The organism is Fibrobacter sp. UWB11 (assembly GCF_900143015.1).
Taxonomy (GTDB): Bacteria; Fibrobacterota; Fibrobacteria; order Fibrobacterales; family Fibrobacteraceae; genus Fibrobacter.
In genome coordinates this window covers 1-57,671 of sequence record NZ_FSRT01000005.1, presented here as the reverse complement: position 1 = coordinate 57,671, position 57,671 = coordinate 1, and the positions used below count along the sequence as shown (strand labels likewise).

47 protein-coding genes and 1 tRNA gene (1 of these 48 running past the window's edge) are annotated in these 57,671 nt (G+C 48.1%); 31 read left to right on the top strand and 17 right to left on the bottom strand.

Annotated elements, in window-relative coordinates; all coding sequences use genetic code 11:
- Positions 1–1,652, bottom strand: partial view of a DNA topoisomerase IV subunit B gene (locus BUQ91_RS14875; RefSeq protein ID WP_074209846.1) — the 5' portion only. The gene continues 193 nt to the left of window position 1, outside the view; only the first 1,652 of its 1,845 coding nucleotides appear in the window; the start codon lies at positions 1,650–1,652; its stop codon lies off the left edge, out of view.
- Between the two features lie 196 nt (positions 1,653–1,848).
- Positions 1,849–2,613 (bottom strand): hypothetical protein, encoded by a 765-nt coding sequence (locus BUQ91_RS14870; RefSeq protein ID WP_074209845.1) that lies wholly within the window; start codon positions 2,611–2,613, stop codon positions 1,849–1,851.
- Between the two features lie 104 nt (positions 2,614–2,717).
- Here BUQ91_RS14870 and BUQ91_RS14865 point away from each other — a divergent pair, with 104 nt between their 5' ends.
- From BUQ91_RS14865 to BUQ91_RS14840, 6 genes are all read left to right on the top strand, one after another.
- On the top strand, positions 2,718–3,302 hold the full coding sequence (locus tag BUQ91_RS14865) for a hypothetical protein (protein WP_074209844.1): 585 nt from the start codon (positions 2,718–2,720) through the stop codon (positions 3,300–3,302).
- Positions 3,299–3,706 carry a hypothetical protein gene (locus BUQ91_RS14860; protein WP_139299761.1) on the top strand — a complete coding sequence of 136 codons (408 nt, stop codon included), beginning with the start codon at positions 3,299–3,301 and terminating at the stop codon, positions 3,704–3,706. Before BUQ91_RS14865 ends, BUQ91_RS14860 begins: the two co-directional genes overlap by 4 nt.
- Positions 3,707–3,790: 84 nt before the next feature.
- A complete protein-coding gene (locus BUQ91_RS14855) occupies positions 3,791–5,515 on the top strand; it encodes a SpoIIE family protein phosphatase (protein ID WP_074209842.1) in 1,725 nt (574 codons plus the stop codon).
- 136 nt (positions 5,516–5,651) lie between these two features.
- On the top strand, positions 5,652–6,485 hold the full coding sequence (locus BUQ91_RS14850; RefSeq protein ID WP_072826743.1) for a TIGR02147 family protein: 834 nt from the start codon (positions 5,652–5,654) through the stop codon (positions 6,483–6,485).
- Positions 6,472–7,416 carry a hypothetical protein gene (locus BUQ91_RS14845; protein WP_074209841.1) on the top strand — a complete coding sequence of 315 codons (945 nt, stop codon included), beginning with the start codon at positions 6,472–6,474 and terminating at the stop codon, positions 7,414–7,416. Before BUQ91_RS14850 ends, BUQ91_RS14845 begins: the two co-directional genes overlap by 14 nt.
- Before the next feature lie 103 nt (positions 7,417–7,519).
- Complete coding sequence (locus BUQ91_RS14840) at positions 7,520–9,202, top strand: hypothetical protein (RefSeq protein ID WP_074209840.1); 1,683 nt, start codon at positions 7,520–7,522, stop codon at positions 9,200–9,202.
- Between the two features lie 82 nt (positions 9,203–9,284).
- Here the strand turns inward: BUQ91_RS14840 and BUQ91_RS14835 are convergent, their stop codons facing one another.
- Positions 9,285–9,716: a hypothetical protein gene (locus tag BUQ91_RS14835; protein ID WP_074209839.1), complete on the bottom strand. Its 432-nt coding sequence runs from the start codon at positions 9,714–9,716 to the stop codon at positions 9,285–9,287.
- Positions 9,717–9,792: 76 nt separating this feature from the next.
- The gene (locus BUQ91_RS14830) at positions 9,793–10,674 is read right to left on the bottom strand and encodes a hypothetical protein (protein ID WP_074209838.1); all 882 of its coding nucleotides are present in this window, start codon (positions 10,672–10,674) and stop codon (positions 9,793–9,795) included.
- Between the two features lie 437 nt (positions 10,675–11,111).
- Here BUQ91_RS14830 and BUQ91_RS14825 point away from each other — a divergent pair, with 437 nt between their 5' ends.
- Genes BUQ91_RS14825 through BUQ91_RS14805 form a run of 5 tightly spaced genes read left to right on the top strand, consistent with a single transcriptional unit; the run spans position 11,112 to position 15,788 of the window.
- Positions 11,112–12,869: a type II secretion system protein GspD gene (locus BUQ91_RS14825; protein ID WP_074209837.1), complete on the top strand. Its 1,758-nt coding sequence runs from the start codon at positions 11,112–11,114 to the stop codon at positions 12,867–12,869.
- Entirely contained in the window at positions 12,866–14,074 is a 1,209-nt protein-coding gene (locus BUQ91_RS14820; protein WP_074209836.1) for a hypothetical protein, read from the top strand. Before BUQ91_RS14825 ends, BUQ91_RS14820 begins: the two co-directional genes overlap by 4 nt.
- Positions 14,022–15,011 (top strand): bactofilin family protein, encoded by a 990-nt coding sequence (locus tag BUQ91_RS14815; RefSeq protein WP_139299760.1) that lies wholly within the window; start codon positions 14,022–14,024, stop codon positions 15,009–15,011. The genes BUQ91_RS14820 and BUQ91_RS14815 overlap by 53 nt, the downstream gene beginning before the upstream one ends.
- A complete protein-coding gene (locus tag BUQ91_RS14810; protein ID WP_139299759.1) occupies positions 15,008–15,424 on the top strand; it encodes a type IV pilus modification PilV family protein in 417 nt (138 codons plus the stop codon). Before BUQ91_RS14815 ends, BUQ91_RS14810 begins: the two co-directional genes overlap by 4 nt.
- A 7-nt stretch (positions 15,425–15,431) precedes the next feature.
- Positions 15,432–15,788 (top strand): prepilin-type N-terminal cleavage/methylation domain-containing protein, encoded by a 357-nt coding sequence (locus BUQ91_RS14805; protein WP_074209833.1) that lies wholly within the window; start codon positions 15,432–15,434, stop codon positions 15,786–15,788.
- A gap of 199 nt (positions 15,789–15,987) precedes the next feature.
- On the opposite strand, the gene BUQ91_RS14800 is transcribed toward BUQ91_RS14805, so the two are convergent.
- Positions 15,988–17,541 (bottom strand): glycosyltransferase, encoded by a 1,554-nt coding sequence (locus BUQ91_RS14800; protein WP_074209832.1) that lies wholly within the window; start codon positions 17,539–17,541, stop codon positions 15,988–15,990.
- A 154-nt stretch (positions 17,542–17,695) separates the two neighbouring features.
- On the opposite strand from BUQ91_RS14800, the gene BUQ91_RS14795 reads away from it, so the two are divergent.
- The 5 genes from BUQ91_RS14795 to BUQ91_RS15985 all read left to right on the top strand — a co-directional run bounded on the left by BUQ91_RS14795 (position 17,696) and on the right by BUQ91_RS15985 (position 21,511).
- Complete coding sequence (locus BUQ91_RS14795) at positions 17,696–18,244, top strand: sulfurtransferase TusA family protein (protein ID WP_074209831.1); 549 nt, start codon at positions 17,696–17,698, stop codon at positions 18,242–18,244.
- A 9-nt stretch (positions 18,245–18,253) separates the two neighbouring features.
- The gene (locus tag BUQ91_RS14790) at positions 18,254–18,844 is read left to right on the top strand and encodes a hypothetical protein (protein WP_074209830.1); all 591 of its coding nucleotides are present in this window, start codon (positions 18,254–18,256) and stop codon (positions 18,842–18,844) included.
- Between the two features lie 2 nt (positions 18,845–18,846).
- Positions 18,847–19,188 (top strand): hypothetical protein, encoded by a 342-nt coding sequence (locus tag BUQ91_RS14785; RefSeq protein ID WP_074209829.1) that lies wholly within the window; start codon positions 18,847–18,849, stop codon positions 19,186–19,188.
- Positions 19,189–19,277: 89 nt separating this feature from the next.
- Positions 19,278–21,185 carry a SulP family inorganic anion transporter gene (locus tag BUQ91_RS14780; RefSeq protein WP_074209828.1) on the top strand — a complete coding sequence of 636 codons (1,908 nt, stop codon included), beginning with the start codon at positions 19,278–19,280 and terminating at the stop codon, positions 21,183–21,185.
- A gap of 197 nt (positions 21,186–21,382) precedes the next feature.
- On the top strand, positions 21,383–21,511 hold the full coding sequence (locus BUQ91_RS15985) for a hypothetical protein (RefSeq protein ID WP_256375011.1): 129 nt from the start codon (positions 21,383–21,385) through the stop codon (positions 21,509–21,511).
- A gap of 83 nt (positions 21,512–21,594) precedes the next feature.
- Here BUQ91_RS15985 and BUQ91_RS14775 read toward each other — a convergent pair whose 3' ends face one another.
- The 4 genes from BUQ91_RS14775 to dnaG form a co-directional block, all read right to left on the bottom strand.
- Positions 21,595–22,074: a hypothetical protein gene (locus tag BUQ91_RS14775; RefSeq protein WP_074209827.1), complete on the bottom strand. Its 480-nt coding sequence runs from the start codon at positions 22,072–22,074 to the stop codon at positions 21,595–21,597.
- A gap of 290 nt (positions 22,075–22,364) precedes the next feature.
- On the bottom strand, positions 22,365–23,420 hold the full coding sequence (locus BUQ91_RS14770) for a SufB/SufD family protein (RefSeq protein ID WP_074209826.1): 1,056 nt from the start codon (positions 23,418–23,420) through the stop codon (positions 22,365–22,367).
- A 15-nt stretch (positions 23,421–23,435) separates the two neighbouring features.
- Positions 23,436–24,185 carry a Fe-S cluster assembly ATPase SufC gene (gene sufC, locus BUQ91_RS14765; RefSeq protein ID WP_074209825.1) on the bottom strand — a complete coding sequence of 250 codons (750 nt, stop codon included), beginning with the start codon at positions 24,183–24,185 and terminating at the stop codon, positions 23,436–23,438.
- 31 nt (positions 24,186–24,216) lie between these two features.
- Positions 24,217–26,430 (bottom strand): DNA primase, encoded by a 2,214-nt coding sequence (dnaG, locus tag BUQ91_RS14760; RefSeq protein ID WP_074209824.1) that lies wholly within the window; start codon positions 26,428–26,430, stop codon positions 24,217–24,219.
- Positions 26,431–26,812: 382 nt separating this feature from the next.
- Here dnaG and BUQ91_RS14755 point away from each other — a divergent pair, with 382 nt between their 5' ends.
- Positions 26,813–27,817, top strand: a complete 1,005-nt coding sequence (locus BUQ91_RS14755; RefSeq protein WP_074209823.1) for an Rpn family recombination-promoting nuclease/putative transposase — start codon at positions 26,813–26,815, stop codon at positions 27,815–27,817.
- Between the two features lie 57 nt (positions 27,818–27,874).
- Here the strand turns inward: BUQ91_RS14755 and BUQ91_RS14750 are convergent, their stop codons facing one another.
- Complete coding sequence (locus tag BUQ91_RS14750) at positions 27,875–29,209, bottom strand: MATE family efflux transporter (protein ID WP_074209822.1); 1,335 nt, start codon at positions 29,207–29,209, stop codon at positions 27,875–27,877.
- A gap of 94 nt (positions 29,210–29,303) precedes the next feature.
- Positions 29,304–29,789 carry an acyl-CoA thioesterase gene (locus tag BUQ91_RS14745; RefSeq protein WP_072826763.1) on the bottom strand — a complete coding sequence of 162 codons (486 nt, stop codon included), beginning with the start codon at positions 29,787–29,789 and terminating at the stop codon, positions 29,304–29,306.
- Between the two features lie 61 nt (positions 29,790–29,850).
- On the opposite strand from BUQ91_RS14745, the gene BUQ91_RS15765 reads away from it, so the two are divergent.
- Genes BUQ91_RS15765 through ftsE form a run of 5 tightly spaced genes read left to right on the top strand, consistent with a single transcriptional unit; the run spans position 29,851 to position 36,965 of the window.
- The gene (locus tag BUQ91_RS15765) at positions 29,851–29,991 is read left to right on the top strand and encodes a hypothetical protein (protein WP_012820363.1); all 141 of its coding nucleotides are present in this window, start codon (positions 29,851–29,853) and stop codon (positions 29,989–29,991) included.
- Between the two features lie 13 nt (positions 29,992–30,004).
- The gene (locus BUQ91_RS14740) at positions 30,005–34,150 is read left to right on the top strand and encodes a DUF3418 domain-containing protein (protein ID WP_074209821.1); all 4,146 of its coding nucleotides are present in this window, start codon (positions 30,005–30,007) and stop codon (positions 34,148–34,150) included.
- A 37-nt stretch (positions 34,151–34,187) separates the two neighbouring features.
- The gene (locus BUQ91_RS14735) at positions 34,188–34,991 is read left to right on the top strand and encodes a hypothetical protein (RefSeq protein WP_072827161.1); all 804 of its coding nucleotides are present in this window, start codon (positions 34,188–34,190) and stop codon (positions 34,989–34,991) included.
- Positions 34,991–36,274, top strand: a complete 1,284-nt coding sequence (locus BUQ91_RS14730; RefSeq protein ID WP_074209820.1) for a peptidylprolyl isomerase — start codon at positions 34,991–34,993, stop codon at positions 36,272–36,274. The genes BUQ91_RS14735 and BUQ91_RS14730 overlap by 1 nt, the downstream gene beginning before the upstream one ends.
- A 1-nt stretch (position 36,275) precedes the next feature.
- A complete protein-coding gene (gene ftsE / locus BUQ91_RS14725; protein WP_072826766.1) occupies positions 36,276–36,965 on the top strand; it encodes a cell division ATP-binding protein FtsE in 690 nt (229 codons plus the stop codon).
- Positions 36,966–37,279: 314 nt separating this feature from the next.
- Here the strand turns inward: ftsE and BUQ91_RS14720 are convergent, their stop codons facing one another.
- Positions 37,280–39,820 (bottom strand): DNA gyrase/topoisomerase IV subunit A, encoded by a 2,541-nt coding sequence (locus tag BUQ91_RS14720; protein WP_074209819.1) that lies wholly within the window; start codon positions 39,818–39,820, stop codon positions 37,280–37,282.
- Positions 39,821–40,240: 420 nt separating this feature from the next.
- On the opposite strand from BUQ91_RS14720, the gene BUQ91_RS14715 reads away from it, so the two are divergent.
- Positions 40,241–40,585, top strand: a complete 345-nt coding sequence (locus tag BUQ91_RS14715; protein WP_254842391.1) for a type II toxin-antitoxin system RelB/DinJ family antitoxin — start codon at positions 40,241–40,243, stop codon at positions 40,583–40,585.
- On the top strand, positions 40,585–40,863 hold the full coding sequence (locus BUQ91_RS14710) for a type II toxin-antitoxin system YafQ family toxin (RefSeq protein WP_175566652.1): 279 nt from the start codon (positions 40,585–40,587) through the stop codon (positions 40,861–40,863). Before BUQ91_RS14715 ends, BUQ91_RS14710 begins: the two co-directional genes overlap by 1 nt.
- A 34-nt stretch (positions 40,864–40,897) precedes the next feature.
- On the opposite strand, the gene BUQ91_RS14705 is transcribed toward BUQ91_RS14710, so the two are convergent.
- The gene (locus BUQ91_RS14705; RefSeq protein WP_074209817.1) at positions 40,898–43,183 is read right to left on the bottom strand and encodes an endo-1,4-beta-xylanase; all 2,286 of its coding nucleotides are present in this window, start codon (positions 43,181–43,183) and stop codon (positions 40,898–40,900) included.
- Positions 43,184–43,344: 161 nt separating this feature from the next.
- Here BUQ91_RS14705 and BUQ91_RS14700 point away from each other — a divergent pair, with 161 nt between their 5' ends.
- The 6 genes from BUQ91_RS14700 to BUQ91_RS14675 all read left to right on the top strand — a co-directional run bounded on the left by BUQ91_RS14700 (position 43,345) and on the right by BUQ91_RS14675 (position 51,249).
- The gene (locus BUQ91_RS14700; RefSeq protein WP_074209816.1) at positions 43,345–43,719 is read left to right on the top strand and encodes a hypothetical protein; all 375 of its coding nucleotides are present in this window, start codon (positions 43,345–43,347) and stop codon (positions 43,717–43,719) included.
- Positions 43,720–43,752: 33 nt separating this feature from the next.
- Positions 43,753–45,699: an LTA synthase family protein gene (locus tag BUQ91_RS14695; protein WP_254842390.1), complete on the top strand. Its 1,947-nt coding sequence runs from the start codon at positions 43,753–43,755 to the stop codon at positions 45,697–45,699.
- A 78-nt stretch (positions 45,700–45,777) separates the two neighbouring features.
- Complete coding sequence (locus BUQ91_RS14690; RefSeq protein WP_074209814.1) at positions 45,778–48,408, top strand: efflux RND transporter permease subunit; 2,631 nt, start codon at positions 45,778–45,780, stop codon at positions 48,406–48,408.
- 10 nt (positions 48,409–48,418) lie between these two features.
- Positions 48,419–49,327 carry an aspartoacylase gene (locus BUQ91_RS14685; protein ID WP_074209813.1) on the top strand — a complete coding sequence of 303 codons (909 nt, stop codon included), beginning with the start codon at positions 48,419–48,421 and terminating at the stop codon, positions 49,325–49,327.
- A 157-nt stretch (positions 49,328–49,484) separates the two neighbouring features.
- Positions 49,485–50,147: a hypothetical protein gene (locus tag BUQ91_RS14680; protein WP_074209812.1), complete on the top strand. Its 663-nt coding sequence runs from the start codon at positions 49,485–49,487 to the stop codon at positions 50,145–50,147.
- Positions 50,148–50,250: 103 nt separating this feature from the next.
- Positions 50,251–51,249: an HAD-IIA family hydrolase gene (locus BUQ91_RS14675; protein ID WP_074209811.1), complete on the top strand. Its 999-nt coding sequence runs from the start codon at positions 50,251–50,253 to the stop codon at positions 51,247–51,249.
- 24 nt (positions 51,250–51,273) lie between these two features.
- Here the strand turns inward: BUQ91_RS14675 and BUQ91_RS14670 are convergent, their stop codons facing one another.
- The 4 genes from BUQ91_RS14670 to BUQ91_RS14655 form a co-directional block, all read right to left on the bottom strand.
- A complete protein-coding gene (locus BUQ91_RS14670; protein ID WP_074209810.1) occupies positions 51,274–53,412 on the bottom strand; it encodes a C13 family peptidase in 2,139 nt (712 codons plus the stop codon).
- Positions 53,399–54,409: a type 1 periplasmic-binding domain-containing protein gene (locus BUQ91_RS15590; RefSeq protein ID WP_175566649.1), complete on the bottom strand. Its 1,011-nt coding sequence runs from the start codon at positions 54,407–54,409 to the stop codon at positions 53,399–53,401. The genes BUQ91_RS14670 and BUQ91_RS15590 overlap by 14 nt, the downstream gene beginning before the upstream one ends.
- 100 nt (positions 54,410–54,509) lie before the next feature.
- Positions 54,510–55,886 (bottom strand): MAC/perforin domain-containing protein, encoded by a 1,377-nt coding sequence (locus BUQ91_RS14660; RefSeq protein ID WP_074209808.1) that lies wholly within the window; start codon positions 55,884–55,886, stop codon positions 54,510–54,512.
- 990 nt (positions 55,887–56,876) lie between these two features.
- Positions 56,877–56,949, bottom strand: a tRNA-Gly gene (locus BUQ91_RS14655).
- 71 nt (positions 56,950–57,020) lie between these two features.
- On the opposite strand from BUQ91_RS14655, the gene BUQ91_RS14650 reads away from it, so the two are divergent.
- A complete protein-coding gene (locus BUQ91_RS14650) occupies positions 57,021–57,566 on the top strand; it encodes a hypothetical protein (protein WP_074209807.1) in 546 nt (181 codons plus the stop codon).
- The last annotated feature ends 105 nt before the right edge of the window (positions 57,567–57,671 follow it).

Genomic DNA, 57,671 nt, shown 5'->3' with positions numbered 1-57,671 from the left:
AATCGAGTGATTTCGAGACCGGTCTTGCCGATTTCCTTTGCAGCCTTGTCGCGTTCGGTTTCATCGTAGCAGTACTTGGTCACCTGCTTGTTACGCACGCGGAAAAGCGGTGTCTGCAAGATGTACAGGTGCTTCTGTTCCACGAGTTCCGGGAAGAACTGCAAGAAGAACGTCATGAGCAAAAGGCGAATATGCATACCGTCCACATCAGCATCGGTCGCGATAATCACTTTGTCGTAACGCAAGTTCTCGAGACCGTTTTCGATATCGAGTGCGTGTTGCAACAAGTTAAATTCTTCGTTCTCGTACACGACCTTCTTCGTCATGCCAAAGCTGTTCAGCGGCTTACCGCGGAGGCTAAACACAGCTTGCGTCTGCACGTTGCGGGCCTTGGTGATAGAGCCGGATGCGGAATCACCTTCTGTAATGAATATCATCGATTCGCGGTTGAGCGCGTTTTTGACGTCGGTGAGGTGAATCTTGCAGTCGCGCAGCTTGCGATTGTGCAAGTTAGCCTTCTTCGCGCGTTCGTTCGCAAGCTTCTTGATGCCTGCGATTTCCTTGCGTTCGCGTTCGTTCTGCGTGATGCGGTTGAGCAAAGCCTTTTCGGTTTCCGGGTTCTTGTGCAAGTAGTTGTCGAACTGGCTTGCGACGTAATCGACGACCCAGGAGCGCAACTGGGCTCCGCCCGGCGAAACCGTCGTCGAGCCAAGCTTCGTCTTTGTCTGCGATTCGAACACCGGTTCCTGGATGCGTACGGAAATCGCTCCGATGATGCAGTTGCGAACATCGGATGGGTCAAGATCCTTCTTGAAGTGGTCGCGGGCGCCCTTGACGATGCCTTCGCGGAATGCCTGCTGGTGCGTACCGCCCTGCGTGGTGTGCTGGCCGTTCACAAAGCTGTAGTAATGTTCACCGTACTGGTTGCCGTGCGTGAAGGCACATTCGATATCCTTGTCCTTAAAATGAATTACCGGATAGCGGATAGTGTCGTCCACATGCTTGTTCAAAAGGTCCAAAAGGCCGTTCGGGCTTGTGTAGACCTTGTCGTTCATCACGAGCTGGAGGCCGTTGTTCAAGTACGCGTAGTTCCAGACCTTCTCTTCCATGTAGGCCGGAAGGAAGCGGTAGTTCTTGAAAATATCGGCATCCGGTTCAAAGTAAATCTCGGTACCGTTCTTTTCGGTTGTTGCACATTCCTTGTAGTCCTGCACAAGCACACCGCGGCAGAATTCAGCCTGCTTCATGCGGCCGTCGCGGAAACTCTTGACGATGAACTTTGTGGAAAGGGCGTTCACGGCCTTTGTACCCACACCGTTCAAACCAACCGACTTCTGGAACGCTTCGGAATCGTACTTACCACCCGTGTTGATCTTCGATACGCAGTCGATGACCTTGCCGAGAGGAATACCACGACCGTAGTCGCGCACGCGTGCTGCGTGGTCGTCGATATCAATTTCAATTTTTTTGCCCGCACCCATCACGAATTCGTCGATGGAGTTGTCGATAATTTCCTTGACGAGCACGTAAATGCCGTCGTCCGGGCTCTGTCCGTCGCCAAGCTTACCGATGTACATGCCGGGACGCAGACGTATATGTTCATGCCACTCTAGGGATTTGATGCTGTCTTCTGTATATTTCGTAGCTGCCATTAATCAATCTCTTTAAAATTCAATTCCATATATAGCAAACGATTTTCTCAGCAACCTCAATGGGGCTTTTTCGCGTTAGCTATGATCGTCATGCAAATATATAAAAATTTTGAATACTGCACATTAGAGCATTTTAAAAGGTCGAAAAAACACTCTAGATGTTTTATCTAGAGTGCAAAGTCTAAGTGGAATTTTTTTAGAAGTTGATGCCCGCTTTGATTCCGAGCATCATACGCGTGTACTTGCCGTAGTATTCTTCGCCAATGCCGAATCTGAGTTCTGCGCCTGCATAGAATTGCGGAGTGATGTTTGCGGTAAAGCCGAAGTACGGATCAAAGCCCGTTTTGCCAGTGAAGTCGTTGCTAATGCCTTCACCCTTGTAGGTGAACTTGCCGAGCAAAATGTGAGTTTGAATACCGATGTACGGAACGAATACCGGGTTTACTTCGAAATCAGCTTCTGCACCGATGTTCAATTCCCAAGGTGGATTTATTTCGTCATCGCCGGAAGTGTGGAGCTGGAGGCCTAGTTCAGAACCGAAGTTTACGATGTTTGATTTTAGGGAGAACTGGGCACCGAAGTGGAAACCGAAAGCTCCATCGTCGTCACATGTTTCTTTGCTGCAAGAGGGGAGAATGAAGTCCACAAATGCGTTTACGTTGGGTGTGAACTGGTAGCGGGTCATAAGCTGAATTTGGGCAAGACCTGCAACGTCATCATAGGATTCTCCATCGTATGCGGCGTAGGCGAGGAACGGAATGCCGATTGCTACTTCAAAGCTCGGTGTGATAGAATAACGGGCGCCTGCTGCAATCTGTACTTCGGAAAGTTTTTCGACATTAAAGTAAAAGAAGGCTAATTCGGCCTGGCCTCTGCCTCCTTCCAAAACCGGGAAGAAATCCCAGGTAGCAAAAGATGCGGTAGCCGTAAGTGCTGCTGCAAGTGCGATTCTTTTTAACATTATTTTCCTTCTTGTGTTTCTGGAAAGCTAATATAGTAAACAAATTCATTTTTTTGAGCAGAAGCTAAATTAGGTGTGCTGTATTTTGTACATTATACGCATCGATGATGAAATTCAAGAAATTTATTTCGACAAGTAAAAAAAATTTGTCGACAAGCATAAGTAATTTGAAGAGAAAAGATCGGCTGGTGAAATTATTCGTCACCGCGACGTTTCTTTTGTATATGGTATTTTGCTATTCATGTTATAATCCCATTGAAGGCGATATCTATCCTATACGTCAGCACTCCATTTGGACAGAATCTGTCGGCGAAAAGGAACCTTGTTACTTAGAGGGCAAGAAACTTTTTTTGGAAAGAGAAAGTCAAGACGATTCATTTTTACATGAATTTTTTATAGGCAAAAACAGATTGTACGTATGGCATCTTCAATATCTGGATGATGATGGCGTCCGAAAGAATATTTTGACTTATAGATTTCATTTTCATGGTGGCATTGGAGCCGTTATTCAGGGAACAAGTTTAGGGCTTGATGTAAAAGGGGATTCCGTTGAAGTCGTTTACGATGTTGAACCTTATGATGGAATCACGATTGAGCCTGGCCCTTATTCTGATAAAATCGTTGTCTTGAAGGGTAACCCTGATAGATGGGCTAGAGCTTCTCTTTGCTATATAAGGTGGTCAAATTGATAGATAAGATTATTGATAAATTTTTGACATTGATTGCCTTTATCTCTACGGCGTGTCTTGCGGTGCATGCAACTCCCTTATATCTGTTCAGAAAGGGTGCTTCTGGAGTATCATCGGAAGAGGTTGTTCCGTTAGCGGAATTTGTTGGACGGGTTTTAATTGGCTCTGTTTTTGTTCTTGTGACAACTACAATGTTCCTTGCTCTATCGGTAGCATCTGTTTTATTGCTGCTTGAACTTTTTTCGGTGAAAATCAAGCCGGTGCAGAATAAGGATTGGACTGTTTTTGCGGCAGTTGGTTATGCCCCGATTTTACCCTTTGCTGTGTTGACTGCTTGGTATATTATTATGTGTTATGTGGTGATAATGCCATTGAAATATATCATTGAAAGGTTTTTCTTTTAAATAATCCAAAGTAGATTGCATTTCTCGTTAGAAAAAATGCGGTAACGCAAAAAAAGACTATATTGAAAAAGACGAAGGGGAAGTATGAAAGATATACGTAAATATTTTCTTATTGCGTTTCTCTGTGGGCTTGTGTTCTTTGTTTTCGGAGTTCCGTGCAGAGAGTTGTTTAGAATTTCCGAAACGACTGAGGTTCGAATTGTTGCGGCACTTCCGTTGCTGTTTGGCATCTCGTTTGGCTTTTGGGGTGTCTTTGGTTGCGCGGTCGCGAATCTCATTGCCGATATCATGTCGGGGTATGAGCCCGTTATCTTTATTCCAGGATTCTTTATCCAGATTATTTATGGGTATGTCCCTGCCGTAATTTGGAATAAACTCCGTAAAAATGACGAAAATAAGTTTAAGCTCGACAGGGTGCACAAGAATGTCCAGTACATGCTTATTGTGCTCCTGGATTCTGTCGCCGCGGCGTTCATGGTCGTGAGCGTCATAAAGCTCAAGTATGATGAATCTTATTTCTCGATGCTTTCTGCCAATATATTCTTTAACCAGTTTATCACCATGGTGGTAATCGGTTTCCCGTACCTTATTTTGGCGTCGTTGCATTATCAGCGCAAAATGCGCAAAGAAGCGGGCTCTTCCGAAAATTTCATTTTTTCATTTTCGTTAAACGAAAAATTTATTTTGTTCTTTCTGGCGTCGAGTATCATTATTTCGATAGCGATTGGAATTGCCAGTTACCCAACTATTGCGCTTAGATATGGGGAGAGTAACCTTTATCTTTGGAGCTACGTGTATTTCTTGATTGGCGGGCTTCTCAATATCGGAATTTGGGTGTCGCTAGGATTTTTGTATTACATGGAACGGACCGTGACAAAGCCTATCGAACGCATGAGCGAAATCGCAAAGACGATCGGTCAGCAAACTGATATTGATTTGAAAATCCAGAACATTTTGCACAAGTGTCAAAAGTACGTCTATTATACTTCCGAAGTCGGAAAGCTCGCTCGTTCGTATAAAGAAATGGCTGTCGAGTTGGAAGATTATGTGAAAAATTTGACAGAGGTGACAGCTAAGGAACAAAAGGTCCACACGGAGCTTTCCATTGCGACGGCTATACAGCGGGCGAGCCTTTCTAGGCCTGTCGTTGTCGATGGCTTTGACTTTTATGCGGTGATGCGCCCCGCTTTGGAAGTTGGTGGTGACTTTTACGACAACTTTTTTATTGACGACGATCATCTCGCGTTGTTGATTGCGGATGTTTCCGGGAAGGGTGTCCCTGCGGCGCTGTTCATGATGGTTTCAAAAATTGTCCTCAAGCATAATTTGCAACAGGGACTTTCGCCTGCCGAAGCGCTGAATCGGGCCAATGACGAACTTGCGGAACACAATGTCCATGATATGTTTGTGACGTGCCTTTGCGGTATATTGAATATCAGGACTGGACAGCTTGTTTATGCGAATGCCGGGCACGAAAAACCGATTATCAAGCATAAAGATGGGGACTTCGAAATTGCTGATGTCAAGAGCGGATTTGTTCTTGCGGGGATGGAAGGCTATAGGTATAGGGATTTCGAAACGCAGTTGCAACCGGGAGATGCCATTTTTACGTATACCGATGGAATTCCCGAGGCGATTAACGAAAATAACGAAGAATTTGGAATGGAACGCTTGCTAAAAGTCTTGAATGAATCGAAAAACGATTCTGTCCGGTTGAGGTGTCGAAAAGTGCGCATGGCGGTAAAAGCGCATGCCGGAAACGCTCCCCAGTTCGACGATATCACGATGGTCTCGTTCGAGATGAAGTAGTATATGCTACAGGGTGTTGCATAACGAACTTTTTGATGTGGAATTTTTGTGAAATTGCTTAAATTTTAATAATTTTCTGCATTTTTGTAGCATAAAACTATTGACGTAGCATGAAAAACCATGTATATTTTGGAGTATGAGACCGATTGTCGAATATTCCGATTTCCGCATGTACATGCGAGACTTTTATGAAGAGCGCAAGCGCTGTTCCGCTTTTTCGTGGCGTGAGTTCTCGAAAATTACGGGATTTAGCTCACCCTCATATATGAAGGTCGTGTGTGACGGAAAAAGCAAGCTCAGCCGTATAGGTGTTGAACGCACTGGCTTTGCAATGGGACTTGTCGGATTTGAAATGGATTATTTCCGTGCGATGGTCGAATTCGGTCAGGCAGAAACCGAAGAAAAAAAGAAAGCCGCTTACGAGAGCATGCTTGCAATTGCGAAGGTCCACAAGGTTCGTGTTCTCGAAGGTGATTTGTTCAAGTATTACGATTCCTGGTGCAATCCTGTGCTCAGGGAACTTGCTCCGATTATGCCGGGCGCCACTCCTGGTGAAATGGCTAAGATGTGCTATCCCGAGATTTCGGCGCTCGAAGTGAAGGAGTCGCTTGACTTCTTGGGAAAGGCTGGGCTTTTAAAGAAGGAATCTGGAAATTTTGTACAGTCCGAAGTGTCCGTGAAAGGGACGCCCGATGCGACTCGCCTTGCCTTGCGCGGTATGCACCGCCAAATGTCCAAGCTTGCGACTCCGGCGTTGGATCTCCCTAAAGAAGAACGCAATTTTAGTGGCGTTACAATGGGCATTTCACGACAAACGTACGAACAGATTGTGAAAGAACTCGATGATTTTCGCCATAAGATTATTTCCATTGCTGCTGAAGATAAGAATATTGAACAAGTTTATAGATTGAATTTGCAGTTATTCCCGTTGACCAAGAATGTTAAGGAGAATGGCAATGAACAAGTTTAAAGTTTACACGATCAAGTTGTCGAGTTTTGTTTCTTTTGCCATTGTTCTCCTTTGTGCAAGTTTGTTCTGCGTGGGGTGTGGCGATGGAAATTTAGCAGGCACTTCCGAAGAACCGAATGAAATCATTGCGGAACGTCTTTCGAGTTCGGAACCGTCTAGTTCGAACCAAAACTCTGTGCAGATCTCTAGTTCTTCAAATGTTGAAAATTCAGTTTCGTCTTCTAGCGAACAGAATACTTATTCAAGAAAATCTTCTAGCTCTAGAGACCGTCAAGAAGGCAAAATGTCAAGCAGTTCGCAAAGGCTTGATGTAGATCCGATGCCTGAAAGTTCTGCAAGCCAAGACGGTGAAAGCCGGACCCCAATTATGAATTCTGACGGCAATTCCTTGGGCGATTACTTGCACTTGTTTAATTTGGATAAAGAAAACTTCGATAACAATGTTTTGGCGGCTACGTTTGTAGATGCTAACAAGGGCAATACTGACACGCAACCGCCTAATACGCAAAACCCGATACCTGCGGAAGCTACGGAATTCGATGTTCTTGAAAAAGTGATTCGCTTTGTTAAACAGAATGTTGGCGCATTGCCTAGCTTGTTCCCGAATGCTTCTTTGAAATATTCTGAACTGGCTACGTCAATTGCAAAGGGCGAGGCTGATGAAAACTGTGGCCTTTACATGCTGAATATTAATGGTGGCGAATATGCGGGCCATATCCTTGCCCAGATTTCAAGTCATAAGATTACAGTGCTGGATATCGCTGCTGATGCTTGTGCCCAAAAGAAGAATCAGCAGATGGTGCGTTTCCTTTTCGAGTTCTGTGGCGAAATCGATAAAAGTCCTGAAATCGAAAGAATTGCTGTGAACGGTGATATGTCTGAAGGAACCTGCTCGGAATTGAGTCAAAAAGACGAGTGGGTGAAAAATTAAAGTTAAAGACTAAACGCTAAAAATTAAATGTGAAAAGCAAATGCATAACTCCTTGCGGATGCAAGGGGCTTAGGGAAAGTTTATATAAAAAAGGAGAAATACCATGAAACGTAAAATATCTCGATGGTCATGCGGCATAGCCGTAGCATCGCTGGCGGCGCTTGCGCTAGTTGCTTGCGATAACGAAACTCTAGCCGGCCCGAGCTTCAACAGCACAAATTCTTCGCTAGCTGAAAGTTCTTCGTCCGAGATTGTTGCTCGCCCGACGTGTGATGCGTTGTCCCCGGAGTGCGGCTATACAGTTGAAGAACTTTGCCGAATGGGCGAGACCCGCTTCTGCGGAAATAGCTCGTCTTCATCCGTTATTCCGCTCAGCTCGCAGTGTGCTGCGTTGCTCCCTGAGTGCGGTTACACTGTTGAACAACTTTGCGAAATGGGCATAACCTACTACTGCGCGAATAGTTCCTCGTCTGTGCAGCATCCGTCAAGCTCAAGCTCTGTTGAAACTTGTCCGATTGGTACTCATAGGACTTCAACTTGTCGCGGCAAAGATTTTTATGTCCCTGTTTGCTGCGAAGATGAAGACGATCCCATTGAAACTTGCCAGCATGTGAGCGACGTAAAATGTGAGGCTTGCCTTCCTGGAGAAAAGTGTATTTGTCATCCTTGCAATGAACGTTTAGAATCTGAAAGCCGTGATTGCAGTACGGGTAAAGAACTTTATTGTAAAGACGGTGAATGGAAAACTTCTACAGAAATTTGCCCGAATGGTCGTTGGACAACATCCTGTGGCGACAAAGAGTTCCATGAACCGGTTTGTTGCACTGAAGAAATGCGTGGAACTTGCAAGCATATCTCGGATTACGATGGTATGACTGCTCAAGGCGATTGCGTGAACCAGAACGGAAGTTCTGCCGTGGACTGCGTGACCGGCGACAACTATCAATGCAGAAACAACAATTGGGAAAAAGTTGCTTGCTTGAACATCAAGCCGGACGAATGTAAGCCGGGAATGGGCGGATGCGGTTACCGCCTTTGCGAACCGAATGGCATCAAGGAAATCGCCGATTGCGAAAGCGGAGCCATCTACTATTGCGACGGTGAAAAGTGGGAAGTCAAGGAAACGGAAAACAATCAGCGCTGTGCTCGCGGTGAATTGGAATATTGCGAAGCCTGCTACCGGGAAGGTGAATTCGAAGGCCATTACAAGTGCGAAAATGGCAAATGGAAAGAGTACGGCTTGGGTGATGAAATTTGCGTACATGTCAGCAAGCTCAAATGCAAACTGGGAATGGTCGGCTGTGGCTCCTGCGATCCTATTTATGAAGGCACTATTGCCGAAGACTGCGAGACGGGATATCCGTATCAATGCCATAACGGATTCTGGTCTGAAATTTCCGTACTTCCCAGATGTGACGCCTTGTCTCCGGAATGTGGCTACAGCGAATACGAACTTTGCAGCAAGTACGGCCTTAAGGAATATTGCAACGACAAATGGCTGAGCGAACCTTGCGATGGTTCGGAATCTAGCCGCGACCTCCGCATTTACGCAAATGATGATCTCTATAGAAGCGAAAACTACATCTGCGTCAATGGCAAGTGGGTGGAACGCTACAGGTTTTACGAATGTGCCGAAGAATTAGAGTGCGATAACCCTTCTATCCGTTGCCAGTCCAGCCCGCATATCGGAACGGCTTGCGATGGTGATGGAACGACCAAAGGGATCGATGGTTGCGTTTTGTACTGTAGCAACGGGGCATATCTCTACGCTCCGCCTCCGATGTAATTGATTTCTGATGAATTGAATCCTGCAACGAGCTAAAAAAAGCGGTGTCCTAGGACACCGCTTTGTGTTGGGGTTGGAGTAGCTAAATCTTTGGACCTTTGGGGAATAATGGCCCGTGTTCGCCTGGACGCGGAACATCAAATGGAGGGGTTCCCGGCTTGATTTTATCTTGATTCTCAAACGGCCCTTTGCGGATAACGTTTTCTTTGACTTTTTCTCGATTTTCGTTCTCGATGTTGTTCTTTGCTTTTTGCTGGAGCAATTCTTCTTGAACGTCCTTGACTTCATCTTTGGCGTTTGCCTTGATGTCCGATAAAATTTGTTGTCTAGCTAGTTTGCGTTCTTCGCGTAAACGTTGCCAGTCTTCTTTTTGCTTTTGCCCGAGGTCGGGTACGCCTTGTGTAATTTCGGTCTTTTCGATAGGTGTCGCAATATCGGATTCCGGCTGTGCAAGCGGAACCGACACGAGCGCCGATCCGGTCAAAAGTGCGATGATTTTACTTGTGTTTTTCATAGCGTTAACCTTGAAAAGACTCGAAAAGAGGGCGACGGTATTTCTCCGCCGCCCAATTCTAAGGAATTAAAATTCCTTATTCAATCGTAGCAACGGTCTTTTCTTCTTTTGCAGATTCTTTTTCAGCTTTCTGGGCTTCACGTTCAGCCTTCTTGGCTTCCATCTCTGCCTTGCGTGCTTCGCGTTCGGCCTTCAAAGCTTCTTCGTGTTCTGCGCGCTTTGCATCAAGTTCGGCCTTCTTGGCTTCCATTTCGGCCTTGCGAGCTTCGCGTTCAGCCTTCAAAGCTTCTTCACGTTCTGCGCGCTTTGCATCAAGTTCGGCCTTCTTGGCTTCCATTTCGGCCTTGCGAGCTTCGCGTTCGGCCTTCAAAGCTTCTTCGCGTTCTGCGCGCTTTGCCTCGAGTTCAGCCTTCTTTGCTTCCATTTCAGCCTTGCGAGCTTCGCGTTCAGCCTTCAAAGCTTCTTCACGTTCTGCGCGCTTAGCTTCTTCTTCGGCACGCTTTGCTTCCATTTCAGCCTTGCGAGCTTCGTGTTCAGCCTTCATTGCTTTTTCACGTTCTGCACGCTTTGCTTCTTCTTCAGCCTTCTTAGCTTCATGTTCGGCCTTCTTGGCTGCCATTTCTGCTTCGTGGGCTTCGCGTTCGGCCTGGAGTTCTTCTTCCGTCTTCGGGGTCGGCGGAACGATATCAGCCTTCGGCGGTGTCGGCGGGACTACTGCAAGTTCATCCTTGTCGAGCTTGATTTTGTCCAAGAGTTCCTTGCGTGCTTCCTTACTTTCGTCACGTAATTTTTCGAAATCGCTCTTGTCAGTGATTTCGGTTTTGACTTCTGTCGAAATTTCGGAGGAAATGTCGGCCTTGCTGACTCTTCTTATATCCGAGAAGTTGCTCTTTGCAGATGCTGTTGCAAAAAAAGCGAGTGTCGAAAGTGTGAGAACTGCGATGAATTTTGATTTCATAATTAATCCTTCCTTGATTAAGGGTGTTTTTTACTCCTTTGCCCTAAATAAAGCAATAATCGTGCCAGTTTTTAGGAAAGTGCCATTTTTGCTTAAAAATCGCATGTTTTGTTCTAAAATTCTGAAATGAGGCTTTGAAATTTCGCGAAAAAACGAGGTGATTCGCCTCACTGGGGACTAAAGTTCCGAAAATTTCAAATCATCTTGCAATAGTCTATAAAGTAAGAAGCGTTGGCGCTTGGGCCCCGCCCGCATGTATTTTATTTTGCTTTATAAAAGCACTTTTTTTGATTTGTCGCATACTTTTCTTGAAAAGTTTTTCTATTTTGAAAACCGCTTATTATATCGTTCCTTTGATCCTTTAATTTTATCCCGGGCAGGGGCCGCAATTATTCACTTGTTGGTGAAACGCGGGCATGCGCATTTAGGAGAAGCGTATGCTTCTGAGGATCTTGGGAATATCCCTCTTGACATTGTTTTTGTGTGTCGGTGCTGCGCCGAGTCGCTTTTCGGAAAAGTCTCCGCCGAGTTCGGTGATGCTTGATTTTGCCGGAGTCCCTATGGCAGAGGTGGCGCGGACTCTTTCGCGAGCTTATGGAACATCGATTTTGACGGATGATGCGGACGATGTGCGCGTGACGTTTCATCTAGAAGGGCTGAGCCTTTTTGAAGGGCTTACGGCGTTGTGTGCAGCAAATGGCCTAGAGTTGGTGCAGGAGGGGAGTGTTTATCATATTCGCCGAGCGCGAACTTTGGACGGCCGAATTGCTCTTACGGATTCCGGGGCGGTGATTGATGTCAAGAACATGAATGTTCGTGAGTTTATTCGTGAATTCAGCTTGAATATGGGTGTGAATGTACTTGCGGATTACGATGTAGATGGTGTGGTGACTGGAAACTTGAGGGGAATGGTTCCGGAAAAGGCGATTCGAGTGTTGATGAAATCGAACGGGTTCAAAGTGCGCGGGGAGCGTGGTTGCTTGCGTGTTTCTCGGGCGAGAACAGGGAATGACGGGAACGTTTTGAATAGCTCACCGGATGGCGCGGAAATTTCAGTAGAACGTGTGGGTGATTTGTATTCGGTGAATTTGCAGTCGGTTCCGTTAAAGTCTGCGCTCAAGGCGATTGCCGATGAGGCTGAACTTAATTTGGCAATTTATGGAAACTTGAATGAAACGGTACAAATGTCCTTTAAGAATGTTCCTTTGCCGGAACTTTTAGCATCACTTTTTCGCGGAAGTGCGTTCACGTTTCGGCTAGATTCGTCGTCGCTTTGGGTCTCGGAAGAAGGGGCTTCTAAGGCGCTTGCCGATATGCGAGTTTACTCGTTAAAGCATGTTGCGCCAGAAAAAGCTATGGCGCAGCTTTCAAAATTTATGAAAGGTATGGAAATCAGTGTTTCGGAGTACCGGGAACAGAATGCGCTTGTACTTGGAGGTTCGCCGCGGGCAATGGAACGTGCTGCAGAGTTTCTAGAAATGATTGATGTGCCGCAAATGCAGGTGACGCTAGCTTGTGTGATTGTCGAATTTCGCAAAGGGCGGGGTTTTGCAATTGGCGTGCGGAGCGGGGCTACGCGGAATGTAGGGGAGCGCGATATCCAAGCTCGTGGATTCTTTGATTTCTTGGGAAAGGATATTTCGAAGTCGGGTGCGTTCGGCAAAATTGGAATTTTGCCGGATCGGTTCGAACTAGAACTTTCGTCGATGGAAGAAAATAACGAGGCGAAAGTTCTTGCGCGCCCGCGCATAACAACGCTCAACGGCAATAAAGCGGAACTGAATGTAACGAATACGGTCTATTACCTTGTCAGTCAAGTTTCTGCGGATGGGTATCCGATTACAGATTACCGCTCGTTTAACGATGGCATTTCGCTGGAGCTTACGCCGACGATGACGCAGGATGGATTGATAACGCTTTCGGTTTCTCCGGAGATTAAGACGGCGGGCAGGAGCAGCGGCGATGGCCCGCGTGATATCAGTTCGCGCAACATGAAGACGACGGTCGTGTTGCGCGATGGTGAAACACTTTGTTTGGGTGGTTTAATTCGCAAGAACAAAACGGAAGTGCGCTCGGCGGTACCGTTCTTGGGGAGTATTCCTTTGCTGGGGCGGTTGTTCAGCTATACATCCGAAGAAGAGGATGAAAGTGAACTTGCAATTTTTATCACGCCAAGTGTGGAGAAAACGAAATGATGGGGTGGACGAGGCGAATCGCGCCTGTTGCAGCGCGGATGATGACGTGGGAGGTGACTACCGCATTTGATGGAACTCTCACGGAAACGGAATTGCAAAAACGATTCGATGAGGATTGTAGAAATGCGTTTGGTGCGAATCTTGTCGATGGGAAATGCGAAAAAAATTGTGTGTTCTTTTGGCCGCTTGTGTCTTTCAACGCATCAGATGGCCGTAAACATCGTTACCTTGTGTCGATTGCAAATGAACCGCTTGAATGTTACCGAAAAAAGATTGATTGCTGCCTGCCGCGACAAATTGCGCTTTATGCTATTGCGGATAAAATATTGCGAGGTGGATGGAATGGTGTGGAGTGCTCGAAGTTTGATGATATGTGCGCGGGGCATGCTGAAGACTGCGCGGAAAATGGAAATTTGATGTTGGTTGCGCTTTGGAAAAATGTCTTGTATATTCTCGTTTTTGCGCAAGGTCGGTTATGCCATTGGTCCGAAGAATCTGAATATGGCGATTGCATTGATGAACGTTGCCGTAATCGAGTGGAACGCTTTAAATCGTTCTTGAAAACGGATGAATTATTTGCTAGTTCAGGCATATTTGGCGAAATTTGTATCTGCTGCGATGAAACTTGGAATATGAAAACTTTATTCCAAATAGGTGCAAAAGATCCTTTTTGGAATGGCCTAGATTTAGATGAATGTCAGTCGATGAAACCTTGTGAGAAACGGAGGTGGTCGATGTGTGCATTGATGCTATTGTCTTTGGGATTGTTACTTACGATGTTTTTTGGTCATTCGGTAGTTGCGCATCCCAACAAGGATATTCCTGCTGTTGAATTGTCGTCGCCTGCGGCGCGTGATTTGGAATTGTTGGCGTGGGCTGAAGGTCATCGCGATTTGCTCCCTGCAAAATGGAACCTTGGACGCGCGAGCATCGCGTATGATGAAATGTCTGGAAGTCGGCGAACATCGCGGAGTGCTTGCGATTCGTTGGAATGCAAGTTGCTTGGAATTGTAGGTGGACGTGTTGCGCTTATGAAAACGGCGATGGGTGAAACGAAAACACTTTCGGTCGGAGATTCGCTTTTTAGTTATCGCGTAAAAGAAATAGGCGGGAATGAAGTTGTATTGCGTTGTGGCCGTAAGGAGGTGCGTTATGAGATCGAGTCGCCAAAGGTCTCATCGATTGTCACGGTGGGGGCGCGGTAGTGTTTTGCCGCTAGTGCTAGGCGTGTTGCTTGTTCTTTCGATTTTGATGACTGCGCTGCTTCGTTTGCCAGGACCGCTTCGCCGATCGGTAGCGCATGTTGCTTACGAAACGCAAGAGATGTATTTGGCGGAATCGGCTGTGATAGCGAAGATTGAAGGTTTCTCGGATGGCTATTTTGCGGAACTTCCGGTGGTTGAATCTCGCGTGCTTGGACCATGGACTTTATGGCAGGCTGGAAAGTTCCAATTCCTTTTAGGCCATGCTTATGGGCGCTATTCCGCGTCGGAATGGGCTCATTGTGCCGTCTCTTTGGAGCAAAATTTGCGGGAGCGCATTTTGCAGTCGGATGGTCTCAGGTCACTTTCGGGGAATCGTCGTTTTTTCAATCTAGATTCAACTTTTATGGGGCGTGCTTCTTCGGTGGCGTTGAATGTGAGCGATGGTGATTTGACGTTAGATCTTGGCAGTTCGGGGGCCTTTGGCGAAAACTGCGGGCGTGTTTCGGTACGTTCGTTTATGGCGAAAGTCGAGGGCGATGTCAAGATTCGTGGAAACGTTCATTTTGATACGCTTAGAATTTATGCCGCTGGAAATGTGGCTCTGCAAGGTGCGGTGAGTGCGGACTTTGTAGAAATATTCGGGCTTGCAGGCGTGACTGTTTCGGGAAATGTTTCGCTTGGAGGAATTCTACTTTCAAAGCGGAATGTGGAAATCTCAGGGCATGCTAAAATGGGCTTCCCGAGTATTGCTGTTGCAGTGGGGTATCGCGGGAATCGTTTGGCGCTTCTTGAAAAGGCTGTTTTTGAAGGCGTTGCGCTTGCTCCTTCGGGCGTTCTGGACCGCGATTCTTCTGCAGTGTTGCTCGATTCATCAAGAGCGCTTTTGCCGTTTTGTATGGATTCTCGGCCTGTAGTGTTTGCTCGGAGGCGTTTATGACGTGCTTTCGTCATACTGAACGAAGTGAAGTATCCAGGGCATCTTGTATTGCCCATGCTATAAACTCTAGACTTGGCTTTACTTTGCCTGAAGTTTGTGTGGCATTGGCGGTTTTGCTTATCGGAACGACCGCGATGCTTGGCGCATGGAACTTTTTCAATCGCGAAATTGCGGATGAACGTTACCGCATAGAACGGTTCGAAAACGTCCTTTCGACAATGGAATCTTTGATAGCGAATAATTCGAATTGTGCGGATTCTTTGACTGGTGCACTCTCGCAAAATGTCTCGAGTTCCCTTGGATCGTCGGCGATTTCGGTTCGCTTCACCCGTGTTCCGGGCAATTCGCATTTAGCGTGGGCTGTCGTAGAGCATGGTGGATGTTCGCTCAAGCGCTTGGTGCGGTGTAGGTGAGGTGCGTATGAATTCACGGCAATTTCGCGGTTTTACGCTTTTGGAAATGCTCGTTGCGCTTGCCATAGCGTCGATTCTTGGAGCCGTTTCTCTTAACGTTTACGCGATGTTTCTCCACGGAACAACTGCTGCTTCGGACAACTACGTTCGTTTTGCGACAGAGCGCGCCGAGGACTTGCGCTGCCGCTCCCGTTTTGTCCGTGGTCTCCCGCCATGCGATACTGCCTCGCGCAAATCTCGTACATATCAAGAATCTCGCGGCGTTCAAACTGTCCGCGATTCCCGCGAATTTCGAACATCTAGTGCATCCCGCGACTGTCAAACGATTCGCGAATTTCGCGATGAGATCCGCTCGCGTTTCTAGAAATAACTGGATGTATCGTTCTACGAACTCGACATGACGATGGACGGCACGGCTTCTTGTTTTGCGTGCTAGGCATGACGGCGAGTGGCGCGACATCTAGCCTTGCGTCCGCGGCTTTCTCGGACAACAAAAAAGCCCCGCTTTTGCGGGGCCTCTTGAATAGCGTTTGCGGATTCTCGCTGCATCTTGCAATAAACTCTTAGTTCGTTGCCTGTTCTTCGACGCATTCAGAGCGTTTGATGGCTCTGCGAACTTCGAAAATGTTGCTGATGTAATGCATAAAGCTAAGCACGCTCACCGAGAGAAATCCGATTGCATAAAGGGCAAGGAACGGTCCGATGATGTACTTGCTGGCGTTGATGTATTCGAGCAAACCGAAGATGCAGTAGACGCCAACGATAAGTTCGAGGAGGGCCATCCACGGGAACTTCTGTGCGTAATGGCTCTTGGCCTTCTTCTTTGCACCACCGCTCTTCGGGGTACGGACGAAGCTGCCCTTTGTACCGAGAACTGCGGCGAACACTGCGCGGGAGTTGCTGACTGCGATGCCAACGCCGAGGGCCATCAAGATGGGGAGCGAGAGCAAGCGGATCTTCCAACCGGTGTAGCCGGAGCAACGCTGGGCGACAAAGTAAAGAACAGAAGGAGCGATTGCAGCGAGGAAGATGAATGCGAAACCAACCGTGTATGCCCAAGTGGGGAGGTGTCCGACCGGTTCAAAGAAGGCGAGCAACGGCCAAGCGCAGAGTGCGGTGAACAACATGCAGGGGTGGATCGAGTAGTGCGTCGTGTGGAGGATGGCGCCAATCTTCACGCGGAACGGAACCTTGGAGCGCAAAACCTTCGGCAAAATCTTGATAGCGGTCTGGATGGAACCCTTTGCCCAACGGAACTGCTGAGCCTTGAAAGCGTTGATGTCGTTCGGGAGTTCAGCCGGAACAATCACGTCGAACACAAACTTCATCTTCCAACCAGCAAGCTGGGAACGGTAAGAAAGGTCCATGTCTTCGGTGAGCGTATCGCCTTCCCAGCCGCCACCACCGTAAATAGCGTCCTTGCGCCAGACACCGGCGGTACCGTTGAAGTTCATAAAGAGCTTGCCCCAGCTACGTGCGGACTGTTCAATCACAAAGTGACCGTCAATGCCAATAGACTGAGCGAGCGTCAAACCGGATTCGGTGCGGTTCAAGTGACCCCAGCGGCCCTGGACAAGGCCTACCTGCGGATCCATGACCAAGTATGGGACGGTCTTCAAGAGGAAGTCTTTTTCAGGAACGAAGTCGGCGTCGAAGATGGCGAGGAATTCACCCTTTGCAACGGCCATGCCTTCCTTGAGGGCGCCAGCCTTGAAGTCCTTGCGGTTCGTGCGGTGGATGAGCTTGATGTCGTAACCACGTGCGGCAAGTTCAGCAACTTTCTTCTTGGTGACTTCGTAACATTCGTCCGTAGAGTCGTCCAAGACCTGGATTTCGTGCTTGTCTTTGGGGTAGTCGATGGCGCAGACCGCTTCGAGGAGTCGTTCTACGCAGTTGGCTTCGTTAAAAACCGGGAGCTGGGTCGTGACCTGCGGGAGGTCTGCCATGGAATGTTCGCGGTAGTACTTCAAGATCGCTTTGCGGTCTGAGAGTCGCGTCTTGCGGCTGTTCTTGAGGAACAGGTAGATGCTGTAGTAGCAACTGAACCCGTAAATCACCAATCCCACGCCTGCGATAACGTAGACGACGAACATTGCGTATAGTAGTATAGTACTCATTCTACTGTAACCTTTGCATTTATTGAATGCTTGGGGCCAAATATAGAAACGCTATGTGACCTTTGCTACATTTTTAAGGAAATTTAGCCCATTTTTTGCTTTGGAAAGTGTATTTTTACATAGGTTTGATTAGACTTTTTTACAATGGCGAAATATGCAAAAAATGGCAGATGAACGCAAGAAAAATTTAACATCTCCAATCGCTCGCTGGATCGAAGCGAACCGCGAAACCGCAGGTTTTACAGAATCTTTACGTAAATTGTTAATGTATGCGTGCGTGGAATGGATCCGCCGCGGAACTTCGGCGCTTTTGACCCCCGAAGAGGCTATTTCGAAGATTGTTTGCTGTGCGCTCCCCGAGTTTCCGGTGGGGGAATGGTCCGAAAATCCCGAAAATTACATGGATGAAATCGCCGATTTCTGTGAAAAGGTGAAAATTTTGCCTTTGCCGCAGGCTCTCCAGGGCGAAATTCCGTCTGTTTTGGACCTTCGAGGGGTAAAATGCCCCCTCAATGCCGCCCGCTCGAGAATCGTCATGTCGGGTTATCCGACCGGCCGAACGCTGAAAATCCTGCTCGATGAAGGCTCTCCTATCGAAAATGTGCCCGGATCGCTCATTGCTGATGGCCATAAAGTGCTTTCTCGTGAAAAAAAAGGCGATTTTTGGGAAATCGCGGTGGTCAAATCGGATTCTAAAGTATAGATTGTTTATGTGGAAAACAGAGTATTAGTTATAGGCGATGAATTATTTGGGCCCAAGGGCGAAGCGGCGAACCGTTTTGTAGAAGCTGTGCTTTGCCGGGAACCCAGTCGCCCTATACAGTTTTCCTTGAATGTGCCCGTAGCGGTCTCGTTATCGCAAATCAAGGCGCGCCTTTCTTCGGATGTTATCGGGAAAAATGCAGGCCGTATTATTGTAGGGCTTGGACTTCGCGAATTGAATCAAGGCGGTGCCGACGGGGCTTCTGTCGCCAATCTTTTGTTGCTTTTGGTGAATGAACTCGTAAATAAGACGCAATCGCGCCTGTTTTTGCTCACGATTCCAAGCGAAATGTTCCCGATTGCCATAAATGAGGTTGAATTTTTAAATACGTCTATCCGCGAAATTATAAAAATGAACGAAAATCGCATAGCTTTGCTCGATTTTGCAAAATATGCCGAGGAATTCAAGGAAAAACAGATGGCTCGTGGCAAGTTCGGACGCTCCCTCTTTATGGAAAATGGCGAACCGACGTCGCTTTGTTGCATGCTTTTAGCCCTGTATTTGCAGGATAGACTTGTAGAAGATTTAAAGGAGATGTAATTATGGGTCTTTTTGACAATCGTTTTGCTAGTAAAAATGCGGCTATGAGCCGTGCTTTCTCCATTGATTCCGAAAAGGACAAGCAGAAGCGCAATTCTCCCCGCGAACCTGCCGCCCCCAAGATGGGAATTTGCGACAAGTGCCACAAGGAAGCCTTGCTGCGCTCTTACCGCTCCCGTGAAATGTCCATGTCCGATGGAGCCGCAAGTTTTGGGACCGTGGTCAAGCACCTCTGCGAAGATTGTGCGCCCAAGTCCAAGCGTTTTGAAGATACGAACGTTCCGGCAATGGACAAGAAGCAAGTCAAGAACTTGATGCGTTCCGCCAAGAAGGGTCTGCTGTAAAATATATTTTATAAAAAAAACTTATCCCCCTTAACGAAATTGGGGTAAATTCCTAAATTTGGGTCTCGAATTTAATATGGAGACCTTCAATGTCTGATATTCACGCCAAGGAATCCGTCAAGCAGTATTTGACAGGCGTCGTTTCGACAATCACCCCGGAAATCGTTCGTAGCTTTAAGCGCGGCTACACTCGCAAGGATTTCACTAGCGACTTGATGTCGGGCTTGATTGTCGGCATTTTGGCTCTCCCCTTGGCGATTGCGTTCGCTATAGCGTCTGGAGTGGGTCCGGAACAGGGCCTTTACACCGCCATTATCGCGGGCTTCATCATCTCGCTGTTGGGCGGTTCCCGCTTCCAGATTGGCGGCCCGACGGGCGCATTCATCGTGATCGTTTACGGCATCGTGAGCCAGTACGGTTATGATGGCCTTGCTTCGGCAACGCTCTTGGCCGGTATCTTCCTCGTCATTTTCGGTCTTGCTAAGTTCGGCGCGATTATCAAGTTCATCCCGTATCCGGTGACGGTCGGATTTACGGCGGGTATCGCTATTATTATTGCGCTTGGCCAGGTGCCGAACTTCTTCGGTCTTACGTTTGCTGGCGCTGACCCGGCTGACGCCGTGGGCAAAATCAAGCTTTACGTTTCTTCTTTCGGTTCCATGAACGTCTATTCCGTGATTGTGGGCGTTGTCGCTCTCGCGGTCTGCATTTTGTGGCCGAAGATTACTACTAAGGTTCCGGGTTCCCTCATTGCGATTATCGTTGCGACGGTGATGGTGAAGGTCCTTGGCTGGGACGATCCGGTGAACGGTCACGGCGTGGTGACGATTGGCATGAAGAACCACATTCCGAGCGGATTCCCGGTGCCGCACCTCCCGAATATCAGCCTCGAAATGATGCAAAAGGTGTTCCAGCCGGCACTTACGATTGCTATGCTCGGCGCTATCGAATCGCTCCTTTCTGCAGTGGTGGCTGACGGTATGACGAGTACCAAGCACCGCTCCAACACGGAACTTTTCGGTCAGGGTGTCGCTAACATCTTGAGCCCGATTTTTGGCGGTATCCCGGCAACGGGTGCTATTGCCCGTACCGCAACGAACATCCGTAACGGTGCCGTGAGCCCGATTTCTGGCCTTGTTCACGCAGTTGTTCTTTTGCTCATTATGCTCGTGCTTGGCAAGTATGCCGAAATGATTCCGATGGCCGCCCTTGCTGCGGTGCTTTTCCAGGTCGCTTTTAACATGTGTGGTTACCGTAGCGTCATCAAGATGTTCAAGGCTCCGAAGAGCGATGTGACTGTGATGCTCGTGGCATTCTTCCTCACGGTGATTATTGACCTTACGGTCGCTATCGAAGTGGGCGTGCTCCTTGCTGCAGTTCTCTTCATCAAGCGTATGTCTGATGTGGCCGAAGTGGAATCGGTAACCTCTGCTTTGAAGGAAGACGACGAAGAAGCGGCTCACAACGAACTTTCTCGCCAGGTGCCGAAGGGTGTTGTTGTTTACGAACTTGCTGGTTCGCTCTTCTTTGGTGCTGTGGACAAGTTCAAGGAAACGATGAACCGCATCTCGGAAAAGCCGAAGATTTTGATTTTGCGCATGCGTAGTGTTTCGAGCATTGATGCTGCCGGTATTCAGATGATTGAAGACTTGCTCAACCGTTGCAACCGCGAAGGTACTCAGCTTTTGTTGAGCGGTGTGCATGCCCAGCCGGTGGTGGCTTTGACTCGTGCCGGTGTGCTCAAGCAGCTTGGTGAAGAAAATGCTCTCGGTAACATCGATGCCGCGTTGAACCGCGCCCGTGAGCTTTTGGGCCTCCCGATTGTGGATACATCGCACGAAGATGTGCAAGCTCCGACGGTGTCTTGGGAAAAGAACCTCGACAAGCCTTGGATGCCGGAAGAATCGAATGCTGCAATTGCTGAAGAAACGCCGGAAGTTATCGCAGAACGCATGATGGATGAACCCATCAAGAAGATTGAAGAAAACCAAAAGTAATTAACGATTTGTCCCACAAAAAAAGTGGGACAAATTCTCTCGCCCCTTTTGATCCCGTGTGATCTTTAACTGTAATGTGAGGGTTATTACAGTTAAAGAATGTAATGTAAATAAAATTTTAAAAAACCTTTGAATGGTTGCTGAATTATATTAATATTTACAATGTAGAGCTAATCTACAAGTGTTACGAGACGAGAATGGGAATGGTGAAGGAATACTTTGTTCCGGAAGAAAAAGCGGAACGTACTGCTTTCGATGATTTCGTGGTGAAGTTCATCGTTGCGTTTAGCGGTTCAACACTGCTAATTCTTTGTGGTCTATTCTAATTTTTAAGATTTTAAGAGTATGAAAAATTCCGCCGGTTTGCCGACGGATTTTTTGTTATAACGAACTTTGCTTGCGAACGCTACTAAAAAGGACCATAATGTTTTCCGGCATTCTTGCAAGATTCCATGTGACTGTCGAACAATTGCTTGCGGGACTTGTATTTGCTGTCTTCGGCATTGAAATTGTAGTAATAATCGGATACTGCATATAATTCTCTATTTTTGCAGTAAGATGTACTTGTGAATTTATCGTTAGTTGTAGTTCTAGGATTTTCTTCAGTACCCATTACAACTAGCGTGAGATCATCGCACCCTGTATAGGCTGACATGCCGCGTTTAATCGAATTGTAATGTTCTACGGCTCCGGTATCCGTTACCGTGACTTTGACATCGGCTTCGTAGGATCCGTCGTCGTAATTACTAGACGTGTGATAAACCCATTCGTTGTCTGATTCTGTAAAATTGCATTTGTTAGAATTAGAAAGGCCTTGGGTAAGCCAACAAGAAGTAAGGGTAAAGCTTAAAAAAATGGTAAGAACTATACCTATTTTATTAGAACGCATAAGGGCTCCTGTTTTAAAGTTGTGCGTAAATATACATTATTTTTATTCGTACGTAATAATTTTGTCATAAGATTTTATACTTCTTTGTGCGAAAATGTCTATACAAAAAAGGCGACCGAAGTCGCCTTTTTTGAGTGATTTTACTGTCATTTCGAGCGATTTACACTCGTCATCCCGAGTTGCGCGAAGACAACCTCAAAAGGCGAGAGTCGCAGCCATACTCGTATGGATATGACCGAGCCGAAGAGGTTGGGGCTTGCCCCCATCCAGTGATATCTTGAATAGCGTTCTTAGAGCGAACTCATCAGTCGCTTTTTCGCGGGGCTGTCCGGGAGCGGCAGGAATGTTTCTTGTGCGAACGAGCGCATAAGCATTTCTTGGGCGGCCTTTTTCGGGATGCCGCGGCTCACGAGGTAGAACATCTGTTCCGCATCGAGTTCACCGACAGTGTTGCCGTGCGTACATTCCACGTCATCATGGTAAATCTTGAGGACGGGCTTCACGGAGACGCTAGCATCTTCGCTCAGGAGAATCGTATTTACGAGCTGGCTTGAGTTGACGCCGGTGCAGTCGTAACCGACGATAACGCTTCCGTCGTAGCTCACACGTGCAGAACCAGAAAGCAAGTTGCGGGCGAGCTGTGTGCTTGTGGTACGCGGGGCTTCGTGGTAAATCGTGAGACGGCTGTGCTGCGAGGCTTCGCCATCGAGAACGTGGAGGCTGCGGTAATCAAAGTTGGCGCCTTCGCCTTTGAGGTGACATTCGACGCTGACGCGGCCAATCGCAGTATCCTTGCAGATGCTGGAAAAACGGATGTTGGCGCCTGCGGCTTGGTTGATGTTGAAATGCCTAAAGCGGAGCGGTAAATCGCAAGCCGGATTTGCAAAGAAAATTTCGACGTCTGCATCTTCGCCAACGTTGATGTCGAAACGCTCGGCAGCGATGTCGTGGGTGACCTTGTTGTCGAGAATTTCGAGGCTCACCTTGGCGCCTTTGCCGATGTCAAGAACTGTGTGACCGAAGTCGTTGTTGCACTTGAGCATCGCCATTTCGGCTGCACCGGGCACGATTTCGCGAATCATGGGGCGGGCTTGATTTGCAATCGGGAGGAGTGCGGCAAAGTCGGTCTCTTTGATGGCTGCCGGGGCTGCTGCGGGAGATTCCGTGGGAAATGCGTTTTCGACCGAGGTTGCCGCAAAATCCGTGCCCATGAATTCCGGAGTCGGGATCTTGGCGACCGGGAAGAACGACCAAAGCTCGTTATTGCGACGGGGCATGCCGAGTTCGCGGAGGCGTGCTATCGCCTGTTCCGCGGTGGGCAAGTTATGTATAAATTCAGCGTTCATTATGCGTCCTCGCAGTTACTTGGCTTCTTCGATCCAGTCGTAGCCTTGATCTTCGAGCTTGAGGGCGAGTTCCGGGCCACCGCTCAAGATGATTTTGCCGTGACGGAGCACGTGAACGTAAGTGGGCTTGATGTAGTCCAGCAAGCGCTGGTAATGCGTCACGAGAATCACTGCCTTTTCGGGGCTCATAATGTGATTGATGCCGTTTGCCACGATGCGGAGGGCGTCAATGTCGAGACCGGAGTCCGTTTCGTCGAGGAAGCTCACCTTCGGATCGAGAATCGCCATCTGGAGGATTTCGTTACGCTTCTTTTCGCCACCGCTCATGCCGTCGTTTACGCCGCGTTCACGATAGCGTTCGTCCATTTCGAGCAAGTTCATCTTTTCTTCGCAGAGTTTCTTGAAGTCTTCGTCGCTCATTTCGGGCTGGCCGAGGTAGGCACGCTTGCTGTTGAGGGCCATCTTCAAGAATTCCACGTTGTTCACGCCTGGAATTTCGGTCGGGTACTGCGTGCTGATAAAGAGACCGGAATTAGCACGTTCGTTGATTTCCATCTCGAGCAAGTTCTTGCCGTCGAGTTCTACGGAGCCACCATCGACATGGTAAGCGGGGTGACCAGCAATCACTTTGGAGAGCGTGCTTTTGCCGGAACCGTTCGGGCCCATGATGGCGTGGACTTCTCCCGGCTTGACCTCGAGATTGATTCCTTTCAGGATTTGGGTGCCGTCTTCGATACTTGCTTTAAGGTTCTTGATGGATAACATATTTCCTCTTTAATTTTAAAATCTTGTGGGCCTAGCCGAAATCGTCCATAGCCCCGAAATCATCGTCCGGAACGTAGGGCTCGTCTTCGTTCGGGTCGTATGGTACATCTTCGGGAGGTTCGCTCGATGCGAATTGCTCGTCGCCATCGAATGGAGGCGGGGCTTCCATCTCTGGGGGCATTTCGGGTTGCGAGTATTGCGCGGGTTGGGCTGTGAACTGTGCGGGCTGCACGGTGGGCGCATCATTAAATTGTGCGCCGGGTGCTGCGTACTGCGGTGAACTTGGTTGCGCAGCGGATTGTGCGAATGTTGGCGCGGTATTAAACTGCGCTTCGTTAAACTGCGCGGCGCCCGACGACAAATCGTTAATTGATGTATAAAGATCAATGAGCGGAGCTTTGCTTTGGATTATCTGCTCGGCAAAAACATCCGGCGTAATGGCCGAAATCTTGCGCTTCTTGGAAATCGTTTGAATGCCCTGCGTGAATTTGTTCAATTGCATACGGAGACGCATGCCCGCTTCGGAGTCGAGTGGAATGAGCTTTTTGTAGCGGTCGCACAGATTGAGTGTGAGCACGGCAAGCGTGTCGTAAAATTCCAGAATCTCGTTCGGCGTTTTCCATGTTTCGTCGGGGAGCTGTTCCAAGAAAAGCTGCAACTGCGGCGAAAGCGATTCGTACAAGGTTCTCGGCGAGAATGCGCCCGTTTCGGCGTACTGCGCGAGAATGGATTGGATAAATTCATCGATGAGCGGAGAATCAAAAATTTGGATTCCGCTGGCGGCAAAGTCCATGTCGAAATATTCTGCGGCGCGGTCGAGAAGCGTGGGGTTGCGATAAAGCAAATTTGCAAAGCGCACTTCAATCGGCGATAAAAGTTCCCAAGGAACGCTCACTTGCGGTGCTGCGGGCTGTTCGGCTGTTGCCGGCGCTTTTTCGCGTTTCGGGTGTGCGACTTTGATGCCTGCGAGCGAACGCGTGGTGCTGTAACGCTCGGAAACGAGCTTCAAATACTGATTGCGTAGTTCCGGATTCTCGATGCTCTTGATGAGCGTCTTTGCTTGCGTGATGAATGCGGCTCGGTCTTCGGGACTGTTGTTCGGCATTGTTCGTCCGAGATAGCTGAGCCAGTCTTCGGCGGTGCGGAGCGCTCTTCTGAAAGCGTCCGGGCCTTGTTCGTTCACAAAGTTGTCCGGGTCGATCTTGGTGCCGTCCGGTCGCGAAAGCGCAAAAACTTTTGGCGAAAGGCCCTTGGGGAGCACAATTTCGAGACTGCGGCGCGTGGCGTTTTGCCCGGCAGCATCTCCGTCAAATACAAGGTACGCGGTCTTTGCATAGCGCGCGAGGATGCTGGCGTGATTCTCGGTCAGCGCCGTACCCGATGCGGCCACGACGTTCTGCACACCGCTTTGGTAAAGGCTGATGAGGTCAAAATATCCTTCGACGATAATGACCGCATTCTCCTTCATGATTGCGTTTCGGCTGTGGTTCAGCCCGAAGAGAATATCGCGCTTGCTGTAAAGCGCCGTTTCCGGGCTGTTCATGTACTTGGCAAGCTTTATTCCGTTGTGCGATGCAGGGTCGCTCAAGTCTCGACCGCCAAAGGCGACAACGACTCCCGAGAGATTCTGGATGGCTATCATCAAGCGATCGCGGAACTTGTCTGCGATACCGCCATTTTCTTTTTCAACAGCAAGCCCAGCCTTGACGCAGTCGCGAGGCGAAAAACCGTTGCGTGCGGCGTAGCCGATAAAACCTTCGCGCCCCGTCGGTGCATAACCGATGTGGAACTGTTTGCGCGTTTCGGGTGAGACGCGTCGCTTGTTCAAATACTCCAAAGCCTTGGGGCTTAACGTGAGTTGCTCTTCGAACCAGGCGCAGGCAAGCTCGTTCAGCTTGCGGACCATCGTGCGTTCTTCAAGAACTTCGGTATTGACATTGTTGCCGATGTTCGGGAGCGCAAAACCTACAAAGTTGGCGACCCATTCTACGGCGCCCTTGAAGTCCAATTTTTCATGATTCTGGATGAACTTGAAAACATCGCCACCGGCACCGCACGCGAAGCACTTGTAAATGCCCAGCGTGGAATTCACCGTCATGGAAGGCGAGTGGTCATCGTGGAAAGGGCATACACCGACGTATCGATTGTTCCCGCTTTTTTTGAGCGGCAAGAACTGCTGGATGACCAACGCGATATCCGCTTGGTTCTTGAGTTCTTGGATGATTTCGTCGGAGTAGAACGGCATGCGCCAAATGTAGAAATTTTTGGGGAGCGGGAATGTCGTAATACGCCTTTGGTGCGCTTTGCTTTGGGTTTAGAAGTCGCTTGCTGATTTGGAAATTTTCTTATTATATTGCCATTTATAGTTTTTGTCTATTAAGTTTTTGTTTAAATGAATTTAATTTGTACTTAAAGAATGGTTTTTAGCTATTGGTCAATAGTCAATAGAAAAATTGTCCGGCTTTCATGCCGGATATTTTGCATATAGTATAGTCAATTGTAAAATTTCATTCTTATTGAAAAAATATTGGACCAAATCGCTCAAAAAAGCGTGTTAATATAAAGGACGGGGAGCCGTTTTCTGTCTATGAACCCGACATTATCGGGTGTTTTAACACCGGAAAAATATGGAAAATAATATTGTGGCCGAAACGAAAAATAGCCATGGTGAAATGATTGGCGAGGCAAAGACTTTCGAAGAATACAAAGGGGCAGGCGTTTTCGCAGATCTACTTCTTGACAGAACGTTCAAGAAAGCTTTCAATCCCGACACGCAGAACAAAGTATGTTTGATTGCGCTTTTGAATGCCGTACTTGAAGGAGAAATAGCGTCACCGATTGTCGATGTGCAGTCTCGTAACAAGGAATACAGCGATGGTTCGAACGAGAATCGGACTTCCATCTTCGACTTGCACTGCATTGATTCTGCTCAGCGGAGGTTCATCATTGAAGTGCAGATTCTTTTTCAGAAAAACATTGTCAATCGTTCGATTTATTACGCTTCGCAGACGATCATTGCTCAGGGACAACGCGGCAAAAAGTACAATTACGAATTGAATCCTGTTGTTACAGTTGTGATCATGGAATTTAATGTGTTTGCCGATGACCGCTACATCCGTCGGGCAAAACTTCGCGAAATCAACGGGTCTTGCATCAGTGATACGCTCAATTTTGCGTTTGTGGAACTTCCGAAGTTCAATAAGCCGCTGGACGAGCTCGAAACGACGCTCGACAAGGCGCTTTACGCTCTCAAAAACATGAAAAACATGACGCAGATGCCCAAGCAGTATGCAAACACGGTGTTCGAGCTCTTGTTTTCAACAGCGAAATTGGCTAAATTATCGAAAGAGGAACAGAAGATGATTGACGAAGCTCAGAAAGCCAAGTGGGACGAATACGCAATCCATAAAGCGGCTATTGATAGCGGCTTGCAGCAAGGTCTCGAACAAGGTCTCGAACAGGGGCTCGCACAGGGTCTCGCACAGGGTCTTGAAAAAGGTGCCAATCAAAAAGCTCGCGAAATTGCAAAGAAAATGTTGTTGAAGAATGAACCTATTGATAAGATTATCGATTTCACTGAACTTTCTGAAGCTGATATCCTCGCTATCAAGGCTTCTCTCGGCCAATCGTAAATTGACGAAGTGCTTTGAATAATAGATGTCCGGCTTTCCCGCCGGACTTTTTGCTTTCTAAACAACCGCTTTGCTTTTCCAGCGGCCGCTCTTCCAGCGCCAAATGTTCGCGAACGAACGGTAAAATTCGTCGGCGGCCATGCCAAGCCAAAGGCCGGGGAGCCCGAGTCCAACGACAAATGCGAGGATAAGCGATGTTGCAAGGCCGAGTGTCCACATCATGCCGCTACCCACAAGTGCCGGGAATTTGGAATCGCCTGCGGCACGGAGCGATGTGGTGACGATAAAGTTTACGGCTTTGAACGGTTGCACGGCGACATCGCACCAGAGGCAAATTTTCCCGAGGCGGAGAACTTCGGGATTGTCGGTGTAGAGTCTGAGTAAGTGTTCGCCGAGGAGCGCTACTGCGACGGATAGCAAGAAACCGCTGATGATGCCTACGGCGAGCGTTTGGTGAACGCGGCGGTTTGCTTTGACGTAGTCATGAGCACCGACGAGGTGCGCCACGAGAATCTGGTTTCCACTGCCGAGGCCGACTCCGAGAATGACGGAAAGTGCGGCGAAGTTTCCTGCGAACACGCGGGCGGTCATTGCGGTTGTACCGATGTAGACAACCATTGCAGTGATGAACACCTGGAAAAGCTGGAAACTAATGGGTTCTGCGGCGGCGGGGAGGCCGATGCGAATCCAGTCGGGTAAAAGAACGCGGGTACGTTTCCAGTCGCGAATTTTGCTGTGGTGGTGTACTTTGAATTTGAGCACAAGCCAAAGGATGCCCGAAGAAATGAGCCAGGAAAGTGCGGTCGCGAGTGCCACACCGTGAACGCCCATTTTCGGAAGTCCGAAAAGTCCTTCGAGGAATACGACATTCAAGGCTGCGTTTGTGGCGATTGTGAGCGTGTTACCGACAAAGTTCCAAATGGTAAGGCCATGGGTTGCGATGAGGGCAGTCAAAATGGTTTGCAAGGCACGGAAGGCGAAACCGAATGAAACAACGCTTAAAAATTGCGTGGCATATTTGGCGGGCTCATCGGTGAGTCCCATCCATTGCGGAATGTTCCCGGAAAGCGGATAAATGATGAGCGTGAGCGCGATGCCGAGAAGGATGCTCCCGAAAAGGACCATGGTTTGTGTGCTGTTTGCGTGGCTGTTCTGCTTGGCGCCGATGTACTGCGAAACGATGCTTGCACCCGATTGCGAGAAGGCGTGGAGGGCCGTGAAAAGCGCTCCGAGAATGGGGAGCATGGCTCCGACGCCCGCGGCTGCAGTTTCGGAAGTGCGCGACAAGAACCAGCTGTCCATCATGGGCTGGATCATGCTCACGGCGAACGTGAGAATTAGCGGCCACGAAAGGCTGATGAGCGAACGGTCCTTGACATCGATCTGTTTCATGTGTAAAAATCTAGAAACGATAAAGGTCCCGTCAAAGGGCCTTTTCGATGAAAATGTTTTCAAGTGTATCCAGTGTTTTCGCTAGACGTAGAATTTATTTGTTTTCTAGAGTCGCCAACAGTTTTTTCTTGGCATCGCGGCGGATGCCGGCTTCTTCGTAGCGGCGGATTTCGTCCTCTGTTTCGGGGATGACGGAAGGAATCGGGGTTGGCTTTCCGTTGTCGTCAATGGCGACAAATGTCATATAGGCATGGCAGATGACTTCGGGTTTCCACGATACTTGCGGGTGAACTCCCATGACCTTGACGCCGACTTCCATGGATGTGTTGAAGGCTCGGTTTACGGAAGCCTTTATGGTGAGGATGGTGCCGACTGTAGCCGGCTTGAAAAAACGCACGTTGTCAATCGAAACTGTTGTCACTCTGCATCTAGCGTGTGTGTAGGCTGCTATGCAGGCGGCCTTGTCGAGAAGCGACGTCAGGTGTCCGCCGAATACGTAATTGTAGGCGTTTACGTCGGAGGGGTGGACGATGTCGCGGGTTTCGACTTGCGATTGTTTGACTGTCTTTGCGTTTTCCATGTTCGAAAAATAAATATTGTTGTGGGCGTGCTGGGCGCTGAATTTCTATATTCGGGGCATTATGGAAGAAAAAAAGACTTATAGAGAAGTAATGCCGGGCGAACTCCCGTGCGAAGTGCCGGAATGTGACGGCGTGATGGTCGTAGACCCCGATAACAGCTACAAACTCACCTGCGATAAGTGCGGGCATATTAAAGAGTAATTGTTATCTCGTAATGCAATTAACCGACTTGAAAATTGAGTACCCGGAACTTCCCGTTGTTGAACATCGGGAGGAGTTTTTTGAGCTTTTAGAAAAACATCAAGTTATCATCGTCAAGGCGGATACCGGTTCCGGCAAATCCACGCAATTACCGAAGTTTTTGCTAGAGTGGTTTCTAAGTCAGCAAAATAACGCTGTCATTCTGGAGGGGCAAGGCCCCGATAGAATCCAAAAAATAATGGATCCTATCGCCTCTCGGCTCCAGGATGACAAACGCTTGTGCTCAGAGCACGAAGTGCGACCTTTCAAAATTGGCGTTACCGAACCTCGCCGTTTGGCGGCGATTTCCATTGCCGACCGTTTGCGTGAAGAACTCAAGGACGAAGAGCTTGTCTCGACGAAAATTCGTTTTTGGGAACAAGGTACAAATGAAGCCCCCATCAAGGTGATGACGGACGGTATCTTGTTGCAGGAGTTCCGCAAGGACCGCTTGTTCCGGCAGTACAACGCCATCATGATTGACGAAGCACACGAACGCTCGTTGAACATTGACATTTTGCTTGGCATTTTCAAGACGGTACTTTCTCGTCGTCCAGATTTCAAGTTGATTGTTGCATCGGCAACGCTTGACGCAAAACTTTTTGAAGAATTTTACGACAACAGCTGCGTGATGGAGGCCGAAGGCCGCACGTATCCTGTGGATGTCGAGTATTATTTTGGGCAAAATAATGGATTGCTTCGCGTTGCTCGCAATGACGAACGTGATATCTCAGGCAAGGGTGATTCGGGGCTGATTGAAGAAGCGCGTGATGCAATTCTCGATTTGGAAACGCGCCATCGCGACCATTTGCTCTGCTTTTTGCCGACGGAACGCGATATTCAGGATTTGGCGGGCGAACTTGCGCACGAATTAGATGCAGCGACTTTTGACGTGCTCCCGCTTTACGGGCGCATGAGTCCTGACGAACAACGCCGCATTTTTAAGCATACAGGCAAGACGCGAGTGGTCTTGGCGACGAACATTGCAGAAACGTCTCTTACGATTCCGGGAATTGCTTACGTTGTCGATACGGGCATGGCCCGAATCTCTCGCTACAATGCGCAGGCGAGAATCCAGGGGCTTCCCGTCGAAGAAATTTCGAAGGCCAGCGCGCGGCAGCGCACTGGACGCGCGGGGCGCGTGAAGCCCGGCGTGTGCATTCGCCTTTACTCTCCCGAGAATTTTGAAAAGCGCGATGAATTCACGGAGCCAGAAATTCGCCGTAGCAATCTCGCGAATGTCGTTTTGCAGTTGCGCAGTCTCGGGCTGGAACTCGAAAACTTCCCGTTCTTGCAGTCGCCTCCGCATTCGGCATTCCGTGGCGCTTACAAGACGTTGTTTGAACTTGGCGCACTCACGGCTGACAATTCTAGCGGTCATGTGACCAAACTTGGCCGCGATATGACGCGCCTTCCGATGGACGTGTCGCTTTCGGCGGTGCTTTTGCGTGCTCGTGACTTGGGCGTTTTGCAGCCGGCGCTTATCGTGTGCTCGGCGCTTAGCATCCAGGACCCGCGTGTGGTGCCGAACGATGAACCGGAACGCACTCGCATCCGTCAGCTGCACCGCAAATTCTGCGGTCACAAGAGCGATTTCCTTGTTTATGTTTCGATGTGGAATGCGTTCTGCACGGACTGGGACGGAAAATCTTGGAACAAACTTCGCAAGTTCTGCGACAAGAATAGCATGCACTTTTTGCGCTTGCGTGAATGGGTGGATTTGTACGAACAGTTCAGCCGCATTCTCGAAGTGAAGTTTGATAATAAAGTTTGTCCGTTCGATTCGTTCCATCGCGACAATTTGCATATTGCGCTCCTCTCCGGATTCTTGGGCGGGATTGCGCACCGCGATATCGAAAATGGCTGTTACCGCTTGGTGAGCGGTCGCGAAACGCATGTGTTCCCGGGCAGCGATTTGTACGCCAAGAGCGTGGAATGGCTTTTCAGTGCCGAAGTCCGCGAAACGAGCCGAACCTTCCTCACGAAAGCTGCCGAAATCAAGCCAGAATGGATTTTGCAAGTGGCAGAACCGTTCTGCACGCGTCGCTGGTTTGAGCCGACATGGAATAAGGAACGCGGCTTTGTCGAAGCTGTCGAAGAAGTAAGCTTTAGAGGGCTTGTGATTAGCCGTGGCCATCGTATCGATTACGCCCGCGTGAATCCCGAAGACTGCGCCCAGATTTTCTGGCGCGAAGCCGTGGTGATGGGCGAGGTGGCAAGGCCTTTCGATTTCATGAAGCACAACGACCGCGTTGTAGAAAATCTTCATGCTCTTGAAGCGCGTAAACGCCAGTTCGGGCTTGCTCCGAGCGAAGATGCGCTTGTGGAATACTACACGCGAATTGCGGGCAACGTCAATTCCATCAAGACGCTCAAAAGCTATATCTACGAGCACACCGACCAGTTCCTCAAATTTGATGAAAAGTATTGGTTGGACCAGTTGGATGGCGGTATGACCGGAACAACTTGGACAAGTGATGCTGACGGGTTCCGCACTGGATCCTTCGCTGCGCTCAGGATGACGAATGTAGCGCTTGGGAAGACGAATGCAGGCAACGTCATTCCGGGCTCCGTCCCGGAATCGCCTTCTCGACAACGAAAGGGGAATCCCGATCAAGTCGGGATTGACAAGCGCGGAAATGCCCCAACACCTACTCTCGGCGGTTCCATCGAACATTTCCGTATTGGCGAGCGCGTTGTCACAGGCGAAATGGTCTTTGATGCCACTCGCGATTGCGACGGCATTACGCTTTCGTTGCCTTATGACTTGCTGACTGAAATTTCTCCGGCAAAATTTGCAATGAGCATCCAGCAATGGCGCGAATGGATGATTGAATCCGTGATTCGCCAAATGCCCAAGAGCGTCAAGAAATTGCTCGAAGCCAAGCGCACCGCGATTGACGATGAATTCTATGCGGCTCTCGACAACTTCCCGCATAAAGCTCCGCTCTTGTTGCTTTACGAAGTGCTTTCGAATACAAAAGAAATTCGCTCGGGTGCAAACGGCGCAAGCATCGACGTTCCGACGGTGAATCCCGACAAGGAAAATCATTTGCGCTTGCATTTGGTCGTTTCAAAGCCTGGTTTCCCGGAACCTTATAAACTCGAAATTTCTCCGGAATGGGGCTCTTACCGCATGTTCTTGGCGGTTCGCCCGGCGTTGGTGACGTTTGGCATTGACTTCCCGCTTGAACAAATGCGATTTGGCTGGCGTCTTGGCGAGTCCGCTTTGATGGCGTCTGATGAATCGCGCTTTTGGCAATCTTTCCGCAAACGTGTGGAGGGTGCGCATCCCGCATCGCAAAAGACTTCACTCTCCGAAGAGAAAAAACAGCTCATTGCTGACCGCTTGAATTTGCTCGAAATGGGCGGAGTCTTTGCGGATAACTTTGAAACAACCCTCAAGATTTGGGTCGCAAAATCGCTTGCGGCTGATAGTCTTGATGCAACTCGCTGTGTTCGCTTTACGGGGCTTGAATTCTCGCGCGGCAAAAAGATTCGCGACTTCAAAAGCCTTGCAGCAAACACCCGCAGCGAAGATGAAGAAATCCGCCTTTCGCTTGTACGTGCTACGTACGAATCAGGCCTTATCAGTGCTGAAGCTTTTGTAAAGAACTGGAATTTGCTTAAAGATTTCAGCGTGGAAATGCGGAGTGGAAACGGCAAACCGACCTTAAAAAATAAAACCATAATTGCAATCCATACGGCGTACCAAAAAGAACTTACTTTGTTTGGACGTCTGTGTGCTCTTGCTGAAATTTTAAATGTCGCCCTCCCCGTGGATGACCTCGGTGCATCTCGTAATCTCGGCGCATCCCGCGACTCTAGCGCCTCCCGCGAAAGCACGGAACTTTCGGCCAGTACCCTCCGCGAGTATTTCCGCCCGTACCTCAAGGCGCGTTACCTCAAGGATCACGAACTGAAAAATGCACGCGAACTTCTCGGAAAAATCGACCGCACGCCAACGGATGACCCGGAATTTGCCGAACTTTACTTGCAGGCAAAGGCTTTGCTCGAAGATTTTGAAATCCTCAAGTACAAGCGCAAAGGTAACGATGCCGAAGATATTGTGGAAGAAGACGCTTTGGCGAGGTTGAAAGGACGTTTTGGTAGATTGTAACTACTTTTACAGCCTGTATTTTTCTAAATTTGTCGCAATGAGATCTCTTATCCGTATATTGCTAGCCTTCGGTTTAGTGCTTTTGGCTGCCTGCAAGCCCCATGATCCGGTCATTGTTACTGTGGGGGATTCCAAGTTGCACCAGTCGGAGATTTACACGTACGCTCCTGATTGGGATTCTTGGGGCGACAATGAACGCATTCTCTTTTTGCGGCACTGGATTGATGAAGAACTTGTCTACCAGCAGGCCGTGAAAAATGGAGCCCTGAAAGATTCTGCTCTAATTCGCATGCTCGAGCGGACGAAACGCAAAATTGTGGCCGATTACTACATGCAGACGTTCCTCGATACAATGATGGTGAGCGATGGCGAAAAAATTGACTTTTATCATAAGAACCAGAACCTGTATTTGAACGGAAAAACAACGGTTTCGGGGGCTATTCTTTCGTTTGGCGACTGGAAGTCCGCAGTTCTGTATTACAAGGAATTCAAGAATACCAAGTTTGAATCCATTCCGCCTAACCATCGCCTGGTGAAGCGAATGAGGGAATTTGATGGTGTCGATAAAACGCCGGATCCATGCATGATTCCGTCTATTCACAGGGCTGTTGTGGGGCGTATTACGCCGATGAAGGTTTGTGATGGTGCAGCAAAGATTGCTGTGATAACCAACCGTCTTGATTCTGCCGATGCGCGTCCGCTTGACGAAGTGATCGAAGATGTATCCATGCAGGCTTGGATGGAACACCAGAATGTTGTCTTGAAACGCCTCAAGGATGAATGGAAAACGGGTATTCCCATAATTACGAAGATGAATGTACTTAGTGAAAAGGAAAAATAATGATCAGTAATCGAATTGCCTCTTTAGTTTTTGCTCTTTGTACCGTAAGCTTTGCCGCTCCTGTGCTGATGGAAGGTATTGCTGCTGTTGTCGATGGCAAGCCGATTATGCGTTCGGAGTTCATGAACGACCTTTACAGGTTCCAGGATACTCCTGAGGCTTCAAATATGACGGAACAGCAACAGAAAGATGCTGTGCTGAACCGCCTGATCGAAGAAAAAGTTTTGCTCAGCCGCATTGATCGCGACTCTATCGTGATTACAGAATCCGAAGTGGACCAGCGCGTGACTGCTCATCTTCAATCCATTGCTGCAAGCCAGAAGATAGATATGGCTACGCTTGAAAAAGCTGTACGTGCCCAGCTTGGCCTTTCGATGATCCAGTATCGTGAACAGCTCGGCAAGCAGATTCGCAACCACATGGAAATTTCCCGTGTGCGTCAACTCCATGTGGGAACCATCCACCCGACCAAGAAAGAAGTAGACCAGTTCTACAAGGTTTACAAGGATTCTCTTCCGCGTCAGTTCAACTGCGTGCTGTTGAGCCATATTCAGCTTCCGATTAAGCCGGATTCCATGGTTGTGGACTCCGTGAAGCGCGTGGCCGAAACGTTGATCGATAGCTTGAACCTCGGTATCAAATTTGAACTTTTGGCTCAACGCCATTCGCAGGATAGCTCTGCCGCAAAGGGTGGCGACCTCGGTTACTTTAAGCGTGGTCTTTTGGACCCTGCTTTTGAACAGGCTATTTCTCGTTTGAAGAATGGTCATTATGCATCGACTCCGGTCAAGACGGACTTGGGTTGGCACATTGCTCGCGTGATTGGCCGTAAAGAAGATGGTGTTCGTTCTGCACAAATTCTCTTGCGTACGATTCCGACCGCAAAGGATACGGCGGCTGTGGTGGCACGTGCTGATTCGCTCCGCAAAACGATTAAGACTAAGGAACAATTTGCAACGGCTGCTAAGATGTTCAGTGAAGACAAGTCCAGCAATTTCCAGGGTGGCTTGCTCGGCTGGTTCCAGCGTAACGAAATGGAACCTGCTTATGTGGATCCGGTTGCGAACTTGAACGTCGGCGAGATTTCTGAACCGGTCATGATCGATGGCGCTTACCACTTGTTCCGTCTCGATGATTCCCGCCAGGTTCGTGAACTTACGCTTGAAGAAGATTACGGCAAAATCGAACTTATGGCTGCAACGCATTTGGAAAACGAAAAACTCCAGAAACTTATCCAGAAGTGGCGCAAGGAAGTTCTCGTTGAAATCAGAATGACTGAATAATATGATTCATTTTACCCACGTCACTAAATCTTACGAAGCCAACTGGAAGGCGTTGAACAACGTCACCTTCCGTATAAACAAGGGCGAGTTTGTATTTTTGACGGGGCATTCTGGCGCTGGAAAATCGACTCTTTTGCGCTTAATTTATATGGACGAACGTCCGGACGAACAGCGCGGCGGCCAGGTCATGGTCAAGTTCTCGGACAACGTCTTGTACGATAGCAAGAACACGCCGGACGATAGAATCCAGGCGCTCCGCCGCAAGATGGGGATTATTTTCCAGGACTTTAAACTTTTGCCGGACCGCAATGTTTTTGAGAATGTGGCGCTTGCGCTCCGTATTGTGGGCACTCCGAGCAACAAGATTAACGCAGCTGTTTTTGACGCTCTTGCACTTGTGGGCATTAGCCAAAAGCGCTTTGCAATGCCTTACACGCTTTCGGGCGGTGAACAGCAGCGCGTGGCGATTGCCCGTGCGATGGTGCACAACCCGTATTTGCTTTTGGCGGACGAACCGACTGGTAACTTGGACCCGAAAAACGCTGAAGAAGTCTTCTGCATTTTCAAGGAAATCAACGCCCGCGGAACGACCATCCTCATGGCAACGCATAATCCGGACTTTTATCTGAACAGCCCGTTCCGCCGTCTCGAACTCAGCCACGGCGAATTACTTAACCGCGATATTCTTTAAATGCTGAAACGCGGCGAGATGCCGCGAATCTTGCTTAACACATTGTCATTCCCGTTGCGTTGTCATTCCCGATTTAATCGGGAATCTCCTTCTCGTCTTATAAAAAAGGCGATGCCCGCTTACTTCGACTGCGCTCAGCACAGGCTTCGGCGGGCATGACATTCAACAAAAGACTGTTTTATAGTGCTGTCACCCCGGACTCTGTTCCGGGGTCACCATCATGTTTTAAGAAAAGAAATGCCCCGCTTCTGCGGGGCATAACTTATTAATTTCGTCATTGCGAGCACCCGTAGGGGGCGCGGCAATCCTAGAACTTAGAACAAGCTCGGATCTTCGCTAGAACCTTCGCTTTCACCGCTTCCGTCGCTAAACGGGTCTGCCGGCGAAATGCGGCTCACGCGCTTGATCTTCTTGGCGGTAAACTTGCTGCCGAGAGCCTTGTAGCCCTTGACTTCCGCAATTTCCGTCAAGTCGAGTTCTTCCTTCTGGACTTCGCGACCGACTTGGTATTCCATCAGCTCGCGAGCGTCATCTGTTGCAAAGAGCTCGATGAGCTTCGTGTCCTTGTGGTCGGAAACAACGCTGAATTCCGTCGTCATGGGGCAGCCTTCGAGGTTGAAGCGCTTGACCATGTAGTTGAAATTCGAGCCTTCGAAGTAGAGCACCGTAAAGACCTGAGCCGGATCGTACTTGTGCAGATACTTGATGTTCGAACCGACGAGAATCGGGTCTGCCATGTTGTGCACGCGGGCGCTACCGTCTTGCTTGATAATCAAGAGTTTGTCGTTTTCGCCAAATTCACCGAGGCAATCGCCCTTCTTCTGCGTCGAGACGATACCGCTCGGAGCATCGAAGTAAAGCACTCTTGCACCAAGCGTCGAAACGCCCTTGCGCAGTCTCTTGACTGTCTTGATCGGGTACTTCGAAACGATATTGCCAATGGCTCCACGGCCCTTGACTTCGACTTCGCTAAAGTCCACTTCAAAGTTCAGCTTGATACGCGGACGCGGCTTCAAGATGACTTCGACGACTTCGGCTTCGCCGTTTAAGTTGCTCGACATGTAAAGAATCTTGCTACCAGGCTTGTTCTTGCCCATGTAGTAATCCTTGTCGCGGGTCACGCCGCCGACGTTGAAGCGCTTGATGTAAGCATAGCCGTCCTTGCCATCCTGGTGGATAACGTTATAGATATGGCGTTCGTCGTCCTTGTTGAACTTTTCGACCAAGATAATGTCTTTCCCGACAAAGTCCTTGTCGCTGACTTTCACGACCTTGAAGCTGCCATCGGCCTTGAACACGATCAAGTCGTCGTATTCCGACACGTCGAAGAGGTATTCTTCCTTCTTCATGCCCGTGCCTACGAAACCTTCCTTGCGGTTCACGTAAAGCTTTTGGTTTGCAAGCGCCACGTGTACGGCGTTCACCTTACCGAATTCGGCAATCTGCGTACGGCGTTCCTTGCCTTCGCCGTACTTCTTCAAGATGTTCTTGAAGTGATTCACGGCGTAATCGATAATGTGTTCCTGGTTGTACTTGCAGGTCGCGATGCTCTCTTCGAGTTCCTTCAAGAGCTGGTCGGCCTTTTCGCGGTCGTAATGGCTTATGCGGCGGATCGGAATTTCAATGAGCTTGCCGATTTCTTCGTCTGTAACCTCTTTGCGGTGCAGACGCTTGAGGTAAGGCGTGAGGCCTTCGCGAACGAGGCGGATAATTTGTTCACGGTCCTTAGCCTTCTTGATGACCTCGTAGACTTCTTTCTCGATAAAGATCTTTTCGAGCGTGGTCATGTGCCACTTGTCTTCGAGGTGCTTGAGTTCGTTGGCGAGTTCCCATTCCAAAAGCTTCACGGTGTGTTCCGTGTTGAGCTTCAAGATGTCAGAAACACCGACAAATTTCGGGTGCTTGTCGATAATGACGCAGGTGCACGGAGAGAGCGACTTTTCGCAGTCCGTAAAGGCGTAAAGCGCATCGATGGCGACCTGCGGGTCCGTCCCCGGCTGCAAGTGCACGAGAATTTCGACGCCCTGGCTCGTGTTGTCGTCCACGTGCTTGATCTTGATTTTGCCCTTGTCGTTTGCCTTGACAATGCTTTCAATCAAGCTCACGGTCGTGGTGCCGTACGGGATTTCGCGGATGGCTAGCGTCTTGTTGTCGACCTTTTCAATCTTCGCGCGGACCTTGACCTTGCCCCCGCGTTGACCGTCGTTGTAGTCGGTCACATCGATGATGCCGCCCGTGAAAAAGTCCGGGTAAAGCGTGAACTTCTTGCCGCGCAGGCAGGCAATGCTAGCTTCGCAGAGCTCGCGGAAGTTGTGGGGGAGGATGGAAGTCGAAAGACCGACCGCAATACCATCGACGCCCTGTGCCAAAAGCAACGGAAACTTGACCGGGAGCGTGACCGGTTCTTCACTACGGCCATCGTAACTCGGAATCCATTCCGTCGTTTCGGGGTTGAACACGACATCGACAGCGAACGGCGTGAGGCGGCCTTCGATATAACGGGGGGCTGCAGCGCGGTCGCCCGTGTAGGGGTTGCCCCAGTTACCCTGGGTGTCGATGAGCAAATTCTTCTGGCCGAGGCCCACAAGAGCATCGCCGATGGAGGCGTCGCCATGCGGGTGGTAAGCCATCGTTCGACCGACAATCGTTGCCACCTTCTGGTAGCGTCCGTCGTGGTTTTCGAACATGGAATGCAAAATACGGCGCTGGACAGGCTTCAGCCCATCTTCAAAATACGGGACCGCACGGTCCAAAATCACATAGCTGGCGTAATCGAGGAACCAGCCGTCATAAAGTCGTTCTAGGTGATTGACGTTAGATAAACCTAGAGTAGTATCGGGTGTTTCTTGATTCATGGCTCGAAATGTAGTAAAAATTTCCTGTCAGAAAATTTTGTAGTGCTCATTAGTGCAAAAAGTACGGTCCTTTTATATAGGAGGGGGAAGTATCCCCCTGGTTCGCACTTCGTTGCTCTCCACCCTCTCTAGCGGGTGCTCAGTCGCCGCACCCGCAACGCCCGGCTTACCCCGCCCACCCGCCCTAATGCACAAAACCCCCTGTCTTTGCGATAGGGTGCCTTAAACATATTATTTAGAGTAAGGCGTACGCCAGTGTACCTTGCCAATTGATTTGTTCAATGATTCATTTTTAGCATCTCTAAAAAGTCTTAACCTATCCTCTTGACAGTGAAATTTTTTTAGACTATATTTATTTAGTGCTCAAAAGAGCAAAGCATTAAACTCCGCAGTTTCAGCATGTCTGCGGAAGGAGTTAAAATGAAGAATAATATCGCTATAAAACCCATCAAATACTTGCAAATGCTTTACAAACGATGTATATTTGATAGCATGAGTACCGTGGCAAAAAATTTTCGCATTGATTCTGATTTGAATAATCAAGCGACAGCTTTGTTGGAAGGGCTTGGCCTTTCCATGTCTCAAGCGGTATCCATGTTCCTGCGCCAAGTTGTGCTGCAACGAGGTTTGCCCTTTGAAGTGAAATATCCGGAATATCCTAAAGGTTTACGCGAGGCTGTTGCCGAAGCGGAACGCCTAGAGGCTGATCCGAAAACAAAACGATATACGGATATGAACGAAATGTGGGCGGACCTTGACAAATGATATACGAAGTAATTTGGACTAGTCGTTTTAAAAAATCGTACAAGCTTTGCCAAAAGAGGGGGCTCCCGTTACAGGAACTTAAGGACGTAGTTGAACTGCTACGAACGGATCAGGCTTTGGATGCTAAATATCATGATCATGAATTAGTTGGAGAATTTCATGGTACGCGAGAACTCCATATTCGTCCTGATTGGTTGTTGTGCTACAGAAAAAATCAAGGAATCTTAACTTTAACGCTTGTGGCGACGGGTTCGCATTCCGACTTGTTTTCGAAATGACAGATTTGCGAGACATCGTCTCGCAAATTGCAAATTATCTCGCGATTCTAACGCTTTGCATTTTGCCTGTGGTGCGGTTGCGCAAAAAGTAGATGCCCGAGGTTTTTACGGTGCTGGCGGACTTGAACCTTGTTGATGCATCGCTAAAGCCATAGGCTGAAAGGTTGCCCAAGCGTACGCCTTGCACGTCAAACACGTCGTAATTTTGCAGCGTGCTCTGCTCTAGGCGAAGCTTGCTGCCGAAATTTCTGCCATTATCGCCAATGCCTTCCGGTTTTTCCAAAGCGATTGAATCCAACGAATCCAGTGGGTGTGTCGGAATGCCCAGGGGCCACATGTTCTTGCTGTCTGCCCAATGCTTAATGAAATATTGTTCAAGCCAGTCCATAGCGGGGCGATTATTTCCATTTTTGATGAGGCCTGTATTTGTGGGGCTCATCCGCGGCGTTTCCCCGTAAATGTAGCCCCAGAGAGTGACTCCCGCAACATATTCCGATTCCATGAAAACGGGAATATGTTCTGCAAAGCAAGCCTTCTGAAGGTTGTCATCATCCGTACCGATGCTGTATTCTGTAATGAACAAGGGAATCTTTATCTTGTCGTAAATTTTTTGAATGCCGTCCCGTATTGTACTCCCGGCAATGCACTTTATCTCAGGGCCTGAACCTTGGATCATCCAGTTTGCTGCCTGCAATCCAAATGCATCGATAGCCGCATTTTGTTCTTGAAGTTTCAGAATGAGATTAACCGTCGGATCGTTTTCCCAACGCATTTCGTCATAATCGTTGTAAATCAATTTAGCGTAAGGCCAGCGTTTACGAGCCATATTGAAGGCCGTGGCCACAAACTTGTAGTCGCCATCATCGCCGCCGAGAGCCTCAATTACGTTGTTGTAGGCATCAAATCCGGAATGATAGTGACCTGTGCTATTACGGACCGCTCCATCGACAACTTCAATCTGGTAAATTTCGGGATAATGCTTGGCAACGGCGTCAAACCAAGCCGTAATGGCTTCCTTGGTTTCGTTCACGTCGAGCCCATTCAGCCAATGTGGCAAATGCGTCCCTTTCAGCAGATTGCGGAACTTGAAGGGCATGCGAGTATCCCATCGATTTAAAACAGTCCACTGATGAACGGCGTCGCATTTTGAAAAATCGTAATTGCCGCGTTCCTTTTCGACGGCAATCCATGTGCACGCGTTATCCGTAGTAATTTCATTCCAGTAGTCCTCATAATCTTCGGGAATGGATTGACCATCGACAATGACATTACCTAGACGTTTTTCTGCACCGTTGGCAAGGCCTAGCATATAGCGACGAACTCTCGAATCCTTGAAATATTCCTTGAGCCAAGTCATTGCCGGGCGGTCAACGCCGTTTTTAATAAGGCCGGAATTACCCTCCTCCAACCAAGTTTTGCCGTAAATGTAGCCCCAAAGGGTAATGCCCTTCACGTATTCTGTTTCCATCAAGAGCGGAATATGCTCTATGTAGCACTTTTTCTGAAGATTATCGTCCTTGTCTCCGACATCGTATTGTGTAATGTATATGGGAAGGCCTGTTTGTTCGTGTGCATCGTTAAGTGCGCGTTTGAGGACGGAGAAATGCAAGCACTTGCGTTTGCCGCTCCCTTGTGTGGTTGTTTCGTGAAACTGCATTCCAAAGGCATCAATCGGCGCACCCTGGGCCTTGATTTTCTTAACAAGGTCTATGGCTAGCTCCTTATTCCATTGGATTGTATTGTAGTCATTGTAAATTAGGATGGCTTTGGGCCAGCGTTCACGTGCCATTTTAAAAGCCGTGACCACGAATTCGTAGTTTCCGCTATCGCCGCCAAGGGCTTCAACCAGATTGCTGTTGGTATATCCAGAGTGATAGTTGTTGTTGTTGATTTTGACGGCTTCGTTTACCACTTCAATCATTTCGAGGTCGGGATAACGTTCTTTAACCGCATCAATCCAATCAGTCCAAGCCTTTTTTGTTTCGCTAGCGTCGAGAGTCTTTCCCAACCACTGCGGCTTTTGCGAACCCCACAACAGGGTGTGAAACGAGAAAATAGCCTTGTTCTTTCTTGCCCAGTTATAGGCGAGGTCGCAACCCGTCCAGTCGTACTCACCACGCGTTTTTTCGACATGGCCCCAAAGACATTCGTTTTCGGGGGTAATTTGGTTCCAGTAGGTGCCAAAATCTTCGGGGATTTCACCAAAAACGGGAATGTTGCCCAAAAACTTGGACGCGCTGTCGGCCAAGGCGGCAAAAGAAAAAGTTGATGACGCAAGGACAAATGTCAAGGCTTTAAATATTTTTGAAAACATACTCATTGCGACCCCTAATTTTTGATGGCTACAGCACGTAATAATAAAATACCTCGAAAAAGTAGAGATGTTCTTATTTAAGTAAAATCTTTCATTGACAAAACATCTATGGCGTTAATAGGTTCCTTTTTTTGAAGTTATATTTAACCTAATTCCTGGAGGTTTTTATGACTGCAATAATCGGTGCCGTTTTACTCATGCTTGTCGTTGTGATGAGTGTTGCCTTGATTTTCGGGGCTCCGCTAGGCGCATTTACCTTGGGTGGTCGATTTAAAGTTTTCCCTGCAAAATTGCGCATTGTGCTTGCTGCACAGTTGCTTTTGCAAGTTTTCTTTGCCATCGTGCTTTTACAGCTCGGTGGTTACATGTCTCTTTGGTTTTCTCATAAAGTCACCAAAGTTGTTGGAATTGCCTTGGCTGTTTATTTGACGATGAATTGCCTAGCCAATCTCGCTTCGAAAAGTAAAAAAGAAAAATACGTGATGACGCCACTCTCGGCAATAACCGCTTTTTGCTATTGGGTGAACGCTCTCGCGTTTTGACGAACTTTTGTATATTTCGTTTTGGTTTAATTTTTGCTAGGTACTATTATCAAACAGCTCTTTAAAAATCCGTTTATCTTGATTACGTCTGTGGCGTTCTTGCTGCAAACGGTGATGCTCGTTCTTTTCTACGCCTTGCCAGATCCGCTAGGCCTTTCGATGTCCGAAATGTTTGCGGGTAAAACGATTTGGCAAGTTTTTATGGCGTATGGCGCTATCCTTGTGATGTCCTCCATCTTCGCGTTTTTGAAGAGTCCGCGGGCGCTTGCTGTTTTTTACATTCTCTATTTTTTCTTTGCAATTGCAGATTACGAGATTTTCCGCTTTAATCACCAGCGCCTTTCGTATTCTTTTATTCGCACCTATTTCCATTTTTCGAATATTACGGATGCAACGACGGTTTCGACGCTTGGGGGCGATGGTGTAGGAACGTTCCTTTGGGTTGGTCTTGTGTTCTTGATTTTGGCAGGTGGCATCGCGTTTTGCGTGACGTATTCGATTCGTCAAAGACGCATGACCATGATGGAAAAGCGTATCGCAAAGCTCTCAGATAAGAAAGTCCCTGTGACCATGCTTGCTTCGGGAATTGTTCTTTCTGTGATTCCTTTGATCTTGTTTATTGTCGGTGCTCGTGGCATTACGAATTTCCCTTTCCAAATCGATTGGCGCTTTACGCTTGGGAAATACACGCTGACTGCCCCGGTTCTGCATATTGCAGGGCTTGAAACGTTTGAATTCATGCGCGATGGCTATTCTATTACGGATGAACTCGTCCATGACCTCGATGCCTTTTTGCCTGCTGATTTTGCAGGGGCTCGTTCAAATGCGGAATATCCTGGATACCGCAATGCTCCGACGCATGAATACAAGGCTACAAAATCGTACAACATTGTTTTCATTTTCGGAGAATCTTACAAGGGCCGTGTGCTGAACCAGATGCTCGAAGGCGATACCTCGATTGCTCCGAACTTGTGGAAAATGGCATCTTCTGTAGGCGGGCTTTGGTTCAAGAATGCATATAGCGGTAGCTATCCGACCGTGCGCGGGACAACTTCGACCTATCTCGGGTTCCCTTCGCACCCGAATCGCGACGTGCCGGCGTTCTATGCATCGAACCATTTTAAAGGCTTCCAGGAATATCTGACAAATTACCATCGTGCATACATGACGGTTTCGAACCCTGTTTTTGACCATACATTGCCTTTTGTGGAACGTTTTTATGGCGACAATTGGCGCGTTATTGAAGATCCGAAAATTCCGGGAACGTCAGACAGTCTCGGGATGGACCTTGCAATAGAATTGCTTAAGACGATGCCTGCCGATAGCGCTTGGTTCCTGGCCGCAAATACAATTGCAACGCATATTCCGTTCTACGGTTACCCGGACAGTTACGCTGCAAAACCCGAAGATGCTATGGTGCGTTTCAAGAATGCATTACGTTATACGGATGAACAAATGGGCCGATTCTTTGAAGCGCTGTATGCAAGGCCTGATTTCGAACGTACGGTTGTCGTGATTCTCGGTGACCATGATACACCTGTAGATTCCATTGATTACAAAGTGCCGCAACCGCTTGGAGTTTCTGCTGCACAGATTTTCATGGGAATTTTCTCGCCGGATACCACGCTCTTTAAGGGACTTGAAATTCGCGAAGATGTGGCTTCGCAGCTCGATATTGGCCCCACGATTTTGGATTTGGCACAAGTCCGCGCTCCGAACCATTTCTGGGGTTATGACTTGCTTACCGAAAAACGACCGGCAGAGCAGCCCGCGCTATTCTATACCCAAAATGCTTACTATCTCGGTTTCCGCGATTCCGTGCTGACGGGAGGCCTGGAATCCGATGAAGTGTACAAGGGAAAAAATGGCTCGTTTGAGCATGTTTCGGATTCCTTGTCGCTTTCGTGGAAGTCGCATGCCGTCGGGGCCAGCAAAGTCTTGCGTTCCCTTTTGCGCAACGACAATATGTTGCCCCATTAATCTCTCTTTTTCGCTGTTCATCGGAAATTGGGAACGGCCTAGTTTAAGTGGCGTGGGAATATTAATATATTTTCACGCATGAATACGAAAAAATCATTTGCTGAAAAATTTTCCAAGTGGTATATCCCTCTCATTTGCCGTCATAAGTATGCGGCCTTAGCTTTTTATATTCTCCTTGCGCTCATCCTCGCGTTCCCGATTCTCGTGAAGCCGGGGCTCAAACTGGATGCGGATCTTTCGCACCTATTGCCCGAAGATACCCCGAGCGTGAAGGCTCTTGAAGAATCTTACGAGCGTTTCGGCAGTACCGACCGCTTCATGATTGCCATCCAGAGCGAAAGTGTTGAACTTGCCGCTGCTTTGCAGGACTCGATTCAAAATTACATCCACAAAAATTGGCAGGGCGATTTTGTTTCCACGCAGGTGGATAACGATAACCAGTTCTTCAAGGATAATGCGCTTTTGTACCTCCCGGTCAAGCACCTTGAAAACATCCGCGACAACCTCGAAGATTTGCAACTCGAAATTGGCCGCAAGAATGGCCCGCTCGTAGTTGATTTGCTCGGCGATGGTCCGGCGGATTCTGCGTCATCGGGCGATGCCTCTGCAAAAAAAGAACGTGTCTGGTTTGATGCGAATTTGCCGATGGAACTCGGCCTTCCCGAAGAAGCGGTGAGTGCTTTCGATGCATTCTTTAAAAAGAAGGAACCTGTAGAATCTGAAACGGGTAAAAAAGAATGGAACCCGAAGGCGTATTTGCCGGATAGTTTGAAAAATCGCTTGATTGGTACTCCGGAGCCGGATAGCACGGGCAAGATTCTCTTTAACGCCGTGGTGAATGCAAAGCTTATCAAGCCGTCGACCGATTATGAATTTGTGACGAAAATTTTGGCAAAGACCGATGAACTTTTGGCTTACTTCCGCGGCAAGCAATATCCGGTGCCTACGCGATTCACGGTTGAAGGTACTTACGAAGGCTTGAAGGAAGTCGATGAAGTCGCAAACGACAGTATTTTCTCGTTTGGCATAAGCCTTGTCTTGATTTTCCTCTTGACCGCGTTCTTCTTCAGGAGTGTCAAAGGCCCAATTCTCGTGACCGGCTCCGTGCTTTACGCTTGCCTCCCGACGCTTGCCTTTACCGCACTTTTCTATGGCAAGTTGAATCCGTTTACGGTGTTCGTTGCCTCGATTATTTTGGGCATCGGCATTGACTATTCCATTCACATTTTGGGTAACGCGCAAAAGCTTTTGAACAAATACAGTTCTTTGGAAGAAGTTCTCGAAGAAACTCAGCGCAAGATGCTCAAGCCGTTCATCTTGGCAAGTTTCACGACGATTGCTGCGTTCCTTACACTTTTGGTTGCGCACTTCCGCGGATTCTATGAATTCGGCATTGTGGCATCGATGGGCGTTCTCTTCAGTATGATGACTTCTGTCCTTGTTTTGCCGGTATTTGTGGCATGCATGGGTGGAATCCCCGCTGCTCCGAATAATTCGCTGTTGCCCAAATCTTGGAGCGAAAAGCAAATTTATGGTTTCTTCAAGCATCTGGCGCTGATTGGTTTTGTGTTGGGTGCTGCTGCATTGTATTATGCTCCGCATGTGGACTTTGAACACAATTTGAAGAACTTGCGCCGCGTGCATACGGACAAGGTGATTCCGGCTGCCGAAAAGAAAATTTCGACCAAGGTAACCCGCGCCACGAATCGCGCTGTGACTTCGACGCCTGCGGCGGTGATGGGCTCTAAGCCAGAACAGCTTGACAAACTTTATGACACGTTGATGATTCGACTCCATGACGAGAAGGATCCGTTGCTCGGTAGTTTCCTTACGCTCAAGAGCTTTGTGCCGCCTGCAGATTCGCAGGAAAAGCGTCTTGAAGTCATCGAAGAAATTCGTGACTTGGTCGAGGCGAGAGTCTTTGATAAAGCGGAAGGTGATGATTCTGCAAATGTGGCGACACTCCGTAAGTTGGCTCAGGTCGAAAAGCCTTTTGCTGCTGAAGATGTCCCGGCCTGGACGCTCGATTTGCTCCGCGAAAAGGATGGCTCATACGGCAAGATTGGCTTTATTTACGGCGACTTCCCGAGCTGGGATGCTCATGCGTTGCACCGCTTCCAGGAACGCTATGGCAACTGGAATTTTGATGGCGAACGCTTGCGCACTTTCTCGTCGCAGTTCATCCTCTCGGATGTGATCGAGTCGGTCAAGGCGGATAGCTTTAATTTGGCTTCGGTCATTGTGCTTGTCATTTTCCTTACGCTAATTGTCTCGTTCCGCAAACCGTCGATGTTCTTGGCGGGTGGTGTCTCGTTTGGCATGGGCGCGCTTCTCACGCTTGGCCTGTTGGGCGCGTTGACGTACTTCTTTGAATTTGGAAAAATCAGCATCTATAACGTGATTGTGATTCCGATGACACTTGGTATTGGCATCGATGCGACTATTCACTTTATCACTTCTTGGTGCTCGAAGTCCAATGAAGGTATGAATCTTCGTCAACTTTTTGATACGACGGGCCGTAACGTCATGGCAAGTTCCATGACGACGATTGCAGGCTTTGTCGGGTTCCTCTTTACGACTCACCGCGGTTTGCAGGGCATTGGCCATCTCGCTTGCTTGGGCATCTTTATGTTCCTTGTGACAAGCGTTGTGTTCTCGATGTTCCTTTGCGGTTCTTGGTTAAAAAAGAAAGACGAAAAGAAAAAATAATGGCTGAGTTATGAGTAAGATAAATACGATTGTAGTTGCTGGCGGAACGCATGGCAACGAACGTACGGGTGTGAGTTTGGTCGAAAAGTGGCTCGCTCATCCTGAATGTTACAATACGATTTGTAAATCGGCGAAGGTAGATGTTGTACTTGCGAATCCGGAAGCGGTTCGTCTCAATCGCCGTTACCGCGACCATGATTTGAATCGCGCATTTTCGCAGACTTGTTTGGATATGTCTGTGGAGCCTTCTCAGTACGAATTTCACAGAGCACGTGAACTCAATCGACTTTACGGCCCCAAGGGTGCGGACACGCGCACGGACTTGATTTTGGACGTGCACAATACGGGCGCGAACATGGGCTATTGCTTGATTCTTTCGACCCGCGATCCGTTTACGATGAAGGCTTCTGCGGTGCTTACGCAGGAATTTGAGGATGCCTGGATTTATTACCAGCCCGAAGAACGTAGCGCTTCGCCGTATTTTGGAACAGTCGCGAAAGCGGATGTTTGCATTGAAATTGGTCCGCAACAGCATGGAACGCTGAATGCCGAAATTTTTGAACGCTCTGAAAAGCTCGTAAAACGTTATTTGGAACTTGCAGAAGAGTGGAATCGCGGTGAACTGCAAAAGCGCGAACCGATTGAGGTCGAAGTTTATACGCAGTTACGCGATTTGGGTTATCCGAAGCCGCAAGGCGGTGGCTCGATTTTGGCTATGATTCACCCGAAATTAGATGGTCACGATTATCGTGAACTCAGACAAGGCGACAAGCTTTTCCGCACGTTCGATGGCAAGGATATTTTGTTCGAAGGTGAACCGGACGGACGTAGCGTCTACCCGATTTTCATCAACGAACCCGCGTACTACGAAAAAGACATCGCCATGAGCCTCACCGTGAAAACCGTTGAGAAATGGTAAGTTCGCTTTGTCACCCCGGCCTCTGTGCTCTTTGACCACTTAGAACTTTAGTTCTTATGTGGTCATGATCCGCGTATGGGGACGGGGTCGCCACATTTCCACTGCACATTCCCTTCATGCGGAAAATATTATCTTTGATGTTCAAAGGAATGACATTATGATAGACTTCGATGAATCTAGCGTGCCGAGTGCTGATTTGACTCAAGTGACGGGTGAAGAAAGCCTCAAGAACTTTATGGACATTGTTCAAGAACTCAAGGAAAAACCTTGGGATTCCCGCTTGAACGACATTCTCGATGCGTTCGAAGACTTCTTGACGATGCGTCCGGAACCGCCGCAGTCTTGGCAAGACAATTATGCTGCTAGCGGAAAAGAATTTGATTATTATCAAATTGTATTGCCCGAAGATTTCCAGGATCCATACGAAGACGACCTCGGAAACATCAATCGCTTGCGTGGCGAATTTGCGCGTGTTCCGAGTACGATGGCTTTGGAACATGAACTCATCAGCCGCAATTACTTTATTTTTGAAAATGGCCATGCCGAACCGATTCCTGCTCCGCGCCCGATTCTGATGCTCGAAAGCAAGGACCGCGAAGATGACGAAGAGCCGCAGGAAGGCGATATCACTTGGGATTGCTGCATCTCGATTTTCGCAGATGGTAGCTATGTAGCCTACAATCTCGACCATGACGATGACGAAGAACTCGGCGAAGATTTCAAGGTCGTTTTTGAAAAGCACATCAAGACGCTTTCGAAGTTGCAACTCGTGATTCCCGTGGAAGGCCGCGACTACGGCATTCTCCGCAGCGACGCATAATCGCTTATTGCGCTTGTCATCCTGAGCTTCGCGAAGGATCCAGTCAAATCTAGAGTTTAAGGCTCGTCATTCTCACGAAGTTGATTGTCAAAAGCGAATTTAAATGGAACTGTTAGAAACAGAAATCTACCTGCGTTACAAGCAAATTATTGAATCGCAAACGGCATATTCCCTTACATGTCATCCCGGACTTGTTCCGGGATCGCCTTTTCATCGCGAAAATGAAAGTGTTCAACCACGTCATGTTCACATGGCGGATTTGCTAGACCATTACGACGTTTTTTGCTTTGATGGCTATGGCACTCTCTACAATCGCGATAGATTTGTTTATCCCGGTGCAATGGAATGGTTTCTGTCGCTCCGCCGTGCAGGTAAACATCTCCGATTGGTGACGAACGCAGCCTCTGATGTCGATGAAGTCTTGGCTCGCGATGCGGACAAGCGCGGTTTCGATTTTTCGACGGAAGAAACGATTTCATCGGGAAGTTTGTTGCGGAACCTTGTAGAGCAATTGCGTCGAGGTGAAACTGTCGCGAAGCCGCTAGAACTGCGCGAACTCTATTACATCGGTCGCGAGACGGGCAAGAATGTTCTTGCTAAATGCGGAATCACAGCTGTCCCGATGGATGCGGAACCCGCTGAGCCGATTGTTGCTATTTCGTCTGCGAAAGATACGCCAGAAACGTATGCACAAGCGGTCAAGATTTTGCAGAAGCCGTGCGCTATTTTGCTCGTGCTCAATTCAGATGCGTGGGCTCCGAAAATTCCAGATGAAAACGGCATGACATTGCGCGAACCAGTTTCTGGTGCGTTGAGTGAACGTTTGCGCCGCGATTCCGCTTGCGATGCGAATGGGGGAGAAGGCTGTGTGACTTTCTATTTAGGCAAGCCTTTCCCTGCAATTTGGGAACGTGTAAAAGCTTCGCTTCCGGCGGGCTCTCGCGTGCTGATGATTGGCGATACGCTTGGAACAGATGTGTATGGTGCAAAAATTGCGGGCTTTGATAGTGCTCTTGTTGTGGGGCGAAATGTGCCTGCCGCAGAATTAGATGCAGACGAAGTTGCGCTTGGAATCAGGCCTGATTATTATTTGGAACCGTAAAATAAAAGAACCAAGCTTGCGCATTTATTTTATCACAAAAAATTCGCCCATCGTTTCTTTATAGATGTTTCCGTAATTTTTTACGTTATACAGTTGTACGTGAGAACCTGAAATCTTACTTGCAATCTCGATATACATATCTCTTAAGGAGGCGTCGGGCGCTTCATTCAATAGCTCCGTAAAGCCACGAGTAAAACTGTTAGTCAAGTAGACTCCCATTTCTTCGTTTCGTTCATCGGCCTTGCTTGTTTCATAAGGTGATGCCGCAGTCAAAAAAATGATACCAGGGAGCTTTGCTTGTTCCGCTGTTTCTCCGAGACCTCCACTATAGCAGGCTTCTACGGCAACTAGTACCTTGCGGTGCGGAATCTGTTTTATCAGAGAAATAATCTGTTCGTAACTGATTTTATTTTTGCCATATTCCAAATAACCAGGAATTCCGTGTCCACTCCAGAATACAAAAACATTGTCAGTTGATTTGGCCTGAATCACCTTGGGTAAACTTTTGCTTGATTTCCCTGTTAGAACATCCTTCATTTTTTGTGGATCAAGTGAACTTAATTTGTAATCAATCACGTTGGGCTCATACACGTTGCCGCCATCTAAGCGGACAAATAATTCTCCGGGGTAGGGGTTCTGTTCATGATTCACAAGATCGTCTTCGGCAATCACGATAATGTGATCGTCATCGTAACCCATTTTTTTGAGTTTTTGGTAAAAGGCAAAGATGTCTGCTTGAAAACGGTAATTTGCCCAGCCAGAAGATGCCGCCACCAAAAGTGCCCAGCGTTTTGAAACATCTGCATAAGAAATATTCGTATCCGCATTATTGAAAAAACTCGTATCCACATTGGCTTTAAAAATTTCCAGCCAATTGTCCTGCGGATTCACCGAATGCTTTGAATTATCGTTGCTGGTAAAATCATTTGTCACATATTTATGATTAGCAATATTCCACCCACGATATACGGAACCGCTTACGCTGTTGTCCCTATTTTGGAAAGTCCATGAACTTGACACACCCGCTAAATCAGGCAAGTGGCCGTTTTGCAGCGCCAAGAAGTTTTCCTGCATTCCTGCAACCATCCAATCGCCACCGACACCATCTCTTCCTTCTAGCACCGCTCTAATGGATTCGTTCAACTCTAGACCCGACGAAATGGAATAAGAAGCTGCATATGCTAAGATATACAGGGCGTCAAAGAAATGAGCCTCGCCATTGAGGATTCCTTCGTTGAAGTGTTCATGATAAGCTTGAGCAAAACCCGATTCGGGCCTTGCGTATAAATCAAAACCTCGGTAAAAATCATAGTGAAGTTTATTCACGATAGAATCTGAGACGAAGTTGCTGGAACATATCACGCGAATTCCTCCGCGTGAAACCACATCTTGTCGATATAGCTCATCATCAAAGGCAAGTGCCATTTTGTCATTGTAAGGCTCAAACAGCAGAACGCTGTACTGGTTTTTACGGTCCAGATAATTTTGCACAAGCGTTCTCAATTCAGTCTCGTCATTATAAAGGAAAATCCTATCAATTTTCAAGTCAAATTCTTCGGCCATAAAGCCAAGCCAGTCCACATAAGAACTGACAAGGTTCCCGTTCAATTCGCTAGAAGGCGCCAAAAGTGTAAGCTCTAATTTTTCTGCAAACGCACCTATTGAAAAGCTCGCCAAATGCGAGAATGCCGATTCTATCAGCATAAAATCATTTTCGACTAAGTTCCACAGGTTCGGCATATTGGCAAAGGTTCGCTGGTATTCCACATTCGAGGACTTCGGTGATAAAATCGGTTTTGTGCTTTGTTTCAAAAGTTCCGCCATGCGGTACGCCTTGTCTGATTGTGTAGGGCCAACAATGGCCACATAGTCCGTGTCGTGCGCAATCTTTTCCATGTAGGAGTCGATATCGGCATCATCCTGGTTTTTAAATTCCAGCTGTAGTTTTACTTTTTGGTCAAGTCCTGCCTGAGCTTTTTCAATATTTTCCAAAGCCCACTCGGCACTGCGTTTCCAGCGGGGCATTTCAGAAGTCGTTGCCATGACGGCGACTTTAAACTTTTGCGTATTGACATCGGACTTGGCCGAGAATGAATTGTCGGAGCACGCACAAAGACAAAGCAATGTAACAAACAATAACGAAAGAAGACTATTTCTTGGCATGGCGAGCCTCCTCGCTAACAGCTTCATCATAATATTTGTCATGGCGGGCTTCAAAGTTTTTCGTATCGCCAAAATTTTTGTTGAATACAATCGCCGTGGCGCCATCCCCCAGGCCCAAAGAACGGAAACGTGGCCATTCCTTACCCGAAAGCCATTCTTCCAGATAGCGCACCACGATTTCCTTGATGGAAATCGTCAGCGTAAAAGGCACCTTGGGCAAAACCCCGCTCTGGTCAACATCCATTCCAATCATGAAATGACCCGTATTCGGTAAATCAATCATTGCACGGCGCGCCCCCTTGATGGCTCCCCCTAGCAGCGGAAATATGGCTGAAGGTCTATCAGCGTCTAGAAAAAAATTCAGGACCGAGTACGTCGCCATGTAGGCAAATTCGATGTTGTTAAAAGCCGCTTCGTCATTTTCAGTTTCAGACACATAAATCAGCTGTAGCGAATCTTTCACCGTCTTATGTGCTTCATAACCTTTCTTAAAGCCGTTTATGGATGTTTCGAGGGTCGCAAATCCAGGAGCCGCCGCCAAAATGAGACATGGGTTTATGCCTAAAATCGCACCGGACAAGTAACTAGCCCCGTAGCGGTCGATAGAAAAGGAATAGACGTTTTGCGGGAGTTTCGCAGAATCGGCTTCAAATAGTAAGATTTTGTTTCCATCCCCCGTAAAGTGGGCGTCGAGCTTTTGCGCTAACCCCATGTATTCCGAAGAAGCTAATATGAGCAGCGATGAATCTGTATCGGCATTTTTTTTGAGCCACGATTTTACAAGAGAGTCTGCTTCGTCTATGGATTCTGGCTGTATCAAGCGAAATGGAATCCCATGATTTTCGGAGAGCCTAAAAAGTCCAGCCAATATCTGGTCATTGTAACTGTTATCGCCGATACCGTTGATGCTTGCAATCAACGTGATTTTTGCAATTCCCGAATTTTTTTCGGAAACACCAACAGATTCGCTATTGGAACAAGCGAATAGAAAAAGCAAAAATAATCCAAAAATAAATCTAACCATCATTGTCTTAAAATGAGAAATATTCCCCCTTACGGGGGAACTTTCTAGTTTGTTAATTCTCTAGTAAATCACATTAGCTGTCTTTTTTTTCAGTCTTAGTGGGGGCTACGACACCGAAGTCAGACAAGATGCTGGAGCCATCCATATAGTCTTTGAGTTTTTTCTTGCGGTCCACAGCTTCTTTACCGAGACTTTCGTCGATCAGCTCGTAGAGCGGTAGCAGACGTTTGCCAGAGAAATCGATAAGCGTTGCGTTTTCGGCGAGTGACGATTTCCAAGCATTCACATCATCCTTCTTCAAGATTTTGGAATCCGTAATCTTCAACGCCTTATCGGCATCGCCACCGGCCACGGTCACTTTGAGGTTCAGCTCGTCATATTCTTCTTCGTAGCTGGCATATACTTCTTCGTCTACGAAAGCCTTTGCATCAAATGCGTAACCATATGCGGCCTCAGCATAATCGATAAGTTCAAATTTATAGGCTCGTTCTGAAGCCATTGCTTGGCGGATACGGCCTCCTAGCGTAGCGCCCAAAACGACGTGAGTACCGTAACGCTGAATCAATTTCTTGAAACCGGCATTATCGCTCGGGAATTTCTTGTCGAGGCCGTTAATGGCATTGTAGGCAGACGTTTTCATGTTGTCGGTTATGACATCATCCAAGTCACCTTCTTCAAAGTCGACTGACGTTACGGCAACATTGACATAGGCTACCGCAAGTTCATAGAATTCATTTTCATACGTCCAGTCAGTAAACGCTGCTTCGTATTCACCTGAGAACCAGCCTTTATCAAAACTGATTCCGCCCCATTCGTCTAACCATTCATCATATTCATAAAAGTCCGAACCATACCATCTAAAGAAATCAACTTTGACATTGGTGGGGCTTTGCGAAATTACTTCATTTTCGATCAAGGTCTTGGTGTCAAATATTTCGGCCTTGAGTGATCCGTAATCGGCATAAGCACCGGTAAGGGCGTCGTAACCATAGCCAACGGCGTAGATCTTGTTTGATTTCGATAAGACGCTAGCATTATCAGCGTAGTCGCCACTATATTTCTGAACCACGGTAATGGTTTTGTTTAGGGATGTGTCTTCGGGGTACACAAAGCGCAGGTTTCCTGAAAAACGATCTTCCATATCGTTCATGCCCACGCGGATTTTGATGGTTGCATCGCCTTCGCCCGATTTTGGGCTAATGGATTGGATGAACTTCGTTTCGTCTTCGATTTTCCATTTGCCGTCGGCCACGATTTTGATATCGTAGGTACTGTCCATCATGTCGAACACCAATGTGTCATCGGCTGTTTTGCCTGACACTTCGACTGCAATGGAGTTCACAGTCCCCCCACTAGGAGAGTCTGAGTCGGAACATGCGGCAAGACCTGCGGTTATTGCGCATATGAGAGAAAATTCTACAGAGAATTTCTGAGTTTTTGAGTAATTCATGATTTCCCTCCTTCTTAAGAAAGGTTTTTTGGCGCTTGAGCGCTTTCTGATTGTAAAATATTTTTTTTGATAAGAAAGTCAATAATAATTGTAATAAAATTGTATCAAAATTTGAATATTCCAAGTTGGAATGTTTTGAAGAAAAAGAGGTTGCGCCTTGTTTCTCTTATTTCGAGCGGGAAAAGCGTGCAAAACGAGTGTTGCAAAATTATGCTTGCATAATTTTATAACTGAGTGCAGCCGCGGACGCCGTAGGCGTCAACAGGGTTTGATTCGTCGTCAGTCTCCGCTTGCGCGGCTGACGACTCACCCTAACGGGCTTATCGCTTGCGCGATAATTCCAAAATTCGCTCTTCGCACTTCGTGCATGACCGAATTTTGTGATTCGTCGTCAGTCTCCGCTTGCGCGGCTGACGACTCACCCTAACGGGCTTATCGCTTGCGCGATAATTCCAAAATAACTCGCCCGCACTTCGTGCACCTCGTTATTTTGTCGACCCCTCTTCTCGGGTTCTCGACCTTATTTACAATATAAAATAAATGGACCCCAAAAGGGATCCATTTATTTTAGAGCGGGAAAAGGGTTTGTTTGCCCGCAATATTCCTTGCTGGCGCAAGGTTGCGGTCAAACCCTTCGGGCTTGCACTCGCTTCGCTCGTGTCAAGCGCAAAATTTGCCTCTTCGCACTTCGTGCATGAGTCAAATTATGCGACCCCTCTTCTCGGGTTCTCGACCTTATTTACAATATAAAATAAATGGACCCCAAAAGGGATCCATTTATTTTAGAGCGGGAACGGGTTTGATTCGTCGCCAGTTACCGCTTCGCGGCTGGCTCCTCACCCTACGGGCTTATCGCTTGCGCGATAATTCCAAAATAACTCGCACGCACTTCGTGCACCTCGTTATTTTGTCGAACCCTCTTCTCGGGTTCTCTACCTGTTACACAATATAAAATAAAAACGAACCCTGGTGGGTCCGTTTTTATTTTAGAGCGGGAAAAGGGTCTCGAACCCTCGACATCGACCTTGGGAAGGTCGCGCTCTACCAACTGAGCTACTCCCGCGTGGGTAGCCTTAATTTAGTAAAATTGGGGGGCTTGTAAAGGGATGCCTTCTTTTTTTCTATTATTAGAATATGCAAAATCTTAAGTTTAAATCTGTTTGTGGCGTAGTGGCGCTCGTTTGTCTTGTATCGACGAATATTGCATGGAGCGAGGGGGAAAAGCGTGGCTTTTTTGATAGCTTCACAAATTTCTTTACGCCGACGGGTTCAATCAAAGGTGAAGGCCCGGTTTATGATGAACTTAAGGGTGTCGAATCTCAAATCGATAAGATTGAAGTCCAATATTCTAGAGAACGCCGTCCGGGCAACAAGACTCGTTATCGCAAACAACTGGATAGCCTCCGCAATGTCCGCGATTCTTTGATTACGGTGATTGAAAAAATGCCGACGTCATCGGCTGCTGTTGCGAATTCCTCATCTGCGGCGGTTCCCGCTAGCAGTGCTGCAAATGTTGTTTGCTCTCGCGATACAGTCTTTGTTCACGATACACTTGTCGTGCGCGATACCGTCGTGATTCACGATACTTTATACGTTGTTCTTGCGAACAAACCAGAGGCTGCGCCAAAAGCGGCTCAGAAAGGCAATAAAAAAGCGAAGACAGCTCCTGCGAAAGAATAGTGCTTAGATCCTATCGCCTTTGGCTCCAGGATGACTGTGGAGACGTTAAGTCAATTGCTTTTGTCACTCTGGAACCGTTAGGTGATAGAGTCCATAATGTTTTTT

Excerpts from the sequence above, each read along its gene's own strand:
- BUQ91_RS14870 (WP_074209845.1), bottom strand. The coding sequence starts at position 2,613 with ATGTTAAAAAGAATCGCACTTGCAGCAGCACTTACGGCTACCGCATCT.
- BUQ91_RS14865 (WP_074209844.1), top strand. The coding sequence starts at position 2,718 with ATGATGAAATTCAAGAAATTTATTTCGACAAGTAAAAAAAATTTGTCG.
- BUQ91_RS14855 (WP_074209842.1), top strand. The coding sequence starts at position 3,791 with ATGAAAGATATACGTAAATATTTTCTTATTGCGTTTCTCTGTGGGCTT.
- BUQ91_RS14850 (WP_072826743.1), top strand. The coding sequence starts at position 5,652 with ATGAGACCGATTGTCGAATATTCCGATTTCCGCATGTACATGCGAGAC.
- BUQ91_RS14845 (WP_074209841.1), top strand. The coding sequence starts at position 6,472 with ATGAACAAGTTTAAAGTTTACACGATCAAGTTGTCGAGTTTTGTTTCT.
- BUQ91_RS14840 (WP_074209840.1), top strand. The coding sequence starts at position 7,520 with ATGAAACGTAAAATATCTCGATGGTCATGCGGCATAGCCGTAGCATCG.
- BUQ91_RS14835 (WP_074209839.1), bottom strand. The coding sequence starts at position 9,716 with ATGAAAAACACAAGTAAAATCATCGCACTTTTGACCGGATCGGCGCTC.
- BUQ91_RS14830 (WP_074209838.1), bottom strand. The coding sequence starts at position 10,674 with ATGAAATCAAAATTCATCGCAGTTCTCACACTTTCGACACTCGCTTTT.
- BUQ91_RS14825 (WP_074209837.1), top strand. The coding sequence starts at position 11,112 with ATGCTTCTGAGGATCTTGGGAATATCCCTCTTGACATTGTTTTTGTGT.
- BUQ91_RS14820 (WP_074209836.1), top strand. The coding sequence starts at position 12,866 with ATGATGGGGTGGACGAGGCGAATCGCGCCTGTTGCAGCGCGGATGATG.
- BUQ91_RS14815 (WP_139299760.1), top strand. The coding sequence starts at position 14,022 with ATGAGATCGAGTCGCCAAAGGTCTCATCGATTGTCACGGTGGGGGCGC.
- BUQ91_RS14810 (WP_139299759.1), top strand. The coding sequence starts at position 15,008 with ATGACGTGCTTTCGTCATACTGAACGAAGTGAAGTATCCAGGGCATCT.
- BUQ91_RS14805 (WP_074209833.1), top strand. The coding sequence starts at position 15,432 with ATGAATTCACGGCAATTTCGCGGTTTTACGCTTTTGGAAATGCTCGTT.
- BUQ91_RS14800 (WP_074209832.1), bottom strand. The coding sequence starts at position 17,541 with ATGAGTACTATACTACTATACGCAATGTTCGTCGTCTACGTTATCGCA.
- BUQ91_RS14795 (WP_074209831.1), top strand. The coding sequence starts at position 17,696 with ATGCAAAAAATGGCAGATGAACGCAAGAAAAATTTAACATCTCCAATC.
- BUQ91_RS14785 (WP_074209829.1), top strand. The coding sequence starts at position 18,847 with ATGGGTCTTTTTGACAATCGTTTTGCTAGTAAAAATGCGGCTATGAGC.
- BUQ91_RS14780 (WP_074209828.1), top strand. The coding sequence starts at position 19,278 with ATGTCTGATATTCACGCCAAGGAATCCGTCAAGCAGTATTTGACAGGC.
- BUQ91_RS15985 (WP_256375011.1), top strand. The coding sequence starts at position 21,383 with ATGGGAATGGTGAAGGAATACTTTGTTCCGGAAGAAAAAGCGGAACGT.
- BUQ91_RS14775 (WP_074209827.1), bottom strand. The coding sequence starts at position 22,074 with ATGCGTTCTAATAAAATAGGTATAGTTCTTACCATTTTTTTAAGCTTT.
- BUQ91_RS14770 (WP_074209826.1), bottom strand. The coding sequence starts at position 23,420 with ATGAACGCTGAATTTATACATAACTTGCCCACCGCGGAACAGGCGATA.
- sufC (WP_074209825.1), bottom strand. The coding sequence starts at position 24,185 with ATGTTATCCATCAAGAACCTTAAAGCAAGTATCGAAGACGGCACCCAA.
- dnaG (WP_074209824.1), bottom strand. The coding sequence starts at position 26,430 with ATGCCGTTCTACTCCGACGAAATCATCCAAGAACTCAAGAACCAAGCG.
- BUQ91_RS14755 (WP_074209823.1), top strand. The coding sequence starts at position 26,813 with ATGGAAAATAATATTGTGGCCGAAACGAAAAATAGCCATGGTGAAATG.
- BUQ91_RS14750 (WP_074209822.1), bottom strand. The coding sequence starts at position 29,209 with ATGAAACAGATCGATGTCAAGGACCGTTCGCTCATCAGCCTTTCGTGG.
- BUQ91_RS14745 (WP_072826763.1), bottom strand. The coding sequence starts at position 29,789 with ATGGAAAACGCAAAGACAGTCAAACAATCGCAAGTCGAAACCCGCGAC.
- BUQ91_RS15765 (WP_012820363.1), top strand. The coding sequence starts at position 29,851 with ATGGAAGAAAAAAAGACTTATAGAGAAGTAATGCCGGGCGAACTCCCG.
- BUQ91_RS14740 (WP_074209821.1), top strand. The coding sequence starts at position 30,005 with ATGCAATTAACCGACTTGAAAATTGAGTACCCGGAACTTCCCGTTGTT.
- BUQ91_RS14735 (WP_072827161.1), top strand. The coding sequence starts at position 34,188 with ATGAGATCTCTTATCCGTATATTGCTAGCCTTCGGTTTAGTGCTTTTG.
- BUQ91_RS14730 (WP_074209820.1), top strand. The coding sequence starts at position 34,991 with ATGATCAGTAATCGAATTGCCTCTTTAGTTTTTGCTCTTTGTACCGTA.
- ftsE (WP_072826766.1), top strand. The coding sequence starts at position 36,276 with ATGATTCATTTTACCCACGTCACTAAATCTTACGAAGCCAACTGGAAG.
- BUQ91_RS14720 (WP_074209819.1), bottom strand. The coding sequence starts at position 39,820 with ATGAATCAAGAAACACCCGATACTACTCTAGGTTTATCTAACGTCAAT.
- BUQ91_RS14715 (WP_254842391.1), top strand. The coding sequence starts at position 40,241 with ATGAAGAATAATATCGCTATAAAACCCATCAAATACTTGCAAATGCTT.
- BUQ91_RS14705 (WP_074209817.1), bottom strand. The coding sequence starts at position 43,183 with ATGAGTATGTTTTCAAAAATATTTAAAGCCTTGACATTTGTCCTTGCG.
- BUQ91_RS14700 (WP_074209816.1), top strand. The coding sequence starts at position 43,345 with ATGACTGCAATAATCGGTGCCGTTTTACTCATGCTTGTCGTTGTGATG.
- BUQ91_RS14690 (WP_074209814.1), top strand. The coding sequence starts at position 45,778 with ATGAATACGAAAAAATCATTTGCTGAAAAATTTTCCAAGTGGTATATC.
- BUQ91_RS14685 (WP_074209813.1), top strand. The coding sequence starts at position 48,419 with ATGAGTAAGATAAATACGATTGTAGTTGCTGGCGGAACGCATGGCAAC.
- BUQ91_RS14680 (WP_074209812.1), top strand. The coding sequence starts at position 49,485 with ATGATAGACTTCGATGAATCTAGCGTGCCGAGTGCTGATTTGACTCAA.
- BUQ91_RS14675 (WP_074209811.1), top strand. The coding sequence starts at position 50,251 with ATGGAACTGTTAGAAACAGAAATCTACCTGCGTTACAAGCAAATTATT.
- BUQ91_RS14670 (WP_074209810.1), bottom strand. The coding sequence starts at position 53,412 with ATGCCAAGAAATAGTCTTCTTTCGTTATTGTTTGTTACATTGCTTTGT.
- BUQ91_RS14660 (WP_074209808.1), bottom strand. The coding sequence starts at position 55,886 with ATGAATTACTCAAAAACTCAGAAATTCTCTGTAGAATTTTCTCTCATA.
- BUQ91_RS14650 (WP_074209807.1), top strand. The coding sequence starts at position 57,021 with ATGCAAAATCTTAAGTTTAAATCTGTTTGTGGCGTAGTGGCGCTCGTT.